This is a genomic window from Paraflavitalea devenefica, from assembly GCF_011759375.1.
Taxonomy (GTDB): domain Bacteria; phylum Bacteroidota; class Bacteroidia; order Chitinophagales; family Chitinophagaceae; genus Paraflavitalea; species Paraflavitalea devenefica.
Window position 1 is genome coordinate 230,687 of sequence record NZ_JAARML010000007.1, and the last position, 57,671, is coordinate 288,357.

Below are 57,671 nucleotides of genomic sequence, written 5' to 3' on the forward strand. Positions count from 1 at the left end.
ATATCAGCTACTATGCGCGGATTAACCAGGGCGATCAACGGGATTCCTGCATGGCGAAAAATATTATATGGATGGCCGAAAACCTGTATCCCCATGAAAAGATCATCATCTGGGCGCACAATACACATATTGACAAAAATCCCAGTCATAAGAAGATGATGGGCAAACTGCTGGCAGCGCATTTTAAAGACCAATTCTATGGGATTGGTTTGTACATGGTAAACGGGACCACCGCTTTAAACAATCGGACCATCATACCGGTGCAGCCTGCTCCAAAGGGCTCGCTGGAAGAAGCATTGACCGCCACAGGATTCAGGACTACCTTTATTGAAACCGGCCATCCCCTATTTGATCGTAAAATGGTCACTTTACATTGGGGCAAAGACAGGCAGTTCCTCACACCAGGTAAAAGTTATGACGCAATAGTGTTGGTGAACGGCGTACGCCCGCCTGATTATTTAAAAGAATAATATCCACTTACCCGCAACAAATTCCCAAAGCGCAAACGGCCGCCTTGATTGACGACCGCTGCTTTTTCGACTGCTTGCTGATAACTGTACTACTGCTTAAAATGTATTTAATTCTGCCAGGTGTGTATACCCTGCATTGTAACAGGAGTTGATGCTTATTTTAAAATAACGGGCCTGCTTGAAACCACCCGGCAGGAACTGCGATTGCAGGTCCTTGCTGTTCTGCAGGTTGAAGGTGCCGGCATCGGTCCACGTGTTATTGTCCACGCTCACCTGTATATTCACTTCATTGGGCCGGCCGTTATAGTCTCCCTGCCGTCCCACAAAGGATAAACCATGTAAGATTTTCTCCGTGCCCATATCAATGGTGAACCAGTGGGGCGGGCCGGGTGATCCACCTTGCCACTGGCTGTGCCAGAAGGTACCGGTATTGTTGTCGAGCGCATGGACAACACGCCCATTGTCGGGCCCTTCCCCATTCGCTTCCTGGGATGAGAAACCGGTAACCTGCCAGCCAGTCCTGTCGTAGTTGGGATAATCTTTCAGGTCGGGCTGCGTTTTCACGATATAGAAAGTCGTGCGCAGGCCTTCATTCACGGTCATCGATTTCGTCGCAAGGCTGATCGGCAATATATAAGTCTGTAGTGCTTCCATCGCGCCCGGGCCATTCGTTTTGAAAGTAATCGTCTGCGGCTCAGTGCTGAGCTTACCCCGTGGGATGACCGCTTCTGTAGCCGACAAGGTATAACTGCTGGCAGGCAGGATGGGGTAATTGGTTTTGTTGGCCGTATTGAAACTGTCCGCCTTCTGTTGATCAACGGTAAAGCTCACTGCGATATCATTAACCGGGTAATCCTGTCCGCCAAAGTTGGCGCCATATACCAGCGTTTGTGCACTGTCGGTGATCTTTAACGTTCGAACGATGGGGCCATTCACGGCCTGCGGCATGTACACGCGGTTGTAGCTTTCAACAGGTTGGTAAGGGAGGTTGAGGTCCGCCTTGCAGCCGGCTGCAAGGAAGCAGACTGCCATCAACAGTACCAGGAAGTAAGTAAGTTTATTGCGCATGATAATAAAATAATAGTGAAAGAATAGGGATTACCAACCGGGATTTTGCACCACCAGCTTCGACCGGTCCATATCATACTGACTGATGGGGAACCAATAAGAAGCCGGGTTGCGGAACTTGTGCTCACTGGCCACTACCCGCGTATAAAAACTGTTGTCGTCCTTATTAATATTCATGCCGTGCATGCTGCCCATTACCTGTGGCGCGATCTTCCAGCGCCTGATATCGAACCAGCGATGGCATTCAAAGGCCAGCTCTATCCTTCTTTCCTGCCAGATGCTGCTGCGCATGGCCGCCTGGCTGGCCGGCGCCGGGAGGCCTGCCGAGCCATAAACAGGAATGCCTGCGCGCGTACGGATGAGGTTGAGGTATTGCAGGATGTCGGCATTGGCCGGATCGTATTCATTCAGCGCTTCTACATAATTGAGGTACACTTCCGCCAGGCGCAACAGGCAGATCGGCCGCTGGAACTGCTGTCCGTTGCCCCCGCTGCCGGCATTGGTTTGCGGGGCCACGTTCTTGCGAATCAGGTAGCCGGTCTTTGTCCAGTCGGTGGGGTGACCGTTCTTGCCATTGGAACTGCTGGCATAAAAAGTGATCGCCTTGGCGCTGGTCATCGTGCCCCCCTGGAAGAAGCTGTTGTTATAAGTAACGGAAGCGTAGAACCGCGGCTCGCGGTTGATATACATGTTAAATACAGGGACGCCGTTAACAGTCGTGAATCCTGTTTCCGAATACAAGGGAGAACTGGTGATGGGATGGCCATCGCTCATAAAGTAAGCGTCTATCTGTTCCTGCGTAACGCCCATGCCACACCAGCCGCCTGCCTGCCGGGGCATACAATGCACATCCCAGGAGCCCAGCCCATTGCTTTTGCGGTTGAAGATCTGCTCACTGTTCCAGGCCTGCAGGAAAACGCCCTGGTAAGATTTCACCGGATCATTACCCGGATCTTTGTACAGCGAATACAAACCCAGGTCAATAACAGCTTTGGCGGCATCGGCGGCACGCTTCCATTTTTGGGGGTCGTATGTTTGGTTGATGAGCGACTTCCCTTCTTTGCTTTGCAGGCTGGCCATCTCGGCATTGCCATTGTATAGCGGACTTGCCGCGTACAGTAACAGCCTGGCCTTTACGGCCAGTGCAATACCCACCGTGATGCGGCCATTCTGGATATCACTGGCCTGCCCGTTGCTCGAAGGCACTTTGGGTAATACGGCAGCAGCTTTGTCCAGTTCGCTCACCACGTAATCCACACAGCTATCGAAGGGGCTGCGCGGAAACTGCATGGCTTCGGCTGGTGCATCAGCGGCTATCTCCTTTTCGCCTACGATCACCACCGGGCCGTATTGCCGCATGAGCTGGAAGTAGAAGTAAGCACGGAGAAAACGCGCTTCTGCTTTATACTGGTCAATAAGGCCCTGACCGTCCACAGCAAGTATCTCCGCGTTATTGTCAATATGGTTGATGAAATAAGTGGCCGAGCGGATGCCGCGATAGTAAGTGCCCCAGCGATCGAAGAGCACACTACCGGCACTCATATTGCCGATATTCAGTTCGTAGGGCGCATATTTACTCCAGGTGGCATCCATTTCATCCGAATTGGCGCCCCAGGGATTATCTGCCCACTGGTTACTTTCGTCGGGCACATAATTATAAATGTTGGCAAGGTATTGCTCCGAAGGTCCTTTTTTCTGGAATACCTGCTCAATGGTGATGCGGTCATTAGGTACCTGGTCGAGGTATTTTTTACAGCCGGACAGCAGCAGCACGGTGGCCGTAAGCAAAACGAAGTGATAATGCATTTTCATATAGCGTAGTCTTTTGGAATGCCTTATTTGAATGAACATTTGATGCCGAAATTGTAGGTTTTGATGAGCGGGTACTGCGCGCCTTTGCCGTCGCCAAGTTCCACATCCCACATATCGAATTGGCTAATGGTCCACAGGTTGTAGCCAATGAAATAAATGCTGAGGTTACTCATACCTACATACTTCAGCCATTTGCTGCGGACAAAGTCATAATTCACCTGCAGGGTTTGCAGCCGCAGGAAAGCGCCGTTCTTCACCCACCAGGTACTGTTGGCATAATTCATATTGTCATTGCCGTAAGTAAGGCGGGGATACAGCGGACGTGGATTGGGATTGTCGGGCGTCCAGCGGTCAGTGATCTGTTTCAGCAGGTTGCCGCGTTCGCCACCCTGACTGAAGGGTTGCAGTCCATCGCCATTGAGGGAGATATCCACGTTGCTGATGCCTTTGAACCAACCTGCCACGGAGAATCCTTTCCAGGAAATAGTGGGACCAAAGCCATACACGATCTCCGGGAAGCTGCCATAGCCAATGGGGCCCTGATCGTACGAGTCGATCTTGCCATCACCGTTGAGGTCTTTGTATTTGATATCGCCGGCTTTATTGGTGCCGGGTTGTGAGGGACTGTTCGCTACATCCTTGTCATCTTTAAACAGGCCGAGGTCAATATGGCCGAACCGCTGACCGAACTTGCGGCCGATGCGTTGTTGCCAGGGATAAGGCCAGGGCGCATTCGCATCGTCAATCACCTTGGCGCGCGTCCAGGTGAAATTGCCGCGGAAGCCGATCTGCCAGTCTTTACCGATCTGCTTGTTAAGGTCGAAAGTGCCATCAATACCGCGGTTGTGGATCTCACCCAGGTTGGCCCAGGGCAAAGAGAGCACGCCTACATAATTGGGCACATCGCCACGCTGGCGGAAGATGCCGGTACGCACTTCGCGGAACACATCCACCGTGAATGAAAGGGCATTGTTCCAGGTCTTCAGCTCTACACCCAGGTTTTGCTTTTCGGCCTTTTCCCAGGTCACGTCTACCGCATAATCGCCAATATCGAGGGAGCCAATGGTACGGTCGGTACCATTACTGCCATAAGAGTAGCTGCCGCCACTACCACCACCTACCGTAGAAATGTACGCGAAACGACGGCCTCCGATATTACTATTACCGACGAGGCCATAGGAATACCGGATCTTGAAGAAGGGCAATACTTTGGTGAGCGGTGCGAAGAATTTTTCTTCCGACAATAACCAGCCCACGCCATAAGAGGGGAAGAAACCAAAACGCTTCTTGGGAGCAAAAGTTTCCGATCCGTTGTAGCCAAAGTTGACCTCTGCGAGGTATTTACTGTCCCAGCCATAAGTGGCGCGACCAGCAATGCCGAGGTAACGGTAAGGGATGGAATTGATGAAATCGTTGGCAAAAGCGTCTTGCCGGTCAGAAGCGTTGAACAGGATAAGACCCGATACACTGTTTTTACCAAAACTATTATTATAATTCAGCGCAGCTTCTGTATAGTACTGGCGGCTACCGCCGTTGCTGCGGCTAAAACCGAGGAAACTGGTGCCGATGGAAGTCTGGTCGAGCAGGAGCTTACCGTCCGTATCACGTCCACGTGCCAGGTAGCCGTCCACCGATTTGGTACGACTGATCGTGTGTGAGTTGTAATTGTCGAAAGAGTACATGGCGGTGGCCGACAACCCTTTCAATATCGCCCCCAGTTCCTGGGTCACCCGGATATTGCTCCACAACTGGCTCCTGAACTCGGTAACATAGCCACTTTGTGTAAGGCGGTTATACGGGTTGAAAATATCGCCGGTGCGTATCTGCGAATGCAAACCGTTCGAATACACCGGAGGTATCAGCACGGGCGGCAGCAGGTAGGCAGCATCCCAGATCTCGTTCACAGAACTACCGGGAAAATTACCATTGCTGATCCAGCCCGAAGCGCCAAAATCCACCTTGGTCGAGTTGGTGATCTTCAGGCCGAGATTGGCAGTGAAATTATAACGGGTATACTTGATGGCCGAATTGTAATTGGCCAGTTCATCGGTCTTGTACAAACCATTTTCGTCGTAGTAACCAACAGACAGGTAATACTGGGCCTTTTCCGATCCGCCGCTGGCATTCACACGCGCCCGGCGGTTCTGCCCGTATTTCTTGAACAATACATCAAACCAGTTCACATTGGGATACAGGTCGGGGTCTTCGCCGGTGATGGTTTTCTGAATTCTCTCTTCCGTGTATTTGGGCAATGGATCGTCGGGATTGCTGTTGCGGTTGGCTTCATTCGCCATGCGCATATAAGTAGGGCCATCGGCAAATTCAGGGATGCGGGTAAACTGGGTGATGCCCTGGTCGTATTGCGCATTGATCAGCGGCTTGCCCGATTTTCCTTTCTTCGTTTGAATAATGATCACGCCATTGGCGCCTCTTACCCCATATACAGCCGTAGCCGATGCATCTTTAAGGATGCTGAAGCTGGCAATATCTTCGGGGTCCACGTTGGCGAAATCGCGCTCTACCCCATCCACCAGTACCAACGGCCGGCTGTTGGTGAAAGTGGAAATACCGCGGATATAGATCTCGGCATTGTCGTAGCCGGGCTGGCCGCTGCGCTGTACGCCTACCACACCGGCAATGCGGCCGGCAACGAGGTTGGTCATATTGGCCACAGGTTGTTTTAATTCTTCTGCCTTCACCGTGCTGATGGCGCCAATAAGGCTCACTTTCTTTTGCTGACCATAGCCCACGATCACCACATCTTCCAAACCGGCTGCCTGGGCCTTGAGGGTGATATTGATCTCTTTGAGATTGTTGACCGGTACCTCTTGTGGCGCATAGCCAACATTAGTAAATACCAGTACCGCATTGCCGGCGGGCAGGGAAATAACATACGTACCATCTTTTTGCGTGGTGGTAACGGTATTGCCGTCTTTCGACGACACCGTTACGCCGTAGAGCGGTTGCCCCTTCTCATCAGTTACTTTGCCGGTAATCTGCTGCACCACGGCTGGTGGCTGTGGCTTGCTGGGGGTAACCACGATCGTACGTTTGTTGATGACATAAGTAAAGGGCTGGTTACTGAAGCATTGCTGTAAGGCTTCTTCGAGGGTGACATCTTTCAAACGCAGACTTACTTTCTGCGCTTTGCTGATCAGGTCTTCATCATAGAGTACGCTGTAGCCGCTCTGCAGCCGGATATCCTTCAGGGCTTCTGCCAGGGGGATATTGCTTTTCTCCAGGCTGATCTTTTGCGCGCGAACAGTGAGGCTTACGAGCAGCAATGCCGTAAGGTGCAGGGTCAATAATCGCATGGCAACAATTGTTTTGGTTAGCAGTTAGTGTAATTATAGCTGTTATAGTAATAGCATAGTTATTCCTGCTTCTCCTGGCCAGGGAAGTCAATAATCGTTCTATCGGTTTATGGATACCTTGATTACTTCGTCAGGATCACTTTTCGTCCTTCGATCCGGTAATGGATGCCTCCTGTCAGTTTCAGGTTCTCCAGGAGTTCGGATATCTCTTTATACCGGGAGATATTGCCCCCGAATTTCTTATTGATGGGCGCTCCTTCCACAACGATCTCCGCATCATACCAGCGCGCTGCCTGTTTCATGATATTTTGTACGCTTTCCTGGTGAAAAATAAACCAGCCGTTCTTCCAGGCCACTGTTTCTTCTACATTCACCATTTTCACCCGCATCTTATTTTCCCCGTCCTTCACCATCGCCTGCTGTCCCGGCACGAGGGATACTTTCTCCACCTTGTTGCTTACATCCACAAGTCCTTCCGCGAGGGTGACCTTGATAAAAGGATCATCTGCGTAAGCATTCACATTGAAGGCCGTGCCGATGTCTTCTATCAGTTGACCTTTAGCGCTTACGCGGAAAGGCCGCACAGTGTTGTGTACTACTTCAAAATAGGCCTGGCCGGTAATCTCCACGCGCCGTTCTTTACCCGTGAAGGCTACAGGATAGGTAATGGACGAGGCGGCATCGAGGGTCACCACAGTGCCGTCGGCCAGCGTCAGGGTGTACTTACCGCCCCTGGGCGTAGTGAGCGTATTGTATACCGGTGGGGTATCATCCTCCTGCCCTTGCGAAGCGGTGTAAGCAATGCTTCCACGCTGCAGGCGCTGTATCTCCATATTATTTTGTGTAGCGATATGCGTGTTGCCCGAATCGGAGAGCACAATCTCCGAACCATCCGCCAGCTTTAGCACTGCTTTATTGCTGCCCGGCTTAATATCGTGAGCCGGCTGTGCAGACTGTACGCCGGATCCATGCTGCGCTGTTTGATCGCCGGGCCGCTTTTGCTTTGGATAGAAGAGAATGACCAAGGCTATCAATATGGCTGCCGCCGCGGCCGCTTTATACCAACCTGCCCACTTGTTGCGCTTTGCCGGCGGTATCAGCCGCTCCCTGAAATCAGCATACAGTTCTTCAGACAACGCTTTGGCGCCGCCTGCTTCCTGCAGCCAGTCTTGCATACCGGCAGTACCCGGATTCCAGCTATGAAACCATTCATCCAGTGCTGACTGCTCTTCAGGACTGCAGGCGTTCGCCAGGTAACGTTCCAGCAGGTATTTTAACCGGTCCTCATTCATTGATTTCATACGTTTGATGCGATCGGGAGCTTCCATGCCATAGGTCATCGCCAATTAATAGACGGGGCAGCAGGAGCTTACCGTTATGCCACCTGAAAATATTTTTTTGGGGGGCTGTTAAGGGTAATGGAATGGCCATCCGACCTATTGTAAGTGGCTTTGTTTTTTCAGAAAAAGCCTTAATATTGCTCAGGCTATAACGATTAAGCTATCAAAACGCAACTGCACCATACCGACCAGGAACTCATCCTGCTTTGGCAGGAAGGTGATGAAAATGCATTCGGACAACTGCATGCCCGCTACGCTACAGAGCTCTTGTCCATCGCCATGCAGAAGACCAACGACCGCGAAGTGGCGCGGGAACTGATACAGGGCGTTTTCGTTGCTTTCTTTCATTATAAAGCTGCCGCCAGTGACATCAGTTCCCTCAAGGCCTATCTCTATACCATGCTGAAAAACCGGATACTGGACCACCTCCGGCACCACCAGGTACGGGAACAGTATAAGACCTATACCACCCACCTGCAGGCCGATGCCCATGTGAACGACGTGGATACCTATGTCGACACCCGGGAACTGGAAAAATATTTGCGGGAAGAAATATTGAAACTGCCGCCACAATGCCGGCAGGTATTCCGGCTACGGCGGGAAGAGGAACTATCCAACAAAGAGATCGCCCATCAGTTGAATATTTCCGAGAATACGGTGGAGCAGCACATGCGTAAAGCGCTCCGCTTGTTGCGCCATGCGCTGCAGGTAGCCCACCGCAGCTTCTTCACCTTCCTGCATTTGTAATGCCCTACAGGCACATTCCCCGCCAGATTGAGACAATTCCACCAAGTTTCCAGCCACCAGCAGTTGCCCGCATCCATCTATTCCGTATATTTGATTGTCATTTGTACACTTATTATCACTAACAGAACATTCGTTGTACTTCACTTGCCATAACATGAAAAAGACACTTGCCGGCTTTGCCTTTGCTATTGTTATCCTTTTTGCAAGCCCCTTCCGTACCTGGTCACAAAAAGCCATCAACCCTATCATCCATGCCGATGTACCCGACCTGTCCATGATCCGCGTGGGTGATACGTATTACATGAGCAGCACCACCATGCACATGAGTCCGGGGGTGCCCATCATGAAGTCGAAAGACCTTGTCAACTGGCAACTGGTCAGTTATGCGTATGATATATTGGATGATGTAGATGCGCTCAACCTCAACAATGGGAAAAGCACCTATGGTGCTGGTTCCTGGGCCAGCAGCCTGCGTTACCACAACGGCACCTACTATGTATCTACCTTCGCAAGCACCACCCGCAAGACCTACATCTATTCCACTAAAAATATTGAAAAGGGTCCCTGGAAGAAGATCGCCTTCCAACCCATGCTGCACGATCATTCTTTATTCTTCGACGATGATGACAAAGCGTATATGCTCTATGGCGCAGGCAAGATCATGATGGCAGAGCTGGAAGCAGACCTGTCCGGCATCAAGGCCGGCTCCACGCCCCAGGTGCTCATTCAAAATGCCAGTGCCCCGGCGGGAAACAACATCTGGTTACAGGCCGAAGGATCGCAGCTATTCAAGGTCAACGGCAAGTACTATCTATTCAACATTGCCTGGCCCCGGAACGGTATGCGTACCGTCACCATTCACCGGGCGGACAAGATCACCGGTCCTTATGAGGGCCGTTTGGGTCTGCAGGATAAAGGCGTAGCCCAGGGTGGACTGATCAGCACGCCAAAAGGCGAATGGTTCGCCTACCTCTTCCGCGATTATGGTGCTGTAGGCCGTATCCCTTATTGGGTGCCGGTAAAATGGGAAGATGGTTGGCCTGTGTTGGGTGTTGATGGCAAAGTGCCCGATACACTGAACCTACCCGCCAATAAAAGCCTGATGCCGGGCATTGTAGCTTCGGATGAGTTCACCCGGAAAAAGAAAGACGCACCGCTCCCATTGGTATGGCAATGGAATCATAACCCGGATAACGCCCATTGGTCACTCACCGCACGTCCCGGTCACCTGCGCCTCACTACCAGCCGGGCAGACACCTCCCTCCTGCTGGTGAAAAACATGCTTACGCAACGCACGGTTGGTCCCACCTGTGCAGGCACTACAGCCATTGACGTATCAAACATGAAAGACGGCGATTGCGCCGGGCTGGCATTGTTACAAAAGAAGTTTGGCTGGGTGGGCGTGAAAGCAGAGAATGGCAGCAAATCAATTGTAATGGTGAGTGGCGCTAAGGATAAACCGGAAGAACTGCAGCGGGTGCCGCTGAACCAGAGCACCATATTTTTGAAAGCCGAATGCGATTTCCGAGACATGACTGATAAGGCATACTTCTATTACAGCCTGGATGGAAAAACCTGGACAAAGATCGGTGGTGTACTGCAGATGGAATATACCCTGCCCCATTTTATGGGGTACCGGTATGGGTTGTTTAATTGGGCGACAGAGAGTGCCGGCGGCTGGGTGGATTTTGATTGGTTTAGATTTCAAACGATCCAGCTTTGAAGGAAAAAGTGTTATTTTCTTTTGGACACACCGATATATTGTACAGTTAATTAATCTTTGCACAGTTGCAGTAAATTCTTATGGAACGGGCCAGTGGCCCGGTATTGTTTACGATAAGCTTCCACGTAGTAGTGGGATTTGTTGTATCCGGTCCGTTGTAGTTGATAACAATATTTTGAGCATTCACATCCGCATCTTTGTATCCACCTCCGCCAGTCAATAGTTTTTGTCCGACCGGGCAGGATAAGTACAATACAGAAATCCCATTTCCGTTAACAGCAACGTCCGAAAAATTGCTACTATAACCCATATTTACATCGCCACCCACTGTAAGGTTGCTTTCAATTTTTGCAGCGCCATTTACATATAACCTTTCCCCCGGCACTGCTGTTGTGCCAATGGCCAGGGCACCTATTAAATTGGTACGTCCGGTTACAACAAACTCATTTTCTACTTTTGCATCGCCATTTACATATAATCTTTCAGTTGGTGGCGATGCTGTACCGATCCCAAGGTTTTCGGTAATCAGGGCGCCTCCGGTAACATGCAGTTTTTGTAAAGGATCGTCTGTATCAATGCCCACATTCCCGTTTTCGTTAACTACAAGCCGATATAAACCGGATGTAACAATTCCAAATTTTTTGGATATTGGTGTTCCTATATAACTGTAAAGGCCGGTGCCTAAACTCAACTGATCCTGTGTTACGGTGTCAAGAAAACGGATTTGGTTCCGCATACCCGTTCCCCGTATTTCCATTCGATACACAGGATTGATTTTACTCAGCCCAATGCCCATATCGGTAATAGACAATGCGAGTACATTACCAATACCGGGAGCAAAAGATCCGGATGGATCGGACAAATTATTGATGTAAAAATCAATGCCGTTCGTGCTCGAAGGGACCATACTATTATCATGACGCGTGGCGATAAAATGCTTGTATCCCCCACCACTGCCACCGAAATTAAATGCAATATCAGCCGCAGAAAGTCCGATGGGCTTTGTATTAAGAGCGTTTCTGCCGGAAAAAAATTCAACCGCAGCACTGATCGGATCCGTAAATACATTGGTATTATTTCCCCTGAATAGAGTCGTTCCGTTTACATCCAGCAGGGCGATTGGTTTTGTAATACGCAATCCCAGACTGTCTTTAATATAGGAGCTCCCTTCTACATGCAGCTTTTGTAAGGGAGTTGTGGTGCCGATACCTACATTCTGGCTAAATGAGGTGATGGAAACAAGAAGGCAGGTGAAAGTGAGTATTGAATTCATTTTTGGTTGATTTCTAATGGTGTTTGTTTTAATGCATCATCTATTTTCCTGCTGCGTTGCCAGCTTTCAATAAGTAAATACAGCAACAGCAGCATACCTATTGCCAGTATCCAGTAACCGATATGATTCTTTTTTGTCAATCGATCTCTTTGAGGATGTGAAAGTAGACTTACGAAAAAGGGGATGCCATTTTTGAGCGGGACATAGCGGGACATGCCCCGTGACAAAACGGGACAATACATTTATGAAAGGCTATCTGCCTGTAAATCAATAGAGAATGAGGAGCCGTTTTTAGCTGATGCTCTTAATAAAATCATCCAGTTCTACGTCGGCAGCAAGTTGTAGCCTTTGGCGGAGACGGCTTTTTGTTTTACGAACGGCATCGGTACCAATACCCAGCATAGAAGCCATATGCTTGTTACCTAAATTAAGGCGGGTAAGTGCCGCAAAACGTATTTCGGCAGTAGAAATATCAGGAGCTATCAATTTTAGCTGATTGATAAAACCGGGGTTGGCTTTATCAAACATATCTTTAAACCGCAGCCAGTCATTTTCGGTAAGGATGGATTGATTGAGCAGTCCTTCATTGATCTCCATATTTTGCAGTTGCAATTGTTGCTGCAGTTTTTCAATCAATTCATTTTTTTCAACAATGTGCCCGGTAAATCCGGACAGTTGTTCCTGTGCATTTTTTATTTCAGTCTCAGCCTTTTCTTTTTGATGCATCAATTGCTGTTGCCTGCTTTGATGCCATTGTTTTTGCCACCTGAAATAAAACCAACCAGCAATTAATAACAATAATATTCCGGCCAATAAAAGGTTGCGCATGTTCTTTTCCACCTTTTTCTCCCGCAATAAAATATTGATATTATTACTCGTTTTTTCAAAGTCAAGTCTGGTTTGCACCACATCGGCACGGTTCCTGGCCACGGCCTGATGAAGTGAATCATTCAACCGGTGATAGATATTGGCATAATAAAAGGCACTATCTATATTTCCTTTTTTTCTGAATATTTCACTGAGTGTAAAATAAGCGTTGCGGATAAACCATTGGTTTGCCGGCTTAAAGGTGCTTACAATGCGAAAACTCTTTTTAGCAAGAAGAAAAGCACTGTCAGTTTTACCTTGCCGAAGGTATATGAGCGCAATGCGGTGAAGTGTATTGCCTGCATTATTGATTTCATTATTAACAGTCATGTTGTAATCGGCCCAAAGTAAAGGCAACGCCTGGTCATCTTGTTTTTGCTCAAAATATAGCGACCCAATATTCCCCTTTACGATGGCTTGCCATATTGTATCGTTGTTGGCCGTTGCATTGGCGAAGCTTTTATTATACCAAAAGATGGCAGAATCATACTTACACAACCGCTGGTAAGCAAGCCCCATCGTGTTTAATGAAGAAGTATATGGGTATTTTTCGCTGGCTGGCAAGCTGACGCCTTGATACATGTATTGTATTGCCTGTTCATATTCCTGCATTTTATACAATATTTCACCCAGGGCCCCAAACACCTGCCTATTCTTGCTGAAAAAATAGTTGTCACCTAATTCTCTTCTTAATTCGGCTGATTTTAAAAAATAAAACAGCGCTGTTTCCGGCTTATCTGTGGAAAGGCAATGGTCGCCGTATATTTCAAAACATTGTACCATCAGGTATTCATTACCGCTTTCCACGGCTTTGTTTATTGCTTGCCTCATATAATGGCTGCCTTCATTACTGTGAAAAGGGAAACGGACTATTACCACTGCTTTCCAGGCCAGGCTGCGGGCAGCCAAAAACAAATCATTACTGTTGGTTTGATTGTTTAACAAATTTAAAAACTGAACCCTGGCTGCAGAATCGGATTGCTCATAATAGCTGCGAATGAGCGAATCGTTTTTGGCAAAAAGTTGTTTATCCTTGTTACTAAGTATTGTAAGAAGGGTTTGGTCATCAGCTTTTTGCCGGGCCAATAAAGAAATAAATGCAATTAGACATGGAGTTAATAAAAATAGACGCTTCATTGCGGCACTAAAATAAAGAATCAATTGTATTCAACGCCACAAATACCATTTTATAGTTCATTATTAATCAATTAATTAAAAATACCTGTGGCGAAGTAACCGTTCTGCCTTACATCCGACTGTTGTAATGTCAAATGCTGACTTTTACACCTGATTCCTGACACACGCCGTAGCTAAAAAATAATAATCTAATAAATTGGATATGCTGCGCTCAATTGGTTTTGATCATGTCATTGATTATACCCGCGAAGATTTCACTAAAAATGGCCAGGTTTATGATCTGATCCTTGATGTTAAAACCAATCGCTCCCTATTCGATTATGCCCGGGCATTAAGTCGCAATGGGGTGTATGTTACAGTTGGAGGCTCCACGAGCCGGCTTTTCCAGGCTTTATTCCTGGGGCCGTGGATTTCAATGATCTGTAAAAAACACATACGTATCGTTGCTTTGAAGAAAAACAAGGATTTACTTTATGTGAACGGGCTTTTCGAAGCTGGCAAAGTCAAACCTGTGATAGATGGGCCTTACCAACTAAATGAGTTTCGGGAAGCATTCAGGATTTTTAGTAAAGGAGAACACAAAGGGAAAGTAGTAATAACGATGTGAAAATTTCACTATTATTTCCAAATCCTCTATCTTTGCACCCGATGACACGCGCTACTTCATATCAACTCCTGGCAACCATTGCCGTCTAACGCAGGCCACTAAAGCATCGTTATTATAGAGCTTTCTCCTATCCGCCTGCGCTAAGGTTCCCACTTTATTTTATTCAATCTATTATGCCTGAGCTTATAAAAGCTTCTGCGCATGATGTTATATTATTACCCATGTCGATACTACAATCGTACGGATGGAATGGCCATTTTGAAAACCAGTACACCCGCTTTAAAAATCAAGGCCTCGAAGCAGGCAGGGTGATGGCTATTCAAGGATTCAAACACTTATTGATCACCGGTACAGGCAAACAGGAAGCGTTGTTGGCAGGGGCGCTCATGAACAGTAAAGAGCCCGAAGCTTATCCCAAAGTAGGCGATTGGGTGCTGTTTAAGCGGTATGAAACGGAAGGGATTATTCTCGATGTATTGCCACGGCTGAACGAACTCAGTCGCAAATCGCCGGGCGCTGCCACTACCCGGCAGGTATTGGCGGTGAATATCGATGCAGCTTTTATTGTTCAGGGGGTAGACCACGACTTCAACCCGATGCGCCTGCAGCGTTACCTCCAGCAGGTGCAGCAATGCGGCATTGCGCCCATTGTGGTGCTGAACAAGGCCGATCTCGTTTCTAACCCAGGCCACTATCTCCACGCGGTGGAAGAGTTAGGATATCAATGCCCGGTATACCTGGCCAGTGCGCTCGATAAAGCGGACCAGGAACAATGGGCGGCCGCCTGTCTGCAACCGGGCAAAACCTATATCCTGCTGGGCTCATCCGGTGTTGGAAAAAGCACCTTGCTCAATGCCTGGCTCGGCTACCACCTGCAGCAGGAAGGCGCCATCAGCACGGCCAACAGCAAGGGCAGGCACACCACCACCGCCCGCAACCTGGTGCTGTTGCCCAATGGCAGCCTGGTGATCGATGCCCCCGGCATGCGGGAGTTTGGGATGACGCTGGAAGATGATGCGACAACAGTATCCCACCCACACATCGACGAACTATCCGGTCAATGCCGGTTCAGCGACTGTACCCACCTGCACGAGCCGGGCTGCACGGTGCTGGCAGCCGTCGATAACGGCCAACTGCCCCAACAGGTGTACCGCAGTTATGTAAAATTGCTGCGCGAGCAACAGCATTACCAAACCAGCGCAGCCGATAAGAAAAGGATCGAACGGCATTTCGGGAAGATCAGCAAACAGGTTTTTGCGCACCGGAAGAACCGGAAGTATTAACGTGCTGCCAACACCGCAAGCATCTCTCACTCCAAAGCCTCCCTTGTGCGGGAGGCTTTTTTTATCCAATCCCATACTCACCCCAGCCTGCCCTCACCTCACTTACACTTCACAAGGCAAAGCATCTCCTCATCACTCTTGTACCATTCTATACAATCGTGGGTATTATCGAACCTTGGATCTGCCATGAGCTGTTCGAATACGTTTTTAAGGCTTTCCGTTTTCGACATCCAATCAATGACTTCTTCGGCGAGGTATTCGCCTTTGGGAATGGTAAAACTGCCGTAACCTTGTTTTGCTTCCTCATCTGGACGCAAGACTGCTGCTGCCGCTTTGTAAACCACCCGGCCATGCGCATCCATGTGTGAAATACCATAATAATCACATCCTCCGAATTTACTGTACAATTCATCAAATGCTTCTTTAATGCCCAGGGGGAAGGATGGCACATCCTTATACAAGACCGGGATATCTTTTTCCAGTTTGAATATGAACATATAGATTATTTACAGGCAAACATACGACTACCACCCACCAGGGGAACGGTAGGATTGCGACAAAAAGAGGGTGTAAAGCGGTAAATTGAATGACGGACTGATGGTATAAGCCTGCATTGAAGTTGCAGAAAAATCATAGCCGCCGGCGATTACTTCCGGCAGCTTATGTTGTAAATTACATGCAAGGCCTTCAGCCATGCCCAAGCCCAACGGCTGGCCGGCTTTTAACGCGGCAAACAAGTGATCTTGCCATAAAAATTGGAATTAATTGATTATGAGTAAGCTTTACCAACAGGGCGCTCGCCCCTACCAATACTTACAGTAAAAATTCCCACCCGGGTTAACACCCTTATCGAGACCTTAACGAGACCTTGTCGAGACCTTATCGAGACTTTACCGAGACCCTCCTCAATACCAGCTCCGAACCAGATAGTACCCCCATAGGTACCAGACACCTACCTGCCATACCCCTTCCCCCAACCTGCCATTACCATTTCACCAACTCCACCTCCCCATCGGCAAAGCACCCAGTCTTTTATTATTTACCTTTTCGGCTCGTACACACCATAAATAGCGTCCCGGAAGCTTTTGTGCAGTTTTACTTTGTCGAAAGGCACCAGTTGTGTGAACAATACAGCAGTAAGTTCATTTTCAGGGTCCACCCAAAACAAAGTACTGGCGGCGCCATCCCAGAAAAACTCACCCACCACCCCATTGTTCTCGTCCTTATTGGCAGGCGGTTGTGTACGTACAGCGAAATCGATCCCAAAGCCAACCCTGCCCTTACTGGGAAGCCACATGCGCTGTGAAATGGTATCCGACAAATGGTTGGTCGACATCAACTCCACAGTGGCAGGTTTTAAAATACGCGCCTCGCCAAGATGGCCTTTATTTACCAGCATCCGCGCAAACTTCATATAATCATCCAGCGTGGAGGTGAGCCCCCAGCCGCCCGGTTTTAATGCCCATTGCTTTGTATTGATCGCATTCGCCTGCTCATCGGGCACTCTTGTCAACTTACCATCGTTGCTGCGGTTGTACAAGGCCGCAAACCGGCTTCGGTCGCCTTCCGGTATCAGGTACCGGGTATTGGTCATGGCCAGGGGACCAAAAATAGTTGACTGCAGGTACTCATCAAACGGCTTGCCCGAAAGCCTTTCCACCAGGTAGGCCTGCACATCAACCGCAGGCCCGTAAGCCCATTGATCGCCGGGATGGAACTGCAAGGGCACACTGGCCAGTTTCCTGGCCATTTCGGACAGGGTATTCGCTGGGTTCATGGCATCTGCCTGCCGCACCAACGCGGCCAGGGCAGGGATCTCTGTACCTGCAAACCCTGCTGTATGGCGGGTAATATCACGAATGGTGATGGCACGCCTGGCCGGTTGCAGTATCAATTGGCCGTTGGCATCTACCCCTTTGTACACCTTCATATCGGCAAATTCAGGAGCATACTTCGCAAGCGGATCATCCAGTTGAAAAGCGCCTTTTTCGTACAAGGTCATCAGTGCTACACCGGTTACGGGTTTGGTCATGGAAAAAATACGCACAAGGGTATTGCGGTCCATAGGCCGGTTGCCTTCCCGGTCGGCATAACCAAAAGCATTGTAGTACACCTCTTTTCCTTTTTCGAAGATCAGCGCCGATACGCCGGCTGTTTTGCCTGAATCGGTAAAGCTTTTCAATGTAGCGTCGATGCGACTTTTAACGGCTGCCGTAACAATAGGTGCAGGTATCTTTTTATGGCGATAAGAAGGGAGCGACGTATAAGCGGCTGCAACAAGCAGCACGGGCAGTATGGCAAGGATCGGTTTATGCATGGTTGTTTATTTCTGGTATCCTTAAAGTTAGGGATTTCCACGGGTCCCATAGTCGTCCACAATACGGACAAGACCCGCTCATTAAAGAATGAGCGGGTCTTGTTCTTACCCAATGCCAGCCGATCGCATTATTCCATTCAGACAATATTGATCTCCACGTTAATATTACCCCTGGTAGCTTTTGAATACGGACAGGTTTGATGGGCTGCTTCTACCAGTTCCCTGGCCAACGTTGGTTCTATGCCGGGCAGACTAACATGCAGGCGCGCCTGCAGGAAATAAGCGCTGCCAGTCATACCAAGGTCTACTTCTGCATCTACAGCGGTGCCAGCAGGAAGCACCACCTTCCTGTCTTTGGCAGCAATGCCGATGGCCCCTAAAAAGCAGGCCGACCAGCCGGCTGCAAACAATTGTTCAGGATTGGTGCCATTGCCTTTAGCGCCGGGAGGAGAAAGTTGTATATCAAGACGTCCGTCTGAACTCTGAGATACTCCATCACGTCCACCTGTGGTATGTGTTTTACCGGTATACAATACTTTTTCAATTGCCGGGGCAGTAATTACTTGTTGTTCCATTGTTATCATCTTTTTAGTTTTTATTGTTATTAATTAATTAGCTTCCTGGTTAAGCCGGGCGGCAGCAGTAATTCGTCCGTCTTCTTTGCGTTGTACAAATCCAACCACCTCCCAGCCTTCTTTATTAAAGCCTTCAGGCAGATTGATCATGGTGCTGTTATTGTTTATAGCTGCCTGCACCAGTTGCCGCACGATCTGTACATGCGATAAACGGCGGCCTTCATTTTCACCGGCCCGCACCTGGGTTTGTGCATTCTTTTGCACGAGGGCCAGTAACAGTACGGCATTCTCTTTATGGCCGGTTACCTTATATTCAACATGAAGTTTGTTGCCATCTAGCTTACCCTGCAACGCCAATGTAGCATCAGCACCTTTGTTCAACTCCCGGGAAATCGCCTGTACAATAGCACCCTCCTGTGAACCTACATATTCGCTCGTTCCATTCACTACTACCTGCGGCGTATAAATTGTTTCCAGGTGCAGCCAGTCGGCATACCGGCGTTGCCTGTAGGTAAAGGCAGCAGCACTGAAGGTGTCTTTCCAGCCCTGGCGGTCCCAGTAATCAACGTGAAACGCGACAATGTAAACAGGCTTGTCAACATTTTCCTGTTGCAGCTTTTCCATCAACTTGTCGGCTGGTGGACAACTGGAGCAACCTTCAGAAGTAAAAAGTTCCACTACGGCAAATCCTTTATTACTATTGGTTATTGCCGGCAGGTTCATAGGCTTGTCATTTTGTGCGTTGCACGAGACATACCATAATACCAACGGCATTACAGTCAGCATTCCGAGGATGGTATTGCGTTTGAATAATTTCATTGTTAACATGCTTTGGTAATTATTGATTGCGGATACAAATTGACAGCAAAGCGATGGAATGAAAATCCATAAAACCCTGAGTTAGGCGAATTGGCGCCTGAACCAGGCAATTCAGCGGTTCAATAATCACCCATTTAATCCTACTTTTGGCGCAACCAATGAATACAAAAAACTTTACCGTCTCCGGCAAAATAATATGGCTAAGCTCACTGGCGCTGGGCCTGCTGGTGGCTATTCCTAAATTAGCTGAGCGGCATTTTAACGGCTATGAAACAGTCGTTAATTCGGCTGTTACTTTTGTGTTTGCCTTATTCGTCTGGTATTACAACATCCTGACCCTTCCCAAATACACAGCGCGCGATATAGTCAAAGGCTTTTCCCCGATACGGCTTGTCAAAAGCCTGGCGCTGGGTATAGCCGTCATGTTTTTACTGGCCTGTTTGCAACAGTTACTGATAGATCAGCTTGACTTTGGACCGGCCATGTTAATGATAGAGGCCCGAGGAGTGCTGGTAAATATCTGTTTTTACATGTTCATTCATTACCTGTACCAGAATTACCTGCATCAAAAAATAGGTATTGAACTGGAACGGGCTAAAATGGACAACCTGGCCGCCCAATATGAACTACTCAAACAACAGGTCAATCCACACTTCCTGTTCAACAGCTTAAATACGCTGAAATACATGGTAGAGAACAAGGATGACCACTCAGTGGATTTTATCCTCAAGCTGTCAGACTTCTACCGCTTCACCCTCGAAAGCAGGAAACTGGACATGATCCCCCTTTCAGAAGAGTTGAACATACTCGATGCTTATACATTCCTCTTAAAGGCCCGTTTCGAAGAGGGGATCGATATCACCATTAACATTGACCCGGCCCACTATACTTCTTACATACCTCCCTTTACCCTGCAACTGCTCATCGAAAACTGCATCAAGCACAACATCGTGTCGTTGGATCGTCCGCTGCACATTCGCTTGTACTCCGACAAGGATAACATTGTTGTTGAAAACCACATCCAGTTAAAAAGGACCAAAGAATCTTCCACGGGCATGGGGCTTGAGAACATTAACCAGCGGTATTTGCACCTGCTAAATAAAACCATTGGCATCCACCCTACCGATTCCCTGTTCACCATAAAATTGCCCGTTGTATATGAATATCGTCATCATTGAAGATGAAATAAAAGCAGCCAAATCACTGGCCAACATGATTACAGCCGTCAGACCGGCAGCCCAGGTGGTGGCCACTTTACAAAGCATTGAAAGTGCGGTGAGCTACTTTTCAGGCAATGAGATGCCCGACCTGGTATTTATGGACATCCAGTTATCCGACGGCTTGTGCTTTGAGATCTTCACTGCTGTCCGGCTACGCTGCCCGGTCGTATTCTGCACCGCCTACGGGGAATACGCCATGGAAGCCATCAAGGCCAATGGCATTGACTATATATTAAAACCATTTGCAAAAGAAGAAGTACAGAAGGCCTTTGAAAAAGTAGATAACCTGAAAAACTTTTTCCAGCAGCATGAACAGCCCGACCTGAACAGCCTTTTTAAAAAAGCAGGCTTACAGGAAGGCAAAAAAAGCTTCCTGGTATTTAAAGACAACAAATACGTGACGGTACCCACCGACCAGATAGCTTTTATTTATATCAGGTATGACACCACTACCATCATGACCTTCCAGAAACAAACCTATCCGCTTACGCAATCACTTGAACAGGTGCAGGAACAATTATCCCCCCAACAATTTTACCGGTTAAACAGGCAATACCTCATTAACTTCAGTGCAGTGAAGGAAGTGGAACATTACTCGGCCCGTAAATTATTTGTAAAGCTCGTAGTCCCCGCCCCCGACGAACTACTAATCGGAAAAGAGAAGACCACCGCTTTTTTAGAATGGCTGGGTGACAGGTAAAAGTTAGTCGAACGAACCAAAAACTACCGGAAAACCAGTAGAAATAAATCCCTCATTTACCGGTAGTTGAATGATTAAAATACGTCTTACTTTAGCCGGTCATAATGTACTTATATGATAGCTAATAATCTTACGTATTCCCAGTCATTACGCGCGCTTGCTACAGGGCTGCTTATTGTTACAACAACATGGTGCAAGGCCCAAACAGTTTTAGTACCCGGCGAAAAGGTATTAGACAAAAAGTGGATCAGGAACGGTACCTATGAAATGGCTTGTTATGCCAGTTCGGGCGGCCAACAAGTAGAAATAAGCTCATTCACCATAAAAATTAACTCCACCGATAAAGCATTATCAGTCTATACTGCCTTACAAATGACAGGGTCTGATGATATTTGGGTCGATACCAGCATTGCCGATGGCAACACCTTTAAACCTGTTTACCGCTCTTCTTTCAGCCCGGCCAAAGAAATGGTGGTCAACTACGGTAAAGAAGTGACCGGTTATTACTACGACAAGCAGACTAAAAAAAGACATACCATTAAGGAGGGAGGAAACAACGCTTTCTTTGACAGCAATACCTATCCCTACCTGCTTGGCCTATTACCGCTCACGACCGGTTATAAAAACGACCTGGCAGTATATGATTTCAAACCAGGCAACCAGACAAATACCAAGAAAGCCCGGATTGAACAAGTAAAAAGCAACCTGTACACCAGCAACCTGACGGGTGAACACAAAGTATGGCAGGTAAATGTATATGAAGAAGCCACTAAGGACAGCTATGTGTATTACATTGATAAGGATACGCGCCGTTTGTGGAAAGTAGAGATACTCACCCAGGGACAGCAATTACTGCTGATAGATAAAGAGATCGACTACAATCCGTTTACGACACAGTTTGACAAAGCAACAACACTGAAACTGGTCACAACAGGCAATTCGGTTATTATCGGTCAGGCTTTTGCCCGGGACAACCAGAATGAAGGGATGCTGAAAGGAATAGCTATTTTCAACATCAACAAAAAGCAACACGCCCAGGCGGGCACATCGGTTATCCTGATCCCCTATACTGATTTCTATAAAGAGTGGATAAAATTGAATGATGCCGCCCGGAAAAAAGGCCGGGCTATTCCCCTCCCGAAAGAAGCCGCCGAATGCATCAAGGTCACGACAGTCTATGACAAAGAAGGGCATTTTGAATTTACCAACCTTATGCCCGGCGAATACCTGTTGTACACTGAGTTTGGCTACGAGCATACCTCCAGCAGGACCGAAGTAGTCGGTTATACAGATACTTACATCAACGGCATGTTCCAGGGTTCCCGCGCCAACACCACCACGTACAACGTTAGCACCAATGCGGCGGCAGCCATTAAAAAGACAATAACGATAAAAGCAGACGGCGACAAAATAGAAGTAAAGCTGAAGAAGACTTTGTAACTTCCGCCAAAACCTTCACCATGCTAAAGTTTGCCTACACCATTTTCTATGTACAAGACGTTATCAAAACCATTGAGTTCTATGAAAAGGCCTTTGGCTTTAAAAGGGCCTTTATTGCAGATACAGCCGAATTCGGACAACTCGATACCGGCGGCACAGCCCTTTCCTTTGCCACCATTGAATTAATAACAGGCGAAATTCCCGGCGGCTTCATTGCAAGCGATGCCAACAAACAACCTTTAGGAGTGGAAGTGGCCTTTTCCACAGACCATGTAGAACAGGCATACCAGGCAGCGATAGAGGCCGGTGCTATTGAGGTTACCCGCCCTGCCGTTAAACCATGGGGACAAACCGTGGGCTATGTGAGAGACATCAATGGATTCCTGGTAGAGATATGCACGCCCATCGGTTAGGCCTTGCACCCTATAAATGAAAGAGGCTGCCCACAACATTTTTCTTGCGGCAGCCTCTTCCAACATACAACGCACTATGCAGCAGGAATAGCCATACGCACTTCCACAACAGCACCATATTGAATAATGGGGCATCCTTTGGCAATTTCCACCGCTTCTTCGTAGTCTTTCGCTTTGATCAGGAATAAACCACCAATGGATTGCTTTTTCTCCGCGTAGGGCCCCTCATGCACGGCACCGGCTCCTGTTACTACCCTTCCATCAACGTCCCATCTCTTGACAGGAGCCACCAGCTTGTCGGCAGCCGCTATACTGGCAATCCAATCCTGGTAAGGCTTTAACGCCGCTTTCATTTGCTCAGGTGATGGCATTGGGTTTTTGCTGGTAAGATCCCTGTGGATCGCAATTAAGAACTCTTGCATTTTGATTTGATTTTATGTTTTTAAAAAAGTGCTGGATAGGATACGGTTATTAATAGGGCTGGGCCCTGAACCAATCTTCGTACTTTACTTTTCCAAGTAGGAAAACTTCATCAGAAACAAGTGTTGCATCATTCAAGGTGGAGCCGAAATAAAGCGCCCGTTCATCCGTTACCAGTTGGCGCGAGTCTTCCGTTGAACTGAGGTAAAAACGGATAAATTCATCCATGGGCATGCGTACGGGGCCTGCCACCTCAACAGTACCATTCCGGGGAGCCCCCAGGGCGATACCTGTCAACGCATCCACAACTTCATCCGATGCAATGGGTTGAATGGCCGCCGGAGAAATATGCACTTCATCCCCCACCGTTCCTGCCTGGGCAATACTGTGGGCAAACTCGAAAAACTGGGTGGAATGCAAAATGGTATAAGGAATACCCGACGCTTTGATCAACCTTTCCTGGGCAAGCTTTGCCCGGAAATACCCGCTCTGTTGAAGCCGCTCGGTACCGACCACAGATAAAGCGATGTGATGTCTCACACCATTGGCCGCTGCTGCCTTCAGTAAATTCCGTCCGGAAGTTTCAAAGAATTCCATAACCGCCTTTTCTTCAAACGACGGGGAATTGGCCACATCCACCACTACCTGCGTACCTTTCAGTGCTTCATCGAGCCCTTCACCGGTGACGGTATTAACACCGCTCGCAGGCGAGGCTGCGATCACTTCATGATCAAGCTGGCGAAGCTTATAGACGAGCTTTGAACCAATAAGCCCGCTACCGCCAATTATTACAATTTTCATAATAAAAGTTTTGTAGCCTTGTTAAAGGCTCGTGTTAAATTGATTGCTGAAAAACCTCATCAGGGTGCAGATCTGCCATCCAGTCTTTGATATAGGTAAACAATGCCTTCGAATCCAGCCTTGCCGCAGGCATCCTGGTAACCCCTGCAACAGCATGACCCAGGGCAACACAATACGGCACTTCCAGGTGAAGCAACAAGCCAAGTTCATAACCGGCATAGAAATACTCCCTGCAATCACGTGGCATATTAAGCTGAGGGATGGGCCGGCCGGCTAAGTCCAATTGCCCATCCCTTGATAATAGCACAGTGCGGTTATCATCCTGGATCAGCAACACATCAATACTCATCGTATTGAACAGGAACAGGTATTTTTCCCTGGCATCGGGCGACCTGAAGCCAGCACTGGTAGCATAAGAGGCCCGTCCGTTCAACCGGTTCCACAACTGATCGGCCTCCTGTTCATCAAGTACCAGCGTAACCCTGCCGTAAGAAGAATAATCACCCATGATATCGAGTAATTCGTCCACCTCGAATACAAGCTTCTTTGAAACATCGCCGGGATGAAACAGGAATTCAAGGTCCCGTTTATTAAGACGTTTTATGACATCAGCAAACAGCCCGTACCACCAACCAGAGACATCATCTGTCTTCGCCCAGCCGGTAAACCGGATCACTGAGCAATCACTGATGAGTGTTTTGAGTCCTTCGATCACCACATCATTCTTGAAACTGTCCCACCTGCAAACCGTATTACCGGTTTTGCTGTTGACTATAGGCCAATACCGCTCTACATCCATGCCTTGCTGATGTATATTTGATAAAACAGGATAGATGCCAAGCCTTTCCCAGCATTCGTTGGGCCCTGTATCTTCCCCGATATGGTCCAGGTACAGGTTTACCGGAATAGATAGCTCCCGGACCCGGCCCGCAATAGCTTCCAGCATGGAAGCAGTATCAGGTGTATAATTTTTTAAGTACATAACACTCCGTTTATACGTAAGCAATGTGCTACAACAGGTTTTCAGGACTGCCTGCAGCAATACTTTCTTCGGTATAAACGACAGGCTCGTCGTCCATCCGGAGAGCATCGTCCAGAAACTCACTACCCTCGTTGGTATTGTGGGGTGGTTCATGAAGTCTTACCAGCTTGTGTTCATCTGATGGATGATGCAGATGGTTCCCGGCAGGGTGCAAAAAGTAAAAGATCATAACGTTGGTTTTGATAAGTGAATAATCTGGCTTGGGTACAATAGCGGAGGAGAAAGGGGAAGAAAAATGCGAAGGTATTGCCTGCTGACGGTTGACTTGCCGTGTTGTTGACCGGTTTTCGTAAGGATCATACGCCGGCGTAGGGCTATCCTGGTGCACGAACAGGTGGAAAGTGCACGCCCATTACAACCGCCTCGGCAAACTGACACCCGTCATCTTCGTTTCAACGGTCAGCAGGCACATAGTAAATGAGCGTTAAGCTTTTTGCAGTGAATTACTTACCCATTTTTCAAAAGAGATAGCACCCAGTTTGGCTTTACCGGCTGGCACTAAGGCAGTATCACTGATCTGTGCGCCGAAGTATTGAGCCTCGCCATTGGAAATAACCTTTCGCGGATCATTTGTCTTATGCAGGTATTGCGCAACAATGTCAGACGCGATATAACGATCGGGGCCGGCAATGTCAAAATGCCCATTAATGGGTGCTGCCAGCGCAGCCTCGGTTACAAAAGCAGCTACATCATCAGCAGCGATGGGTTGGAATTGCACAGTAGAAATGTGTACTTCATTGCCTTGAGTAGCCTGGTTGGCAATGCCGGCCAGAAATTCGAGGAATTGCGTGCTCCGGACAATGGTATAAGGCACTCCGGATTGTTTGATCAGGTTTTCCTGCACCAACTTTGCGCGCATATAACCACTGTCCTGCATCAGGTCAACACCAACAATGGAAAGGGCCACGTGATGCTTTACACCGGCATTGATCTCCGCTGCCAGTAAATTGGCGCCTGCAGTCCGGAAGAATTCCATCACGGCATTGTCTTCAAAAGAGGGCGAGTTGGCCAGGTCTATCACCACATCTGTGTTGTTCATGGCTTCCGCCAAACCTTCACCGGTGATGGTATTGATTCCGGTGGCCGGAGAAGCGGCGATCACCTGGTGCCCCCCCTGACGAAGATTGGCTACTACTTTGCTTCCGATGAGGCCGGTGCCTCCGATGACGACGATTTTCATAATTTGAGTTTTTAGCGTTTATGATTTGCCCTTATAGAGGCCAACGGAATGCCAAACATGCAAATCAATGAAAGTCAAATCGGTAGCTAAAACCAGTAGTCGCATTTTTCACTGTATATCGTGAAAGCACGGACTGTTTCACGATATAGAGGGAAGTATTGGGCAGTTTGCGGGAGAGGATTATTTGGTAAAGTAATCGGCCTTGGTGATGCCTAACTTTTTCATTTTGGAGTGCAAAGTATTGCCTGGAACATCAAGGATATCGGCAGCGCCTCCTGTGCCGGAAATTTTACCGGCGCATCGCTTCAATACTTCAATAATATAACTGCGTTCTACCTGTTCCAATGAGCGGTTTAAAAGATACGCCTGCTCCTGTTTTTCGGAATCAGTCTCCCTGGGTATATATACATCGTCCAGTTGGCCATCAGTTGTCAGCAGTACGCTGCGCTCCATCAGGTGCTCCAGTTCCCGCACATTGCCCGGCCAGGTATAACTGCGCAATTGCTGCATCACCCGGGGTGCAATCTTCTTGATCTTGCGGCCGGTATTCTTGCTGTACTTCTGTACGAAGAAATGCGTAAGCGGTTCAATATCTTCCGGTCGCTCCCGCAAAGGCGGTAGATTAATAGGAAATACGTGTAACCGGAAATACAGATCGGCCCGGAAGCGGCCGGCCTTTACCTCTTCCTCCAGGTTCCGGTTGGTAGCGGCAATCAACCGTACATCGATCCTGATGGTTTGCTTACCACCCAGCCGCTCCAGTTCACGTTCCTGGATCACCCGTAACAACTTCGACTGTGCTTCCAGCGGCAGTTCACCAATCTCATCCAGGAACAAGGTACTATGATTGGCCAGTTCAAACTTACCGATCCGCCGGTCAATAGCGCCGGTAAACGCGCCGCGTTCGTGGCCAAACAACTCACTTTCGATGAGGTTGGCAGGTAAAGCAGCGCAGTTCACCTTTACCATCAGTTTATCCTTACGGGACGACGCACCATGAATGGCCCTGGCGATCAATTCCTTCCCGGTGCCTGTTTCACCCAATACCAATACCGTAGAATTGGTTTCCGCCACCAACGACATCAGGCGGTACACCTTCTGCATGGGCTCGCCACTGCCGATAATTTCAGAGAAATTGTAAATCGTTTTGATCTGCTCTTTCAGGTAATCGTTCTCAACTTCCAATCGCTTTTTATAAGCCAGCAGCTTTTCGTTCGCCTGGATATTATCAATAGCAATGGATATTTGAGCGCATATACCTTTCAACAGTAATGGGCTCAGCCGGTTTGCCAACATCCAGATGGTGCCAATACTTTTGTCGCCCACCCGCAAGGGCAGGCCATACATATTTTTTAACCCAGTTGTTTGCCATAGTTTTGCATAAGCATTGCCGCTCTTCAATTCTTCCTCTACATTAAACACCAACCCATCCTTACTGGCCAGCACCTGCGCAGTATATGTTTCGTGGATGGTGATGCGGTCGCCCGCCATCTTATCAAAATCTACTTTCGCATTTTCAAACAACGTCCTGTCGAACATGAAGGGCGACAAGTGAAGACCATCATCGTCAATCAGCCGTAGCATGGCGAGTTTCGTATGCATCGTTTTATCCAGCACCCTCGCAATAGCGTCCTGCAGTTCCTGCGCTGTTCTTGCTTGCGTAATATCATTACTGAAATTCAGCAGGAAGGACTGCTCCTCCTGCTTTTTACTGATCTGCTCATTGGCCATAATATTGGCCAGGGCGATGGATATTTGTGCACAAATACCTTGCAGCAACTGCACATTGATCTCTCCAATGTCCAGGAACAAAATACCATGATTCGTTTCCCCGTTACGCAACCGGATACCTACTATTTCTTTAAACCCCATCTCCTTCCAATACTGTAAATAGGCGGATGTGATGCCACGTTGTATTTCCCGCTCTACATTAAACAATAAAGGGATGGGACTATTCAGTACGCGGTTCTGCAATCCGTCGTTGATGGGATACCGCGCTTTCTCCAGTGCACTCACGATCTTTGGATCCTGTGTTTTCTTAAGATCATACACGTAGGGACTCATCGTAGTGTTGTCTTCATTGATCCTGCGGATAACAAAGCCGCCCGGTGGATTTAACTTGCTTAAGGCAGCCTGAACGGCGCGGACAAGTTCATCTTTCGTTCTTACCGTTGCGATATCGCTGCTGAAATCAAGCAGGAAGGACTTTTCTTTTTCTTTCCTGAGGACCTCCTCATTTTTGATAATATTGGATACAGCGCTGGAGAGCTGCGGTGCAATGCCCTTGATAATGCTTCTGAATTCGTTGGTAAAGCTGCCCACCCGGTCGGAATAGATATGAATAAAGCCCATCGGCTTTTCCTCATTCATCAGCTTGGTCATCAGGATCTCCTTTACGCCGGCATCATAGTTTACGCGGAGGAAAGGGGGACTTAGCGGTTCATCCATGATATCTTCCAGCCAAAACGAGATAGGCCCATCTGCCTTTAATACTGCCTGGATAAAGGGTTCATTCAGGTTGAAATGAGAGGCTACCATTTCCCCATACCGGTTGTGCGCCCTGATGGGTGAATTTTGGTGGTCCAGCAGGAAGGGTGTATAGGTTTCGTCTTTGGCCTCAATCAGCGTAACGATCGTATGCGTAAAATAGAACAGACTTTTGATCCGCTTGGAAAAAAGGACAATAAGGTCATTCTTATCACGGACCCGCGTAATATCATTGCCCAGGTCGAGCAAAACCTTTCTTTCCTGTTCAAGCACAGCCTTGGAAGGAACAGGCGATTCATCTGCAGGGAGCTTTGTCTTCTTCATGGAATTGTGTGCGCTGATAGCTTGTTGAGCAGGCAAATTTAGGCAAAATACAGTTGGCAATGGTTGTTCGGCCAGGGTAGGCTTTTATGCATAAAGCCCCGGTAACCGGGGCTTTATTGCTTAGGGGGATTTTTGCTTTTATTACCAGCTTAATTCTTTACCGCTTTTTTGTACTTATTGAGTGTTTCTTCATAACCAGTAATGGTATAATCAAATACACGCCCGCCGAATTGCGGGTCCTTTATTTCTGCTTTGGCAGCGGCTACGGCTTTTTCTTCCGCTTCCACAGCAGCCTTCGCGTCACCGGCTTTGCTGTAGGCAAGAGCCAATTTATCATACAACAACGAAAACTTATAGCCCTCCAGGGCACTTCTGAAACTATCAGCAGCATACAGGTAGGCTTCTTTGGAAAGGCCTTCTTTCTCACAGATCTCCACAGCGATCATGCTCGCAAAGGATTTATTTTCCTTGTTCAGCTCTCTTGCATACTGCAAGGCTTCTGATTCGGTGAAATGGTTCAGCAGGATCTTGAATTTTTCTCCTTTTAGTACCATACTCAGTATCGGCATTTTTTGAATACCCTCATCAACTGCCAGGAAGGCCTTCTTAAAGTCTTTCGCATCAGCAGCCTCCTTCACGGCGGCAAATATGGCCTTTATCTCATTGCTTTGCTTTAAAGATGCTACAGACTTAACTTCATAATCTTTTTTAAAGGCAGCTACATCAAAAGTGCCCGCTATGACAGGGTCCATAATGCTGTCCAGCTTGATCGGATGACCGATCCATACGATCTTTCCTTTACTCACTACAAAGGTGGTGGGTATCCCCCCTATGCCCGCCGGCTTTAACCACAAATTGGCCATTTCCTGCGCATTGTTATCAGCAATAACATCATAACGCATCCGGTTGGCGCTGCTGTTCACAAACCGGGTAACAGCTGGCAGGGAAGATTCATACGGCTGATCACCGGTTTTCTCATACACATTCACCCCGATAAAAGTGGCTTTGTCCTTATACTTATCCGACAGTTCTGATAAATGCGGCATGGCGGCAATACAAGGCCCGCACCAGGTAGCCCAGAACTCAAGTACATACACCCTGTTATCATCGTAGGAAGTGACCGGTGTGCCCTTCAGCCATTGGGAATATTTGATGGCAGGCGCTGCATCACCAATATGCAGGGTAAGGCTATCCTGCGCAAATACCTCCGCCAGTTTCTTGTCCATCGCCGCATCATCTTCTCCCCCACCGCCATAGCGGCCTACAATCACCCCTTTGGGATCGATCAGTATTTTCGTAGGAAGCGAATGAATGCCATATTGATCGCTGATGGATTCACTCCTGTCGAAACCGCCATCAGGCTTATGCTTCAGGCCACGCAACACATGCTTCCATACGCCGATCTTATCCTGCTCTACCGCTTTACGCCAGGCTTCAGGCTTACTGTCATCGTCGGAGATGCCGATAATCTCAAGACCTTTGTCCTTATATTTTGCATACAACGACAACAGGTGGGGATTGCCTTTACGGCAGGGCACACACCAGGAAGCCCAGAAATCGAGCAATACATACTTGCCCCTAAAGTCAGACAGCTTCAGACCGGAGCCATTGATCTCCATAGCGGCAAATGAATACGCTGCCGCCCCGGGAGAACCATTACGAAGGCCGTCTACTTCCGCCTTTATAGCTCTACCGAGATAACTGGCCTTTACTTCCTCCTTCAATTTGTTATAGCGCGCTTCGGCTTCAGGTAAAAGCATGCCGCTGATCCTATAGCGTAATACCGAGGCGGTAACAAACGACTGAGGGTATTTATCCATAAACGCTCCGTCAATGGTATTCATCTGTTCATACAAAGGCTCCATGGCCTCTTTGGCTGTATTAGCCGCCCCTTTCAGCGATTCGAGCGTGGCCTCGTCTTTCTTTGCCTTCATGGCCTCGATATAGGTATTATTGGCTTTGTTGTACGCCTCACTCAAAGGCTTTAGTTGCTCATAAATGGGCGCCCTGGCTTTTGTCAACACATCCATTTCTTCCTGTACAGGCGATCCCTTCAATGCAACGCTTTCGGCAAACCGGTTGTAGTCAAGGGCAAGTTTCATATTGCCCGGCCCGATAAACACCTGCGTGTACTTCGCGGCCATACGGTTTTGTTTATCCATCGCAAGGGTGGCCTGCACCGGTCCGGGTAGTTTGCCCGTAAAAGAGAATCGGCCGTTTTTGATCAGGGCGCTGTCTGTGGCAGTCGTCTCATCCGGTCCCGATACATAATACAGGTAAATATAATCGTTCGTCTTGCCGGTGATGGTACCATTAATAAGAAAAGGTTTTTGTGTCCAGGCAACGAGGTTACACAACAATATCCCCGTAAGAAGATAGCTTGCTTTCATATTCATTATTATTTGTAATTATTTTGAGTATCCCGGGTTCTGATCGCCAAAAGCAGGATTCGATTCGAACTCTGTTAACGGCACCGGGTAAATGTATTGAAACTGGTTGATAATAGTGGGCTTTAATTGTTTTACAGTATCGAAAGGAAGCCGCAGTAAGGTCAGCCACTCTATAGCATCTTCACCTGTCAGGTTCCTGCACACTTCGTAATAGTTTTGCAGCAACAACTGGTCGACCGTAGTAGCATTATCCACAGCGCTGAAATCCGTAACACCGGCCTTACCCATAACGGTTTTGATCAGGTCTTTGGCAGTGGCAAGGTCACCGCCTGAACGGATGATGGCTTCTGCCTGCAGTAAATACACTTCTGTTAAACGGATGGCATAAGAAGTTTCCGTAAGCTGCGACGTGGCGCCGCCATAAGCAATGTACTTGGTGAAGTAATAAGTGTTCGGACTATAAGCCTGGTAAGGAGTGGCCGGCCCGATCATCCAACTGCTTCTCGGATCATTTTGCAGCAAGTCTTTGAACGCTTTTTTGGCTACATACAAAGAGGATTGAGCAGGATAATAGGCCCTGCTGAGAATATAATAAAACGCTTCCTGGTTAGGCTGGGGCTTTACTCCCAGGATCACTTCCTTACTATTTAATCCCTTCACATAAAACAGGTCCTTCAAATTGCTCTCCAGTTCATACGGCCCCTGTTGCAGAATGGTATTGCCCAGGTTGATCACTTCCGCATAATCGTTGGTCTGTCCCCGGCAGATCAGCACCCGCATCCTGAGGGCCATCGCCGCCCATTTGGTAGCATAGTAATTGCTATTGCTGGCCGGTCCATTGGCAATAGCGAAATCCAGGTCTTCCAGGATAAACTTATAACTATCAGCCACATTGCTGCGCGCCTTGGGAATATTGCCCAGGGTAGATAACTGGTCCCGCAGCAGCGTGCCATACGCACTATTGGGTTTGTACCACTCGCCAAAATAGATCAGCAGCCGGAAGTGCGCATAGGCGCGCAGGAAGCGGCTTTCACTCAGCAATTCATTTTTTTTATTGCCGATAAAGGCATTATCGGCCACCGCGTTGATGCCCTGGATCACACCATTGGCAGCGTTCAACAAAAGGTAGCTCTGGCTCCATAGTAAGGAGCCATAACCACCGTTTGCCATATCATTCGACTCCTCTTGCATGGCTCCGAATCCATAGCCCATCATACCCGACAACATACCGCTGGTTACCTGGTGCGATGCCCAGTCAGTCACATTATTGTTATTGACGTTGGCAAACCGGTAATATGCGCCGTTCAGGGCGATCTGGGCTGTCTGCTGGTTCGTAATGGCTGTACCTTCCACGCGGGCATTGGCCGGTGGCGCGCTTAATTGCTTATCGCAGGAAAACTGGGCCGCCACAAGGGTAAACAAAAGTATATAGGTTAATAAGCGTTTCATGTCAACTATTTTTAAGCATTAAAATCCGATCCGTACACCAACACTGAATTGACGCATACTGGGATAAGTAGCCGCGTCTGAATAACCGTTGATCAGGCTGTAGGGGTCGTTACTCACCTCCGGATCAGGACCGGGATAACTTGTAATGGAGAACAGGTTACTGCCTGCTACATACACCATGGCGGTACGCATGTGTAGTTTATTAAGCAACGAGACAGGCAGGTCGTAATTGAGCGAGATCGACTTCAGCTTGATATACGATGCATCGTGAACGGCCAGGTTGGACGGGCCGGTCCCGTACGTATTGGGTTCCGTCAGCACAAGACTTGGACGGTTGGCATCCGTATTGGAAGCACTGTAATGGTCAAGCAGCACCCGCGTATTACGGTTATAATAGTCGCCCAAACCCAGCGATTTAACATCTGGCAAATACAACAGGTCGCCACCGTACGAGAAGGTGAACAAGGTCATCAGGCTGAACTGTTGGAAACTGACCGTATTGGTGATGCCACCATAAAATTGGGGCTGTGCATGCCCGATAACGTCCCGCGCAAAATAACCTTTATAGGTACCGGTATCAATCAGACCATACTTTGGATAGCCCAAAGCAAGGTTTGTCAGCAGGCCATAGCGTGCATACAAGCTGGCGGCTTTATAATCATCAAGTTCTTTTTGTGTTTTAATCACACCCTCATACTTGTAACCGTAAATGAGCCCCACGGGTTCTCCTTCACGCAAAACAGTATTACCAATGGAAAAAACGGAATTATAAAACGGATCACGGTCAGCAGCCTGCCGTGGATTCTGCAGGTCGCGGTTAATATTTGTTACCTTGGCCCTGTTCCCGGAAATATTGGCGGCAATGGTCCACCCTATCTTTTTACCACGCACGATGTCTCCCCGCAGATCGATCTCCAGCCCTTTGTTACTGATATCAGCCAGGTTCACCAGGGCGGAGGTAAATCCTGAACTGGTAGCAACGGGGTAGGCCATCAACAGTCCCGATGTACGCTTCTCATAATAACCAATGGCGCCCCGAAGCCTTGAATTGAACAGGGCAAAATCAACGCCTGCATCCTTTTGCACGGTCGATTCCCATTTGATACGCTCATTACCCAGCTGTGTAGGGATCAGTGCATTGGTAGACGCGTAAGAACCGGGCGTATACAACGTGTAAAACAGGTTATCGCCCAGGTTTTGCGTGCCGGTATAACCTGCACTTACCCGGAACTTCAATTCATTGAGCCATTTAAGCCGTTTTAAGAATGATTCTTCACTCGCTCTCCAGGCAAGACCGAAAGAGGGGAAATAACCCACCCGGTTGGTCCTGGGAAACTTGGAAGAGGCATCGGACCTTCCTGTTACCGTCAATAAATATCTTTCCTTCAGTGCATAATTGGCCCGCAGGTAAAAGCTCAGCAGCGCACTTTGCGATTCGCTGGCTTTGGGCGGAAGGGCCAGCGCCGCCGAGGACAACCCGTTCAGGAAATTGTCATCGGGGAATCCCTGCCCCGATGCTGAAAAGGTTTGCGCTTTTGATTGCTGCCAGGAGGTGCCTACCAGTAAATTCAACCGGTTACTTTCATTAAATTGTTTATCCCAGGTGAGCGTATTTTCGTAGAACACATCCGTTTGCTGTGTCTGCGCCTGGGTAGCTACGCCTCCATTGGAACTGGCGCCACCGGAGGGGCTCGATACGGTTACGCTCGAAGGCACATAGTTCAACTGGTGATAGTTGTTATAGTTAACAGAGGCAGTACTTCTGAACTTCAACGACTTCAGTACATCTATCTCAAGCGCTACAGAACCCAGCAGCATGGTGGTCTTTGAACGGTTTTGTCCCTGCAGCAGCAACAAAGGGTTTTGTACGCCCGAATGAACAGAGGAACCAAAGGAAACCGGATTAAATACAGCCGGCGACCCGTCTGCATTATATGGCGCAAAGGTCGGCGGCACATACAAAGCGGAAGAATAAATGCCGTTGGTGATATTATTCCTGCTAAAACCATAATCGAGATTGGTGATCACCCGGATGCGGTCAGTGATCTCATTGTCCAGGTTCATTTTACCGGCGATACGGGAAAAATCAGTGCCCAGTAATGTGCCCGTCTGGTTTTGATAAGCAAGAGATGTATAATACCGCGAACCGGTCCCTCCTCCCCGTACACTGAGGTCGGCATTCTGTGTAATGCCTGTTCTGGTCACCACATCGATCCAATCTGTATTGGCCGTACCGAACACTGCATTGGGATCGTTGATGATAGCGGTGGCCACCGCGTTCAGCGGCCTGCCCTGGGCGGTACGAAGTGCGTTCAGGTCTTTGGCGCCCTGCACCATAACGGCCCGGTACTGACCGGCAGAAAGCAACTTTTCTGTAATGGCCTGACTTACGGCTGTATAATAATTCGCCTCCAGCACCGGCTTCTGGTTCTTCTTGCCTTTCTTCGTGGTAATGATCACCACACCATTGGCCGCCCGCGATCCATAGATGGCGGTAGCAGAGGCATCTTTCAAAATATCAATGGTCTCAATATCATTGATGTTCAAACCAGCCAGTGTATTTAACCCGCGCGCAAAGGAAGAGCCGATAGTGGCATTTGCATAATTGTCGTCTCCTCCCAGGTTCTCTACCGGGTTAATTACATCTGCAGCGCTTTGCACATACCTGTTTTGAATGGTTACCTGCACCCCGTCAATAATATACAGGGGATCGTTGCCGCCGATCAGGGAACTGCCGCCGCGTATACGGATCTTGGCTACACCGCCCGGTGAACCATCGGCCTGTATCACCTGTACGCCGGGCGCTTTCCCTGCCAGCGCCTGATCGATACTTACAAAAGGAATATTGCGTACTTCATTCACATTTAACGAAGCAACAGAGCCGGTCAGGTCTTTACGCTTCGATGAACCGTACCCTATCATCACCAGTTCATCGAGGTTTTGTGTTTGCAACGTTAAAACAATAGTTATATCAGTGGTGGTGCGGGCTACTTTATACGATTGAGGCGCATAGCCAACAAAGCTGAATTGCAACTGGGCATTTTCTTTTACATTATTCAGCGTGAACCGCCCTTTATCATCCGTCTGTGTGCCCAGGCTCATTCCTTTTACGGTTACAGATACCCCTTTCAGCACATTGCCATCAGCATCCGTAACACGGCCCTGTATGGTCAGGAGCGGCAACAACGCTTCTGTTGTTTCCGGTGCGCCTCCCTGCTCTTCTGTTTTGCGCGACAACACGATCGTGTTCCCTTTAATCAGGAAATTAAGCGGCTGATCTTTCAGGATCAGTTGCATAAAATCATGCAGGGGCATATTGCTCACCGACACGGATACGGTTTTCGCCTTTTCCAGGTCGCTGCGATTGGCAAACACAACATAATCCGTCTGCTCCTTAACAACAGCAAACACTTTTTTAAGAGACATGTTTTTCCCCGAAATGGTTACCGACTGGGAATGGCCTGAAGCATACACCTGCAGGAAGGCGGCAGTTAACAAAACAGCAGTAAGTTTCATCACACGCAGGATTTTGGTAATGGTCCGGTCCGTTCCGGGTCCACATCCTGACTGAAAGCCGGGACGGCAACAATCAGGATAAGCCATAAGACGGCGGCACCAATAAGCAGTTTTTTGCATAAATTGCATTGGTTTTGGTTGTTTAAAAAATGCCTCGACAGCGTTTGATTACCATCAAAACTTTACCGGAAGTGGTTCCAACACCTCCGGTTTTTATTTGATAGCCTATTCATAGTAATTAAGGTTGTACAACTAATCGCCGGCCTTCCAGGCGGAAGTGAACGCCCGTTTTTTCAAGAAATGTCAGCACATCGTTTAATGGCGTGTTTTTCCCTATCTCACCGATAAAATAAGTATCTGGAATTCCTTTTTCGTATACCACTTCAATATCGTACCAGCGCGTCAACTGGCGCATCACCTGTTCCAGGCTCGCGTCTTCAAAATTGAACAAACCATTCTTCCACGCCATGACTTTGGCAATGTCGGCTGTCTGAACCTCGATTGGCGAAGATTCATTGGATTTTGAGGATATGAATGGCATAGAAGCTTGCTGTCCGGGTTTTAAAAATACAGAAGTCTGAGGTCTGAAGTCTGAAGTCTGACTTCCGACTTCCGGCTTCTGACTTCCGGTTTCCACTCTCACGCTTCCTTCCAGCAGCGTCGTTGTAATAGCAGGCTCATCAGAATAGGCATTGATATTAAAGTGTGTACCTAAAACCTCTACGGTTGCTCCGCCCGGTAAACCAACAATAAAAGGCAGTTTCTTTCTCCCTGTAGGGGTTAGGGGCGCCACTTCAAAATAAGCCTCTCCCGTAATATCAACCCGGCGTTCACCACCGGTAAACAGCGTCGGATAGCGGAGCGAGCTCGCTGCATTCAACCAAACTCTTGTTCCATCAGGAAGTACCATACTAAATTGCCGGCCCTTGGGTGTGCTCATCGTATTGTAAACAATGGCTTCAGAAGATGCAGCCGTTGGCTGGTAAGTAAGCCGGCCATCCTGCAATACAACCCGGGCGCCGTTTTGAGACGAGACGATCCCATCTGCCAAACTATCTAAAACCACCTTTGTACCATCCGCCAGGGTTAATACAGCGCCATTTTTCCCCGGCTCCACCTTATTAACAGTTGCCACCGGTGCGTCATGATGGGGCAGTTGGTCCCTGACTGCATTCCACCTGTAAATGCCAATGCCACCCAATATAATGAGGACAGCCGCAGCATACCTGAGCCAGGTTCTGTTGAACACACGCACCCGGCGTACAGGAACAACAGGCGCTTCACCGGCGACCATTTTTCCATCATCCACACTCATCACCTTCCTGATCAGGTGGTCATAATTCCTGTGCCGAAAGGCTGGAAGGGTTTCATGTTCAGCCAGTTCGCCGGCGATAGCCTCTTTCACCGCTTCTTCATGGGTTTCCATATAACCCAACAACAGTTCCTGTTCCTCAGCAGTCAGGGAACTATTGGTGTATTTACGTACAAGTTTTTTGATATCGGGATTCTCCATACTTACTATGAAAACCGGGGAGGGCAAAAGGACTATTCGTGGGTAAAAAAAAATCTACCAGCGCATAAACAGTAAGGCCAGCATCCAAAAACCCCGGTCTTCCAGAAAATCCCGGATATTCTTTTGCGCTTCTGCCAGCGTGTTTTTTACCGTACTGAGCGAAATACCTAATTGTTCAGCTACCACTGCAGGCTTCATACCTTCTTCCCTGACCAGTCTCCAGATCCGGCGACGTTTTTCAGGGAGCGCAGCAATGGCCTCGGCAATATTCTTCTTCAGTTCGTTATATGCCACATCATCGCCGGCATACCACTCGTTCGACCGGCTTACCTCCAGCATAGCCTTTTGCTCGGTATTCTTTCTTTTGAGGAAATTGAAGGCTTCATTGGCAGCTACCCGGTGAATCCAGGCAGTGGGATGATGCACATTGATTAATTGATCACGATACACCCACACCCGGATGAACGTGTTTTGCACCAACTCTTCGGCAACGGTTTCAGAACCGGTAATCCCCGTAAGGTAGGAATGAAGGCGGGGAGCAAACTGATAGAACAGGAAGGAAAAGGCAGCTTCATCACCCGTGGCAATACGTTGCAGCACTTCTTTCACATTGTATGGTTGCGATCCGGCCAACTTTTTCTTTAGAGTCATTAATGGTCAACAATTTAGGATAAAAGTTCGCTGGACAAGCAGTGATGATAATGAGCAGGGAAAAACCAAATTTATTACATTTGAAACAAATAGCACGGATAAAAGTGTGAAGTGTCGTCATCCTGACTGACAACATTTGTAGCAAGACTTATGCTGCATGAATAGCATGGAACGGTTGGCTATTTATTTAAGCCTTTCCAATACACCCTTCCTTTTGACGATATTCTTATAATCCCATTGTATCTTTTCTGATTTCTCCAGCCAGCGTTGCAGGTCTTTGGTATTGACCTGGTCTGCAGCCGTGTAACGGGCTTCTGCCGCTTTGAAACTACCTTCCTTTTCTAAGCCGGGCTCATCAAACGATTGGCCGCTCCAGAAAAGCAGGCGAACGCTGCCCTTTAACTTACTATAGCCAACAACCGGGTTGCCATCCAGGAACCACACCGGGTGCCGGTGCCAGATCTTATTTTCAGCCTTCGGCAAATGGCGGTTTATTTCTTTGGCCAGTAAATTACAAATGGCCTTATCCTCGTCTGCCTGGGCGTTATTATAGGCCTGCACTTCCTTGTTCATAGATTATTTTTTTTGATCTGGTAAATTAAGAAACTTCTTACAACACTTAGATTATTATGAAATTGCCCCAAAGGAAAGCTAGTGTGGCTATTGCATAGGGTTGACAGTTCTGTAAAATTTAATGATATTTTTTGTAGATTTACTCATATCATTAGCCATATGAACAGAATAAACCTTATCGCAGCCGTCATCATAAGCTGCCTATTTATTTTCTCCTGTCGCAAGGATAACGCAACACGGGAAACCGAAAACCTGGAAGATTCATTAACCTTGTTACAAGGAAAGTGGAAAGTGCTTAAAGACTCCCTCACGAATACCGGCAATTATTACTTTATGGACAACGGTACGGCTCATTATCCTACGCCCGGTGTATATTGGGGTACAGCCGATGACTATTGGGACTTTTTAGCCAGTGGGGCATTGTCTGTCCATGAGAACCAACAACATTACAATTCACAATATGAATTACGCGCCGATAACCAATTGATAGTACAAGGCCTGGAGGTGCATGGCACCGGGAAAGTAGTAACCCTTACCGCTACTGCAGCCACTTTCGATTGGAGCAATAGCAGCCCCAACGGTGGAAAATATTATAGACGGCTATATTTGAAAAAGTAACAGGCCCCGATTGCGCTACTATAAGTTGACGCGTTGTCCGCTGCCGGCACAACGGTAGATGGCTTCCACGACCCGGATATCGCGCAGGCCTTCTTCGCCGGGCACCTGCATGGGTTTCCCCTGTATAATCGCCATGGCGTCATCATCCATTTGCTTAGCCTGCTGCCAGGGTACCTGGTAAGGATGATGGATCTCTCCCAACGGACTACTGCCTCTTTGCCCATTATAGGCAGAATAAGGGTTCATCTTGATGGCTCCCTTCTCGCAGGTGATATCGAGGAAATTGATATTTTCACCAAAGCTGGTTTTAATATCCGCTATTACACCGCCGGGAAACTCCAGCGTAGCCACTGTGGTTTCATCCAGGCCGTTCTTGTATATTTCAGGGCGCGTAGTAGAGGTGGTAGCCGACACGATCGCAACAGGTTCCATACCTGTTCCAAGCCGCGCTCCCTGGATGGAATAAACCCCCATATCATACAATACGCCGCCGCCCATTTCCTTCTTCTGCTTCCAGTGGTCTGTACGGTTATCGCGATAGCCGGCTGCGCAGTTTACCCGTTTTACCTTGCCCAATGATTGTTGCTGCACAATGCGGCGCCATTCCTGCGTATTGGGTTCATGCTGTAAACGGTAACCAATGGCCAGTGACCGCTTGTTCTTACGGCAGGCATCAATCATTTCCCGGCATTCCTTCTCAGTCATGGCCATAGGCTTTTCGCACCACACATGTTTACCTGCATTCGCTGCCCTGATCACATATTCCTTATGCATGGAAGGGGGCAATACAACGTACACTACATCAATATCCGGGTTATTGGCAATACTATCAAACTGCTGGTAGTTGTAAATATTCTTATCAGGAATATTGTACTTCTTCTTCCAGGTTTCGGCCTTGGAAGGAGTGCCTGTTACAATACCCGCCAGGTAGCAATGTTTGGTTTGCTGTAAGGCTGGCGCCAGCAGGTCGGTACTGTAATAACCCAGGCCAACGAGGGCGATGCCCAGGCGGTCTTTTTTCGGGCGGGGACTGGCAAATAAGGAACCGGGAGACAAAAGGATAATACTACTTCCGGCGGCAATCTTTTTGAGTGCGTCTCTGCGTGATTGTGAAGACATGGCAAATGGTTTTAAATGGTGAACAATCAACGGGGAGCGGTCCTGAATAGTAAATTTAACGTATTTTCATGGCCGGGCCAGCAGGGTATGCTGTACAAAAGTCATATTATAAATAAGTAATTATCACTAAAAAAACTACCGGAAAGGCCATATATAAGCCCATTATTTGATAAATCTCTATACCAGTCTCTTCCAAAAAGACGTTTAAAGAAGCCTAATATCCGTAAACCCTAAAAACTGAAACCCGGTGAAACATTTCGAGTACATTTACTTCAATCTTTACAATTATTATCACCAACGCAACCAGGACCTCACTACCCTATCGGCACGCCTGTTAACCATGTATACGGTTGCCCTGTCTACCGGCGGGTGGGTACTGCTGGCCCAGGCTATCTTTCTCCGGCTGGTACGGCACGCATGGTTTGCTTCCCAGTCTATGGCCATGTCATTTGCCATACTGGTCTATGTATTCACGGCATTGATCTTTTACCGCATTTTCATCACGAACAATTACGATGAAAAGATCTACAACAAATACGAAGCGGCCTGGACCAACAATCCAAACAAGGAAAGGGAGCTGTTATTCTCCATTTTTGTGGCCGTCGCCCCGTATCTGTTATTGTTATCGCTAAAAATAGTGATGCCGGTCAGCCATTAAACTAATCTTCTATTTTAACCCGTATAGGTGTATTGGAGGCGGAGTAGCCACTCACCTTTTCAATATTTACGGGGATTACGCTCCTGTCTGAAATGGGGAGTTTCGACTCAAACAGGCTGGAGCCATTGATCTCATCAATATTAACATCGATCGTTTGTCCCTTAACGAGTTTCACGTTGAGCGAACCGTCGGGATTTACAGGAACTGAAACAAAGCGTTGATTGGTTTCCTTGGCATGTGCTGCAGGAATAATGCCGGTAACGGCGCAAGTGATCAAAACAAGGCAAACAGCAATGACGGTCAGTACGGCGTTGAGATACTTCATAAAAAGGTTTTTAAGTGGTTATCCTTCAAATATCGTAATTCCAGGAAAAGAGTTATGTTAAAACAGGCCCCTCTGACATAGGGGCCTGTTTTTTTAACAACGTATATATCTTTCGGTTATCTGTCGAACACAAATACAAAAAAGCCCCGGCTGTTACACCGGGGCTCCACTAATCAAATACCATTAACCATTAAACCTTATCCTGCACCAAAGATACAGTGAACATTCAAAAAGACATAGAACCGGCAAATACAGTTCAAGAGAATAAGGGAAATCAACTATTACTTTTAAGGAGAAGTAATGACTACAAATCTTAATCAGGCAAAGCTGTGTCTTTGGCCTTTGGGAAAAGGACTTACTGGTTATTCAATCGTGTGAATGATATGTTTCGAAGTACTGGGTTGCTGTATGATAAAGCCACTACCTTTCCGGCCTTGTTCCGGACAAACCGCACCGTCATCCTTTCTGCCTGAAAGGCATCGGGATCTACCGGACGGAAGGGTAAAGTTTTGTCCGGTGAATGTTCGAGGCGTATGACCAGGCCCTTTTCCTGGGACTCAATCTGGAAAACCGCCCCGATCTCCTTGCTTTCATACCGGCCTGCAAAAGCCTTCAGGTCACCCGGGGCAGGCGTATAAGGCCAGGCCCGGCGATACCGGGTGATTTGGCCTTCCATGGACTTTAATTCGAACTGGTCCTGTGACAGGAATTGCAGTTCAAACTCATCGCCCGACATAAACATCAAAAGGCCAGTTGGATTCCGGAAACGGTCCTTCGCCACGGTGACCAGCGCAGAAGCGCCGGCAATACCCAGCCTGCCATTATTCACTATCAGACGCAATGGCTCACCGGTACGCTCGTTGAAAAACAATCCAGCTTTACTATTCAGGTCTGTAGCCGCCGCGCCGGCACTGTCTGTAATCATGACCGGCGCTTTTGATTCAGCAGTTTGGGTAGCTGTGGCAGGCACCAGCAGGTCAAAAATACGGCGTACGAACGCTCCCCTGTCCCCGGTCTCGCCTGCATTACACAGTATGGCGATAGAAAAGCCCTGCTCCGGAATACGTGTCAATATAGATCTGTACCCGGCCGAGCCGCCGGTATGCATGATCACTTTGCCGCCGCGGCTGGTGTTCAGGTACAGGCCGCGGGCATAACGCACCTGCCTGCCGTTATTCAACCTGGCCGGTTCCTGGAGCTTTCCGGTCACAAACGTGCCGAAATGATTGCCCGTTAGCGCCTCGTTCCAGATCAGGAGGTCGCTGGCCGTACTGAACAGGGCGCCACCGCCGCCGCGATCATTGTCGAGCTTTATATCCAGCTTCCACTCGCCATTCTCTTTATCATAAGCAAGCACACGGTGCTTAACTATCTCCCGCAAATCATGTTGATACACGGTCGCCTTCATCCCAAGCGGCTCGAACAGGCGCTTGCGCGCAAAATCCCCAAACGACATGCCGCTTATGCGGGCAACGATCTCTTTCAGCAGCACATAACCGCTGTTTGAATAAGACCATTCTTCGCCGGGCCTGAAATTGAGGCCGCGCTGGCGCAATACCAATGTCAGGGCATCCACATCTGCGGCTGCCAGCGGCGTGATGCCCGTCCAGTCACGCAGCCCGGAAGTATGGGTGAGCAGATGATCTATCGTGATTGTCTGTCCATAATCAGGTAACTCCGGAATATATTTATGCACGTCATCTGAAAGCGAAAGACGTTTCTCTTCCACAAGGAGAAGGATAGCCGCGGCAACAAACTGCTTCGTCAGCGATGCCGCATCGAATACCGAGTTGGGGGTCAGTGGAACCTCGCGTTCCAGGTCGGCCATGCCGTAAGCACGGTTCAACACTACCTTTCCGTGCTGTGAAACAGCGCATACACACCCGGGTGTAGCCGGCGTGGCCCAACTGAAGAGCTTGTCAATCTCGCTCGTTTTATCTTGCGTGTAAGCGGTCGTGCCGGTAAGCAAGGCAATGACCACAGGCGATCCTGCAAGGACCCTGGCAAAGTTTATTTTCATGGCTATACTTTTCTGTTATTTATTTAAACTCAAACAGGAAAGGGAATAAGAAGGTTACGATAATGGCCCATACGCAGTAAACGGGCAGGAACCAGGAAATCACTTTTCCAACACCGGTAATGTCTGTCTTCTTTGAAACTACTCTGAACAGTTGCACAGTTACCAACAAAAGGTTGATTAAGATTAAAGCATTGCTCCCCAGCACTGCAGCCCTATTGGGCGTAAAGCCCCAGGCAGAGATCCGGAACAGGATGGCCGACAGTGCAATGCCGTTAACAACGATGGTGACAACTGAGAGCAGTAAAAGTATCCAGGTTTCCGCCAGGTTTTGACCTTTCCGGGAAGCTTCCGCCACGGAAAAGAAAATAATGGCCATAACGCCAATCAACAGCCCATTAAAGATCAGCAGGAACTCCCGGTCGTTATAAGGATCTTTACCCGAATAAATAATGGCGATGAGATAAATCACCAGCATCACCAATACCAGCGGACTGAATATCCTGGCAATGACCGGTGAAACCTTGCCCACCAGTTGTGGATTGGTCTGGATGAGGTAGGTGCCCAGGATGGGGGCAGCAGGAAGTCCGACAAGTACCACATATTCGAAATAGAACTTTTCAATCTTAAACCCGATCAGATCAAAGAGACCAATGGTAACACCCGTCAGGATGCCGCCTGCTATCAGGATCAGCGTTGTCATCACGATCAGGTCGCCATTATAACTTAAATAACCAAGCCGCTTTTCTACATCATTGCGTTGCTCGCCCACAAAAGCAAAACCCAGTACTGCCCACAGCAATATGGGCAAATGAATGCATGATAAAATCAGTGAGTCGCCCCTCCCGGTATCATCAGGAAAGAAATTGATAAACAATAAGCCAACGAGGGTGGCGCCGGTTATAAAGACAATCTTACCGGCAGATAACTGGTTCTTCCAGGCAAAGTATGCCGACAGCATCGGGAAAACAATAAAACCGGCATTCCTCATATAGAAGAACTCTTCATCTATAGATAAAATGACCGGCAGCTTGGCGATCAGCCCTGCCAGGAGAGCAGTAATAATCACAAATACCAGGTCTTTGGCAGTACCCCAGGATATCTCTTCTTTGGCAAAATTCAGCCGTGCATTCCAAAAGCTGGCGAAGGTGCTGTCCTTAAGCTCCGGGTACAACACATTAAATGACCGCTTAAAACCTGATTTATCTTCCCTGTACAGTCTTTCCAACTGTGCAGGATTATCAAGGTTGGATAATATTTGATCTCTCATAACCATTATAATAAATTGATTAATACTTGTTTTGTTAGACCGTAAGCAATACCGGCTGACTCTCTCCTAAAAGAGCTTTGCATTTCAAAGTGGAGGGACAAAAAAAATTGACATTCCGTCAAAGCCAATCCAGACACAAAAGCCCCCCAGTAAGGTATAAATAGCCGCCCTGCCTGCTGTCAACCTCTCCTCTTGTTCATCCTATAATGCTGCCTTTCCTTCACCCTAAAAGTACTTTGCATTTCAAAGTTAATACATAAATACCAGCTTTGCAAGCATCAGCCCGATAAATTATATGCGGTAATTATCTTATTTTATTGGTGTAAGGGTATTTCTGTAGCTATAAATACGCGGATCACGGCTCTATTTCCAGCTCAAAAGCGGTAGTCAGTTTCAGCTTGCCTTCGGTCTCACTTGCTGCTCCTGTAAGTTTCCATCCCTTCATCTTACCGGTTTTCCCTTTGGTGAGCAGGTCGGCGATCTGTTTGTCAGACAGCTTCTTGCCAAAGACTTCAAACGGCACTTTAAAACCACAGACTTTGAAATTGGCGCATCCGTAAGCCGTATTGCCTTTCTTCAGCAGATGCGCTTTGCATTTAGGGCATTGCAGCTCTTCTATCACGATTGTCTTTTTCGGCTCCCTGGGCTTGGGTTCTCTTTTAGGCTTTTCTTCGGGCTCTTTCTCTTGCTTCGCCGGTTGATCAGGTGCAACAGCTATCACTTTATAAGTAGCGGTCTTTACTTCTGTAGTAAGGTCTACAACCATCTGGATCAGTTCCTGTTTGAACGTATCCATGGCATATTCTCCTTTTTCAATGAGGCGTAACTTACGTTCCCAGATACCTGTCAGTTCAGGGCTTTTCAGTAATTCCGTCTGGATCGTATCGATCAGGTCGATGCCGGTTTGGGTAGCATAAATATTCTTCTTGCGTTTCTCTATATACTTCCGGCGGAAGAGGGTCTCAATAATATTCGCGCGGGTAGAGGGACGGCCAATACCATTATCTTTCAGCAGTTCTCGCATTTCCTCATCTTCCACCTGCTTGCCGGCTGTTTCCATCGCCCGTAACAAGGTCGCTTCAGTGAAAGCCTTGGGCGGTGTGGTTTTCCCCTGGTGTATCCTGGGCGTATGCGGGCCGCTCTCCCCTGCCACGAATACCGGCAGGACCTTTTCTTCTTCCTCGCCCTCTTTTTTAGGAGTTACATCATTGGCGTATACTTCCTTCCAGCCGGGCTCCAGGATCTGTTTTCCGGTGACTTTAAAAGGCACCTGCCCTACCTTGCCCAGCACCGTAGTATTGGATATCTTACACTCCGGGTAAAAAGCCGCGATGAAACGCCTGGCTACCAGATCATAAATACGCTTCTCCTCTTGTGGCAGGTTGGATGGATACACGCCTGTGGGAATAATGGCATGGTGATCGGAAACCTTCTTGTCATCGAACACCGTCTTCAACTTGGGAATAGGATTGGCAAGAATGGGGGCTGTCAGCGCAGCATAGGGCGTAAGGTCCTGCATGATGCCCTCAATTTTGGGATGCAGGTCTTCTGAGAGATAAGTAGTATCTACCCTGGGGTAGGTGACCAGCTTTTTTTCATACAGGTTCTGGATATATTTCAGTGTGTCATCCGCAGAATAGGCATACTTCTTATTGGCTTCCACCTGTAATGCCGTGAGGTCAAACAGGCGGGGATTGCCCTCCTTCCCTTCCTTTTTTTCAAAGGAGGTGATCTCAAAAGGATGTTCCTGCAGGTAGGCCAATCCTTTTTGCGCCCTGTCCAATACCTTGATGCGGTCAATGGTAGCGGTGAATTCCGTTTCCCGGTATACTGTTTTCAATTCCCAGTACTCTTCCGACTGAAAGGCATTGATCTCTTTCTGCCGGGCTACGATCATAGCTAAGGTGGGAGTCTGTACCCTGCCTATAGACAGCACCGTTTTGCCTTGGGCGAATTTCTTGGTGAATAACCGGGTGGCATTCATGCCCAGCAGCCAATCGCCAATAGCCCGGGCGCTGCCGGCGGCATAGAGGTTGTCGTATTGCGCAGCATCCTTCAATTTCCGGAAGCCCTCGCGGATAGCTTCTTCAGTAAGGGAAGATATCCATAGTCTTTTAACGGGCGCCGTGCATTGCGCTTTGAGCAATACCCAACGCTGGATCAACTCCCCTTCCTGGCCGGCATCCCCGCAATTGATGACTTCCTCGCATTGCTGCACCAGTTGTTCTATAACTTTGAATTGCTTTTGTACCCCATCGTTGTTGATGAGTTTGATGCCAAAACTGGGAGGGATCATGGGCAGGTCTTCCAGTCGCCAAAACTTCCATTGGTCTGTATAGTCATGCGGTTCCTTCAGGGTACAGAAATGCCCAAAGGTCCAGGTAACCTGGTACCCGTTGCCTTCGAGGTATCCGTCCTTGCGTTCTTTGGCGCCGATAATCTGTGCAATATCCCTGGCCACGCTTGGCTTCTCTGCAATGCAAACCTTCATAATCGTTCAAAGAGCGCAAAGGTCGTACTTTTTTCGGGAGGATGAATATACAGGGTGATGCCTGGTCCAGTAAATGCAGCGCTTGTCATTCTATCAATTTGTTAAAAAATCCGGGAGCCTTTAAAACATATCGATACATTTCGATGTTTCTATGTAAGTTTGCAGTAAATATGCGCAGAGCTGGTCTTCTGCAACGCTGCCAACGCATCCTGTTACCAACGATTCCATTGCCTTTTTGACAAATGCAAAACGATAGTCCCTGCTTTTAAAGCACATTATCGGGGTGCTTTATTGGGTTAATCGAAACATTCAGCTATTCGTATTTATGAAAAGATCAATCTACATCATGGCGCTGGGCGCCTTCGGGATCATTACTACTGAATTTGGCGTAATCGGTATACTGCCTGCAATAGCCAGGGAATTCAATATTTCCATTGATACGGCGGGATGGCTGTTGAGTGGCTTTGCGCTTACCATTGCTTTGACTGGCCCCTTCACCACCCTGCTGACTGCAAAGATCAATCGTAAAGTGATCATGTGCCTGGTGTTGGCCATTTTTGTATTGTCGAACCTGCTTTCCGCATTATCGTCCAGCTTTGCCATGCTGATGATCGCCCGCATTTTACCGGCTTTCCTGCACCCCGTATTCTGGGCCGTGGCCACGGTGGCTGCCTCCAAACAGGTGGAACCCAAAGATGCGCCCAAAGCAGTATCTGTAGTGCTGGGCGGATTAAGCATCGCCACCGTGCTGGGTGTGCCGATTACCACGTATGTGGCTGATCTTTTTAACTGGCAGGCATCCTTCCTGTTGTCTGGCGTTATTAACCTGATCGCATTTGCTGCATTGGCCTTCTTTGTTCCATCCATGCCTGTTACAGAAAAAACATCCACCCAAAACCAACTGGCCATATTACGTAAAGGGCAACTATGGGTAAACCTGGTGGCTACCCTTATCATGATTGCCGGTATGTTTGCCACCTATGGCTACCTGGCAGAATATTTAGGGAAGATCTCGCACATGAGTGGCGGTCAGATCAGCCTGATGCTTTTATTGTTTGGCGGAACAGGCATTGTTGGGAACTGGCTTACGGGTATTGCACTGAGTAAAAATGTATTGCTTACTACCAGGGTGTTCCTGCTTTCGCTGATACTTATTCACCTGGCAGCTTATACATTTGGTGGTTTGTTTATTCCCATGGCCATCATCATCTCTGTGTGGGGCTTTATTCACACCGGCGGTTTCCTGATCGGGCAAACACGTTCTACTTCAGAAGCGCCGGAAGCACCTGAACTGGCAGCCAGCCTGATGGTTTCTTTCGGGAATGCGGGTGTAACCCTGGGCACCCTGCTGGGAGGTTTTATCATTACTGCTTTCGGTGTTCAGGAAGTGGTCTGGACAAGCTCGCTCCTGCTTTTGATCACTTTCGGGCTCACCTTTGTTACCGTTGGCAGAAAAAAGACGGTTGCTGAAGCTCAACAGGATGCAGTTGAAACAAACAGCGAGGAAGCTGAAATTGAGGAGACTGAGCAGGCGGTGGTGGGATGATGATATGCTTTACTGCGTATTATTTTTCTCCCATACCGGTGCAGTAAAAGTTACTCCAAACTTCTTTCCATGTTCTCTGCTGTTGCACGGATAAGGTGCAACCTGGTTATTCGAACTTTGTAATCCCATCACTGATGTAAATACGATGGCAGGGTACGGCGATTTTTGGACCGTGTTGTCATGAACATTGATCTGTCCAAAGGCCCCGGCTGCGGGAACCTGTGCTAACCCATTTGCGCAAAATACGGAAAGCACGCCGGGAGGCATGCCCTGGTTGTTTTTTTCAAACATGCATTCAAAAAAAAGATTGTTCTTAATCTCCAAATGATGTCCAAAACCACCACCCATCCAATGAATCTCGGGCGCCACTAAAAGACCGTTCATGGCTGTTCCGGTAATTTCATTGTTTTGTACAATGCCATTACCGCTTTTGATCAGGATACCGCGCGAACGGTTATACCCTACCTTGTTATTGCGAATGATAAACCCTTTCCCTATATGGTTTTCATTATAAATAATGTCGCCAATCCCCATGCCAGGCAAGGAATCTACTACTATACGCGCTCCTTTCGTATAACTTGTTTTAAACAAAAGGTCGGGATACATGGCTACTATTGCCTGCTGCTCCGCTGCAGAAGGAACATAGGATACAACGGATTGCACCGTCATCTTGCCGCTCTTAACACCGGCATACAGCACCTGCTGCAACGTATCGCCGGCATAAAAAATGGGGTTCGCCTCCCTGCTTAAAACATAAATACTGTTTGTGGCGCTGTCAATTTTGCATACGGGGAATGAGCGTCCGCATACAATAATACAATCATCGCCGTTGTGTTTTATCTCACAATTTTCTACCAGGGGACCAATGCTGGCATAACTGCTATGAATACCGTCTGCATTTCCCGAACGCAACCGGGCCGGTATACCTGGCGCCGTAGGGCCTCTCCCTACTTTGCAACGATTGTAATGCGTACCACTGCAATCCCTTTCAAAAAAAGAAAAGCTGTTCGACCCGTATATGGAAACATCCTGCACCGTTGCATTTACGCACTTCTCAAGCTGAAAAGCATGGGCAGCAGGATTAGGTTTGGCAGATACAACATCAAGCACCACCAGATCACCCACTTTTTCATAGGCCACCCAGGCGGCGCTTTTTGTTAACTTAAACCTCCTGGGGCCAATTTTCTCAAACGCAGCATAATGCCCTTCGCTGGTGGTAATACTGTTTCTTTTTAATTGCCGGGTAGCCGGATCATAAAACTGCACACGGCTATTCCTTACATTGTCTACAGGATATCCCTGGTCAATCTCCACCTCATACCACAAATTGCTCACGCTATCTTTGGCAACAATAGTTCCTTGTGTAAAGCACAGTGGATCATAGTCAATAGAAAAATTGGATATAGTGATATTTGTACAGTTATAAAACCTGAATGCCAACTCCTGGGAATTGCAAATGATAGAGGAGCCATTCCCATTGATGGTTACATTATTCTTGTTAATAAATTGATAGGCGCCATTAGTCAGGTTATCGAGCAGGTATTTTCCAGGTGGAATTTCGATAACGGAATTACCTATTTGCGCATCGAGGATTGGTTTTAACGCTGGTAATTGTTGGGCTGGTGCAGCAATTGCACATACAATAAAAGAACAAACAACAAGTAGCCTATACGGGAGCGTCATATATTTCATTATTTTACCGGGTTAAGAGAAGCCTTTTCTTTTTTTGAAGCATATACCGGAGTAATTGCTTCGGGAGCCATTACGATTGACCTGAAAACATTATTATCATTTGGCTTGACAATTACTGTGGGTGTAAGTGAGGAAAAATCATTGTTATAACCTGTACTATCTGTAAGTGTTACTATTTCTCCTCCTGCGTAAGTACTGTTATCATTTCTTCTTATTGCATAAAGCAGCACATGTCCGTTTGTTGTCAGTTTTCCTGTAACAGCCCGGTATTTATCCGATGCAATACCAATGGCGCCATTGCTGACCCATGTACCGCCCGACAAAGAATATTTTCTCAATAAATTATCATGTGCCATATAAAGTACGTCCGAACCACTGTTGGCATTAACCATAAAGAATTGATACGGGCTGCCTGTAATTGGAAGGCCAGGAAGATTAACCATCGTTTGCCCTGCTATGGTAGGAAGTCCCGTACCAACTTTGGTTACCCTGAAAGCTCCCGAAGTAGAGGAAGCATATAATTGCCCATTCAATACAACCAATGAGCGTGCTGTGGCATTAGTTATTTGGGTATGGGTGGTGCTGCCCAAAGTGGTATATATAATGCCGCCCGATCCGCCACTTACCCAAATAGCAGAATCATTGATGACGGCTGCCCGAACAGCCGCGGCGTTAAAAGCACTGAGTACAGTAGTTGTATTCACCTGGCCATGCTGATCAATGATGGCAACAACTCTTTTTACGGAAGCGCTTGGCGTAGAAGATACGGAAGCTGTCCCCGGGTCGGCATCGTATCCGGCGAGCGCCAGTTTACTCCCGTCTTGCGATAAGCTAATATATCCTTCCGTGTAATCACTGGTGGAAATGGGTAACGTTAGTCTTTTATTATTCCCTGAGACAGATACTGGCATAGGAATACTTCGTACCAGGTCACCGCAAGGATTGTATTCATCCAAAAAAACGGGCCTGGCTTCTCCTGCAGTCAGTGAGTCAGCACCTGAACCTATCCTTACTACCACAAAATTTCCGGGAACAAATGTTTGAGAGAAGCAGTTGGGAATAAGAAATACGAAGAATATAAGGGGTATACTTCTTTTCATATGGCATCGCTTTAGGATAGCAAGTATCACAAAAAGCAATTTGCCAATAATGAAGAAGCCACGATATTTTTTTATGGGAATGTTCCCACCTTGAGGGAATGTTCCCATGTTAGGTTTTCTGCGGAGTGGCTATGTTTTTCCAGGAGTTTTTTGGGGTTTAGTCTGTTTTTGGGTAAATTGTAAGAACACTGATTTATCCGTTTATGATATGACCAGGCGTATTACTTTTAACATCCTCGTTTCGATCAAACCCTTACCCGGACAGGGTTTGCCAATTCAAAACAATACAAACCCGCGTCCCGCCTGCATTTGACCCTTGTTGTCTTACTTCTCCTTTACTACTCCTTTACTGCTGGTTTACTTTTCCTTTGCCTTTACCCGGAGATTACTATCAGATTGCCCGGGGAGTACCGGAGGACTGCCCCCAGGCAGGTGGTTTGATGGCCATTCAGTGCCTCAGAGTGCGGCAACCTGGGCAGGTAGGTCAAATAAGACAGACAAAAACGGACATTTGTTTCACTTTCGTGCAAAAAGACCGTTTTGGAACATGGGTGATTTGGAAACCGTTATGAGCAGTTGTAAATTAGAGAAAAACACATGTATGGCTAAAGTTATATCTCCTTTTAAGCTCAGCGGGTCACTCGGTGGCCTTACCTATTTCGAGAATGAGTATGGCCCCCAGGTGAAGGAAAAAGGCGGCCCTACGAAATGGCAGGTAAAACACCTGGACAGTATGGCCAATACCCGCCGCAATGCGGCCGAGTGGAAGCGGGCCACGGCGGCCTCCAAGCTCACACGGCTGGCCCTGGGCAACCTGCGGCATTCGGTAAAGAATATAAAACTCAGTGGCCGTATGATTGGCCGGTTGCTGGCGGTCCTCAAGTCTGACCGGATCCATGACCGGGGCGAGCGGGTGGTTGCCTCCGGCGATCTGTCGCTGTTAGCCGGCTTTGAGTTCAACTATAAACTGTCGCTGGACGACGCCCTGCCCTTGAATATAGCCAATTGCATGGCTGTTCAGCCAGGCAAGGTAGCGGTGAATATCCCGGCATTCCGGCTGCGCAAGAAAAAAGCGTTACCAGCGGATGCCACGCATTACCGGCTGGTATCGTGTATACTGACGATCGATTTCGAAAAACGGACCTTCCGGCAAGACAAACAGGAAGGGGCATTGCAAGCGATGGGCCGGCAGTCGGGCAGTGCATTTTGCATTGAACAGGTAGTGCAACCCGACAATGAACAAGGTTGCTTCTGGCTGATGGGGATCGAGTTTTATAAAATGGTGAATGAGCAACCAGTATTAGTAAAAGGTGGCGCCTTGCGGGTGATGGAGTGGATTGGGCAGGCACATACTGATAAGCCTGTTAATGTAGTTGAGGATGTTGCAGACAAGGTGTTAACCGAAGTGTATGCCGGGAAAGTCGAGCCTGTTGAGCCTGTGATGGAGGAGGTTGGTGCAACTACCATAGAAGTGGTTGCAGCTCCTTTTGTGGAGGAGATTGGTACAGCGTACAGGGAAGCCATGGAGGAGGTTTTAGCTGCATGCCTGGAGAGAACAGGATTTGCTGAAGCGGATGCTACTATTACAGCGGTTGAGCAGTCAGCTCAGTTTCCGGAACCGAACGTGTTGGAAGTTGAAGCTACAGCAGCAGCGCCTGTTGAATTTACTATGGACGAAGTGGATGCAACGTTGGCCGGTAGTGAAGAGGAATTTGAGAAATCCTTACGGGTGTTGCTACCAGTGAAGGATTATCAGCGGCGGGAAGGACCAGCTAGAGACATACTAACGGACAGCACACAACCGGGAAGTCTGTTGTGAGAAGCGCAGTAAACTTCGCTTTTTAGTAAATTCCAGTCGCCTTCCGGTTAAAAACGATCAAAAGCAAACTATACTTCGCTTTTCACTACTAATATCGTCTTTTTTTCCTAATTTACACTCAAAAGCGAAGTATAATGCGGGACTTAATGGAAAATCTAGGTATCAGAATCCAAAAGCGAAGGGTTTTATTGGGACTCTTGCAACCCGAACTTGCGGCCATATCTGGTATCAGCACCCGGACGATTCAGCTTATAGAAAGGGGGCAGGGTAATCCCTCCCTGGAGACACTGATCAAATTGATCGATCCGCTCGGATTAAAAATAGAACTTGTTCTAAAGGACCCAACCCCAAGAATTGAGGCATGAGAGCAGCACAGGTATTATACAATGGGCAACTGGCAGGTATTTTGTCTAAATCAGGCGGAGTTTATCGTTTTGCCTATGACAAAAACTATCTATCCCAAGCTGGCAGCAGGCCAGTAAGCCTAACCCTCCCCCTGCGTGAAGCACCGTATGAAAGTGATGTGCTTTTCCCTGCGTTTGTAAACAGATTGAGTGAAGGCTCCAATAAAGCCATACAGACGAGGCTACTCAAAATTGATGAAAACGATTATTTTAGTTTATTACTGGCTACAGGCGGCAATGACAGCATTGGACCGCTGACAATAAAAGAGATCCATGAGCCTACCGGAAATTAAATACTGCCCCTCTACCCTCGAGCCAGGCTTTAGTACTTATAGCCCTAAGGCACAGAAAAATCTGTTTGGCAGCCGCAGCAAAAAAGTATCCCCTATCCTGCGTTTCGATCCCCCGGGCAAAAACAGCGCATTGACCCGCGAGTATAATGAAAAAAGAACGCGGATCAGCATAAGTGGCGTACAGGAAAAATACAGCCTGAAGCTGGAAAAAAACGATCTGTCACTTACAGATGCAGGAGGAACCCATATATTAAAACCTGTTCCCGCCGAAAGACTGGACAGAGTAACCGATCTGCCGGCAAATGAACATGTGAGCATGCAAATCGCTCAACAGGTATTTGGTATCAAGACCGCTGCCTGTGGCATGATCTTTTTTGACGAAGGCTCACCGGCCTATATTACCCGACGCTTCGACTACAAGCCGGGAGGCCTGGGCAAATACCAGGTAGAAGACTTCGCTACGCTGCAGGCAAAGACACCAGAGAAAGGAGGTCATGATTTTAAGTATAATGCCTCCTACCTGGATATTGCCATACAGATCCGGCAACATGTAGCGGCAGCGCCGGTGGCACTGATCGAATTTTTCCGGCTACTGGTATTCAACTACCTAATTGCCAATGGAGACGCGCATCTCAAGAACTTCTCCTTAATGGAAACAGAGCAAGGAGATTATGTGCTTTCACCCGCCTACGACCTCCTCTGCACAGCCCTGCACATCGATGACGCCAGACTGGCACTACATGATGGTCTGTACAAAGGTGATTTTGAAGAAAAGTCCTACCAGACCTTCGGCACTTACACCCGCGCGTCATTCATAGTATTTGCGCAAAACGCAGGTATCAATACAGATCTTGCTGGCAAAATCGTGGACGACATACTCGCGGGAACCCTAAAAGCTATGGAGATGATAGAACGTAGTTTTCTCAGTGAGGAGGCAAAAAGAAAGTATATTGAAATACTGGGAGAGCGTCATCGAAGCCTGCGGCTTAAGTAATGCCCAAAATGCTAACTGGCAAGCAAATATTGAAACCTGGATAAATGTTTCTTCTTTAACTACTGCTAAATGCGTTTTTAATATTATGAAAAATACGCTTATACTCCTACTCCTATTTTGTAGCAACATCACTTTTGCACAAACCTATTTTGAAGGCGAGATCCAATATAAAAACGAAACAATAAAAAAGGACTCTTCGTTCGATCTCACAAAGATTATCTCCTGGCCTTCGAAGAAGTCGGTCTTTTATTTTAAAAATGGGGATTGGATTCAAAAGCCAGACACTGGTATGGTAGAATACCAGTACTTCAATCACAGGGCAAATCAGCAATTTTACAAGATACGAGATTTGGATACAGTGTTATTTTACCGATATAACGATCTTACTCCTGAGCAAGACTCCGTTCGATCCACCAATACCTTCTACAATACAGACACTTTGTTGGGTAAAGTCTGTAATAGATTTGTTTTACAAACTGCCAGTACGAGGTTTACATTCGTCTATAGCCCCGACATAAATATAAATCCGCAATGGTTTAAAGCTACAAAGGGTGGTTATTATGACATTATTTACAGAACAATGAAAGCGCTTTACCTGAAGGTTATTATCGAAACAGACCTCTATATATCGATAGTAACCGCGGATAAGATACAAAGGCGACCGATCCCGGATGAGACTTTCCCGGTAATAGAAAAGTTAGCCAAGAGGGAATTGTAATATTTTCACCAGGTCACAACGCTACAAGATTCCCGCACGAAAAATGCTCTGGCAAAACCGGGGCATAATATATTGAAGAAGATACTCCTTACGCCGTCGGCTGCGTAAACGACCACCCGCCTATTACCAGTTCCTGAACGGCGCCGTTTCGTTTGGCTCCGTCCAGTTTGGTGAAGATGCCTTTATCCCGCACGTCTCAGGGAGCAGCAACCTTTTTTGCAGTCAGTGATGATCTTAAGCAACGGGTTTCTAAGGTCCAGGGTACTTTTACAATAATTTACAAAGTTTACATTTTAATTTACAATCCTGACCCTTCAAGCTGAAAGGATCAAAGTAGTTTCGCTGTATCAAGCTTAATAGGATATGAAAAATAAAGGAACCGTTTTGAATAGCCTGCTCATTATGCTGGCAGGACTAATTCACTCTCCTGCACAGGCTCCGCAGAAACATGGCGCTAAGGATGTCGTTTACCAGCTCGATGTCTAAAAAAGTAATGCAGCAGATAGGTCTGGCAGTGTTTCTGTTCCCGATTATTAAATAAAAAAATTATGAAATACGCACTCATCTATACTTTGTTCTTAATGTCCGTTTTTCACACTTCCTGTGGACAAAACCAAACAGAAGAAAAAAAAATTATTATCAACTCCGAAAACAAAGGTGTAATTACATCCCACGGACCTAAATGGGTAACTCGTAAAATCATACAAGATAGAAAGGGCAACATTTGGATTGCTGCATTTGATGGTATTTTTCGATATGATGGAAAATCGTTTACTAATATCACCAGTAAAGTGACTTCGGCACGCTTCTTTTCTGTTTTAGAGGATAGAAAAGGAAATTTTTGGTTCGTTTCTGTTGGTTCAGGTGTTTATTATTACGATGGGCAATCCTTTCGAAATTTTACGGCAAAGGACGGGCTTTCCAATGATGTGGTCTTTAGTCTTTATGAAGATAAAACTGGTAATATTTGGTTCGGCACCGGAGGCGGGGCAAGCTGTTATGATGGGAAATCTTTCAGAAATTTTACTACGAGAGATGTTAATTGTATTTTTCAAGACAAAAAGGGGAAATTCTGGTTTGGCGGGGCTAACCTCAGCGTTTTTGATGGAAAAACATTTACCACTCTCACCAATAAA

The 57,671-nt window shown here is 47.7% G+C and carries 49 protein-coding genes (2 of these 49 running past the window's edge); 19 read left to right on the forward strand and 30 right to left on the reverse strand.

Annotated features, from left to right (window positions below):
- A protein-coding gene (locus tag HB364_RS29810; RefSeq protein WP_167292092.1) for an erythromycin esterase family protein crosses the window boundary here: on the forward strand, positions 1-470 show its 3' end. The gene continues 673 nt to the left of window position 1, outside the view; 470 of the gene's 1,143 nt are visible here — the last part of the coding sequence; its start codon lies off the left edge, out of view; the stop codon is at positions 468-470.
- 96 nt (positions 471-566) lie between these two features.
- On the opposite strand, the gene HB364_RS29815 is transcribed toward HB364_RS29810, so the two are convergent.
- From HB364_RS29815 to HB364_RS29830, 4 genes are all read right to left on the reverse strand, one after another.
- Complete coding sequence (locus tag HB364_RS29815) at positions 567-1,538, reverse strand: BT_3987 domain-containing protein (RefSeq protein ID WP_167292093.1); 972 nt, start codon at positions 1,536-1,538, stop codon at positions 567-569.
- Positions 1,539-1,568: 30 nt separating this feature from the next.
- The gene (locus HB364_RS29820) at positions 1,569-3,350 is read right to left on the reverse strand and encodes a RagB/SusD family nutrient uptake outer membrane protein (RefSeq protein WP_167292094.1); all 1,782 of its coding nucleotides are present in this window, start codon (positions 3,348-3,350) and stop codon (positions 1,569-1,571) included.
- A 23-nt stretch (positions 3,351-3,373) separates the two neighbouring features.
- Positions 3,374-6,664, reverse strand: a complete 3,291-nt coding sequence (locus HB364_RS29825; RefSeq protein ID WP_167292095.1) for a TonB-dependent receptor — start codon at positions 6,662-6,664, stop codon at positions 3,374-3,376.
- Between the two features lie 122 nt (positions 6,665-6,786).
- On the reverse strand, positions 6,787-7,965 hold the full coding sequence (locus HB364_RS29830; RefSeq protein ID WP_167292096.1) for a FecR family protein: 1,179 nt from the start codon (positions 7,963-7,965) through the stop codon (positions 6,787-6,789).
- A 240-nt stretch (positions 7,966-8,205) separates the two neighbouring features.
- Between HB364_RS29830 and HB364_RS29835 the strand changes: the two genes are divergently transcribed.
- Together HB364_RS29835 and HB364_RS29840 are read left to right on the forward strand one after the other, a co-directional pair.
- Positions 8,206-8,751 (forward strand): RNA polymerase sigma-70 factor, encoded by a 546-nt coding sequence (locus HB364_RS29835; RefSeq protein WP_262889852.1) that lies wholly within the window; start codon positions 8,206-8,208, stop codon positions 8,749-8,751.
- Between the two features lie 154 nt (positions 8,752-8,905).
- Complete coding sequence (locus HB364_RS29840) at positions 8,906-10,474, forward strand: glycoside hydrolase family 43 protein (protein ID WP_167292097.1); 1,569 nt, start codon at positions 8,906-8,908, stop codon at positions 10,472-10,474.
- 46 nt (positions 10,475-10,520) lie between these two features.
- On the opposite strand, the gene HB364_RS29845 is transcribed toward HB364_RS29840, so the two are convergent.
- The 3 genes from HB364_RS29845 to HB364_RS29855 all read right to left on the reverse strand — a co-directional run bounded on the left by HB364_RS29845 (position 10,521) and on the right by HB364_RS29855 (position 13,445).
- Complete coding sequence (locus HB364_RS29845; RefSeq protein ID WP_167292098.1) at positions 10,521-11,612, reverse strand: hypothetical protein; 1,092 nt, start codon at positions 11,610-11,612, stop codon at positions 10,521-10,523.
- A gap of 131 nt (positions 11,613-11,743) precedes the next feature.
- Positions 11,744-11,887 (reverse strand): hypothetical protein, encoded by a 144-nt coding sequence (locus tag HB364_RS29850; protein ID WP_167292099.1) that lies wholly within the window; start codon positions 11,885-11,887, stop codon positions 11,744-11,746.
- Between the two features lie 151 nt (positions 11,888-12,038).
- Positions 12,039-13,445 carry a tetratricopeptide repeat protein gene (locus tag HB364_RS29855; RefSeq protein ID WP_167292100.1) on the reverse strand — a complete coding sequence of 469 codons (1,407 nt, stop codon included), beginning with the start codon at positions 13,443-13,445 and terminating at the stop codon, positions 12,039-12,041.
- Positions 13,446-13,953: 508 nt separating this feature from the next.
- On the opposite strand from HB364_RS29855, the gene HB364_RS29860 reads away from it, so the two are divergent.
- Together HB364_RS29860 and rsgA are read left to right on the forward strand one after the other, a co-directional pair.
- Positions 13,954-14,358 (forward strand): zinc-binding dehydrogenase, encoded by a 405-nt coding sequence (locus tag HB364_RS29860; RefSeq protein WP_167292101.1) that lies wholly within the window; start codon positions 13,954-13,956, stop codon positions 14,356-14,358.
- A 221-nt stretch (positions 14,359-14,579) separates the two neighbouring features.
- A complete protein-coding gene (gene rsgA / locus HB364_RS29865) occupies positions 14,580-15,641 on the forward strand; it encodes a ribosome small subunit-dependent GTPase A (RefSeq protein ID WP_167292102.1) in 1,062 nt (353 codons plus the stop codon).
- 98 nt (positions 15,642-15,739) lie between these two features.
- On the opposite strand, the gene HB364_RS29870 is transcribed toward rsgA, so the two are convergent.
- The 4 genes from HB364_RS29870 to HB364_RS29885 all read right to left on the reverse strand — a co-directional run bounded on the left by HB364_RS29870 (position 15,740) and on the right by HB364_RS29885 (position 19,352).
- Complete coding sequence (locus tag HB364_RS29870; protein ID WP_167292103.1) at positions 15,740-16,138, reverse strand: hypothetical protein; 399 nt, start codon at positions 16,136-16,138, stop codon at positions 15,740-15,742.
- Positions 16,139-16,680: 542 nt separating this feature from the next.
- Positions 16,681-17,958, reverse strand: coding sequence for a serine hydrolase domain-containing protein (locus HB364_RS29875; protein WP_167292104.1), 1,278 nt, complete (start codon positions 17,956-17,958; stop codon positions 16,681-16,683).
- Positions 17,959-18,095: 137 nt separating this feature from the next.
- The gene (locus HB364_RS29880) at positions 18,096-18,533 is read right to left on the reverse strand and encodes an organic hydroperoxide resistance protein (RefSeq protein WP_167292105.1); all 438 of its coding nucleotides are present in this window, start codon (positions 18,531-18,533) and stop codon (positions 18,096-18,098) included.
- A 33-nt stretch (positions 18,534-18,566) separates the two neighbouring features.
- A complete protein-coding gene (locus HB364_RS29885) occupies positions 18,567-19,352 on the reverse strand; it encodes a DUF1223 domain-containing protein (protein ID WP_246228658.1) in 786 nt (261 codons plus the stop codon).
- Positions 19,353-19,510: 158 nt separating this feature from the next.
- Between HB364_RS29885 and HB364_RS29890 the strand changes: the two genes are divergently transcribed.
- The 4 genes from HB364_RS29890 to HB364_RS29905 all read left to right on the forward strand — a co-directional run bounded on the left by HB364_RS29890 (position 19,511) and on the right by HB364_RS29905 (position 23,125).
- Positions 19,511-20,530 (forward strand): sensor histidine kinase, encoded by a 1,020-nt coding sequence (locus tag HB364_RS29890; protein WP_167292107.1) that lies wholly within the window; start codon positions 19,511-19,513, stop codon positions 20,528-20,530.
- Positions 20,511-21,272, forward strand: coding sequence for a LytR/AlgR family response regulator transcription factor (locus HB364_RS29895; protein WP_167292108.1), 762 nt, complete (start codon positions 20,511-20,513; stop codon positions 21,270-21,272). Before HB364_RS29890 ends, HB364_RS29895 begins: the two co-directional genes overlap by 20 nt.
- 114 nt (positions 21,273-21,386) lie before the next feature.
- Positions 21,387-22,712, forward strand: coding sequence for a DUF3108 domain-containing protein (locus HB364_RS29900; protein WP_167292109.1), 1,326 nt, complete (start codon positions 21,387-21,389; stop codon positions 22,710-22,712).
- Positions 22,713-22,732: 20 nt separating this feature from the next.
- Positions 22,733-23,125, forward strand: coding sequence for a VOC family protein (locus HB364_RS29905; protein ID WP_167292110.1), 393 nt, complete (start codon positions 22,733-22,735; stop codon positions 23,123-23,125).
- Between the two features lie 74 nt (positions 23,126-23,199).
- Here HB364_RS29905 and HB364_RS29910 read toward each other — a convergent pair whose 3' ends face one another.
- The 12 genes from HB364_RS29910 to HB364_RS29965 all read right to left on the reverse strand — a co-directional run bounded on the left by HB364_RS29910 (position 23,200) and on the right by HB364_RS29965 (position 39,471).
- Complete coding sequence (locus tag HB364_RS29910) at positions 23,200-23,547, reverse strand: YciI family protein (RefSeq protein WP_167292111.1); 348 nt, start codon at positions 23,545-23,547, stop codon at positions 23,200-23,202.
- 49 nt (positions 23,548-23,596) lie between these two features.
- The gene (locus HB364_RS29915) at positions 23,597-24,346 is read right to left on the reverse strand and encodes an SDR family oxidoreductase (protein WP_167292112.1); all 750 of its coding nucleotides are present in this window, start codon (positions 24,344-24,346) and stop codon (positions 23,597-23,599) included.
- Positions 24,347-24,380: 34 nt separating this feature from the next.
- Positions 24,381-25,328, reverse strand: coding sequence for a hypothetical protein (locus HB364_RS29920; protein ID WP_167292113.1), 948 nt, complete (start codon positions 25,326-25,328; stop codon positions 24,381-24,383).
- Positions 25,329-25,356: 28 nt separating this feature from the next.
- A complete protein-coding gene (locus HB364_RS29925) occupies positions 25,357-25,716 on the reverse strand; it encodes a hypothetical protein (protein WP_167292114.1) in 360 nt (119 codons plus the stop codon).
- A gap of 96 nt (positions 25,717-25,812) precedes the next feature.
- Complete coding sequence (locus HB364_RS29930; protein ID WP_167292115.1) at positions 25,813-26,568, reverse strand: SDR family oxidoreductase; 756 nt, start codon at positions 26,566-26,568, stop codon at positions 25,813-25,815.
- Positions 26,569-26,748: 180 nt separating this feature from the next.
- Positions 26,749-29,379 (reverse strand): sigma-54-dependent Fis family transcriptional regulator, encoded by a 2,631-nt coding sequence (locus HB364_RS29935; RefSeq protein ID WP_167292116.1) that lies wholly within the window; start codon positions 29,377-29,379, stop codon positions 26,749-26,751.
- Between the two features lie 149 nt (positions 29,380-29,528).
- Positions 29,529-31,769 (reverse strand): TlpA disulfide reductase family protein, encoded by a 2,241-nt coding sequence (locus HB364_RS29940; protein WP_167292117.1) that lies wholly within the window; start codon positions 31,767-31,769, stop codon positions 29,529-29,531.
- Positions 31,770-31,787: 18 nt separating this feature from the next.
- Positions 31,788-33,218: a RagB/SusD family nutrient uptake outer membrane protein gene (locus HB364_RS29945; protein WP_167292118.1), complete on the reverse strand. Its 1,431-nt coding sequence runs from the start codon at positions 33,216-33,218 to the stop codon at positions 31,788-31,790.
- A gap of 18 nt (positions 33,219-33,236) precedes the next feature.
- Positions 33,237-36,854, reverse strand: coding sequence for a TonB-dependent receptor (locus HB364_RS29950; protein WP_208420144.1), 3,618 nt, complete (start codon positions 36,852-36,854; stop codon positions 33,237-33,239).
- 118 nt (positions 36,855-36,972) lie between these two features.
- Positions 36,973-38,247: a FecR family protein gene (locus HB364_RS29955; RefSeq protein WP_167292119.1), complete on the reverse strand. Its 1,275-nt coding sequence runs from the start codon at positions 38,245-38,247 to the stop codon at positions 36,973-36,975.
- A gap of 54 nt (positions 38,248-38,301) precedes the next feature.
- Positions 38,302-38,898: an RNA polymerase sigma factor gene (locus tag HB364_RS29960; RefSeq protein WP_167292120.1), complete on the reverse strand. Its 597-nt coding sequence runs from the start codon at positions 38,896-38,898 to the stop codon at positions 38,302-38,304.
- Between the two features lie 183 nt (positions 38,899-39,081).
- The gene (locus tag HB364_RS29965; protein ID WP_167292121.1) at positions 39,082-39,471 is read right to left on the reverse strand and encodes a DUF1801 domain-containing protein; all 390 of its coding nucleotides are present in this window, start codon (positions 39,469-39,471) and stop codon (positions 39,082-39,084) included.
- A 159-nt stretch (positions 39,472-39,630) separates the two neighbouring features.
- On the opposite strand from HB364_RS29965, the gene HB364_RS29970 reads away from it, so the two are divergent.
- Positions 39,631-40,089, forward strand: a complete 459-nt coding sequence (locus HB364_RS29970; protein ID WP_167292122.1) for a hypothetical protein — start codon at positions 39,631-39,633, stop codon at positions 40,087-40,089.
- Between the two features lie 18 nt (positions 40,090-40,107).
- Here the strand turns inward: HB364_RS29970 and HB364_RS29975 are convergent, their stop codons facing one another.
- Positions 40,108-41,208, reverse strand: coding sequence for a Gfo/Idh/MocA family protein (locus HB364_RS29975; protein WP_167292123.1), 1,101 nt, complete (start codon positions 41,206-41,208; stop codon positions 40,108-40,110).
- A gap of 247 nt (positions 41,209-41,455) precedes the next feature.
- On the opposite strand from HB364_RS29975, the gene HB364_RS29980 reads away from it, so the two are divergent.
- Positions 41,456-41,866: a hypothetical protein gene (locus HB364_RS29980; protein WP_167292124.1), complete on the forward strand. Its 411-nt coding sequence runs from the start codon at positions 41,456-41,458 to the stop codon at positions 41,864-41,866.
- Position 41,867: 1 nt separating this feature from the next.
- Here HB364_RS29980 and HB364_RS29985 read toward each other — a convergent pair whose 3' ends face one another.
- From HB364_RS29985 to HB364_RS30000, 4 genes are all read right to left on the reverse strand, one after another.
- Positions 41,868-42,191, reverse strand: coding sequence for a hypothetical protein (locus HB364_RS29985; protein WP_167292125.1), 324 nt, complete (start codon positions 42,189-42,191; stop codon positions 41,868-41,870).
- A gap of 355 nt (positions 42,192-42,546) precedes the next feature.
- Positions 42,547-44,211 carry a serine hydrolase gene (locus HB364_RS29990; protein ID WP_167292126.1) on the reverse strand — a complete coding sequence of 555 codons (1,665 nt, stop codon included), beginning with the start codon at positions 44,209-44,211 and terminating at the stop codon, positions 42,547-42,549.
- A 19-nt stretch (positions 44,212-44,230) separates the two neighbouring features.
- The gene (locus HB364_RS29995; protein ID WP_167292127.1) at positions 44,231-45,478 is read right to left on the reverse strand and encodes a DUF4153 domain-containing protein; all 1,248 of its coding nucleotides are present in this window, start codon (positions 45,476-45,478) and stop codon (positions 44,231-44,233) included.
- A gap of 355 nt (positions 45,479-45,833) precedes the next feature.
- Positions 45,834-47,969 (reverse strand): type IA DNA topoisomerase, encoded by a 2,136-nt coding sequence (locus HB364_RS30000; protein ID WP_167292128.1) that lies wholly within the window; start codon positions 47,967-47,969, stop codon positions 45,834-45,836.
- Between the two features lie 325 nt (positions 47,970-48,294).
- Between HB364_RS30000 and HB364_RS30005 the strand changes: the two genes are divergently transcribed.
- A complete protein-coding gene (locus HB364_RS30005) occupies positions 48,295-49,515 on the forward strand; it encodes an MFS transporter (protein ID WP_167292129.1) in 1,221 nt (406 codons plus the stop codon).
- 9 nt (positions 49,516-49,524) lie between these two features.
- Here HB364_RS30005 and HB364_RS30010 read toward each other — a convergent pair whose 3' ends face one another.
- On the reverse strand, positions 49,525-51,198 hold the full coding sequence (locus tag HB364_RS30010) for a hypothetical protein (protein ID WP_167292130.1): 1,674 nt from the start codon (positions 51,196-51,198) through the stop codon (positions 49,525-49,527).
- Between the two features lie 8 nt (positions 51,199-51,206).
- Positions 51,207-52,307 carry a hypothetical protein gene (locus tag HB364_RS30015; protein ID WP_167292131.1) on the reverse strand — a complete coding sequence of 367 codons (1,101 nt, stop codon included), beginning with the start codon at positions 52,305-52,307 and terminating at the stop codon, positions 51,207-51,209.
- Positions 52,308-52,908: 601 nt separating this feature from the next.
- Here HB364_RS30015 and HB364_RS30020 point away from each other — a divergent pair.
- The 7 genes from HB364_RS30020 to HB364_RS30045 all read left to right on the forward strand — a co-directional run.
- On the forward strand, positions 52,909-54,126 hold the full coding sequence (locus tag HB364_RS30020; protein ID WP_167292132.1) for a hypothetical protein: 1,218 nt from the start codon (positions 52,909-52,911) through the stop codon (positions 54,124-54,126).
- Between the two features lie 146 nt (positions 54,127-54,272).
- Positions 54,273-54,491 (forward strand): helix-turn-helix domain-containing protein, encoded by a 219-nt coding sequence (locus tag HB364_RS33695; protein WP_167292133.1) that lies wholly within the window; start codon positions 54,273-54,275, stop codon positions 54,489-54,491.
- Positions 54,488-54,823: a HipA N-terminal domain-containing protein gene (locus HB364_RS30030; RefSeq protein ID WP_167292134.1), complete on the forward strand. Its 336-nt coding sequence runs from the start codon at positions 54,488-54,490 to the stop codon at positions 54,821-54,823. The genes HB364_RS33695 and HB364_RS30030 overlap by 4 nt, the downstream gene beginning before the upstream one ends.
- Positions 54,804-55,817 carry a type II toxin-antitoxin system HipA family toxin gene (locus tag HB364_RS30035; RefSeq protein WP_167292135.1) on the forward strand — a complete coding sequence of 338 codons (1,014 nt, stop codon included), beginning with the start codon at positions 54,804-54,806 and terminating at the stop codon, positions 55,815-55,817. Before HB364_RS30030 ends, HB364_RS30035 begins: the two co-directional genes overlap by 20 nt.
- Positions 55,774-56,535: a hypothetical protein gene (locus HB364_RS30040; protein ID WP_167292136.1), complete on the forward strand. Its 762-nt coding sequence runs from the start codon at positions 55,774-55,776 to the stop codon at positions 56,533-56,535. Before HB364_RS30035 ends, HB364_RS30040 begins: the two co-directional genes overlap by 44 nt.
- A 363-nt stretch (positions 56,536-56,898) precedes the next feature.
- Complete coding sequence (locus tag HB364_RS33450; RefSeq protein ID WP_262889850.1) at positions 56,899-57,021, forward strand: hypothetical protein; 123 nt, start codon at positions 56,899-56,901, stop codon at positions 57,019-57,021.
- A gap of 62 nt (positions 57,022-57,083) precedes the next feature.
- Positions 57,084-57,671, forward strand: the 5' portion of a protein-coding gene (locus tag HB364_RS30045) for a ligand-binding sensor domain-containing protein (RefSeq protein ID WP_167292137.1). Its footprint extends 393 nt past the window's final position; 588 of the gene's 981 nt are visible here — the first part of the coding sequence; its start codon is at positions 57,084-57,086; its stop codon lies off the right edge, out of view.

Excerpts from the sequence above, each read along its gene's own strand:
- HB364_RS29815 (WP_167292093.1), bottom strand. The coding sequence starts at position 1,538 with ATGCGCAATAAACTTACTTACTTCCTGGTACTGTTGATGGCAGTCTGC.
- HB364_RS29820 (WP_167292094.1), bottom strand. The coding sequence starts at position 3,350 with ATGAAAATGCATTATCACTTCGTTTTGCTTACGGCCACCGTGCTGCTG.
- HB364_RS29825 (WP_167292095.1), bottom strand. The coding sequence starts at position 6,664 with ATGCGATTATTGACCCTGCACCTTACGGCATTGCTGCTCGTAAGCCTC.
- HB364_RS29830 (WP_167292096.1), bottom strand. The coding sequence starts at position 7,965 with ATGAAATCAATGAATGAGGACCGGTTAAAATACCTGCTGGAACGTTAC.
- HB364_RS29840 (WP_167292097.1), top strand. The coding sequence starts at position 8,906 with ATGAAAAAGACACTTGCCGGCTTTGCCTTTGCTATTGTTATCCTTTTT.
- HB364_RS29855 (WP_167292100.1), bottom strand. The coding sequence starts at position 13,445 with ATGAGGCAAGCAATAAACAAAGCCGTGGAAAGCGGTAATGAATACCTG.
- HB364_RS29860 (WP_167292101.1), top strand. The coding sequence starts at position 13,954 with ATGCTGCGCTCAATTGGTTTTGATCATGTCATTGATTATACCCGCGAA.
- rsgA (WP_167292102.1), top strand. The coding sequence starts at position 14,580 with ATGTCGATACTACAATCGTACGGATGGAATGGCCATTTTGAAAACCAG.
- HB364_RS29870 (WP_167292103.1), bottom strand. The coding sequence starts at position 16,138 with ATGTTCATATTCAAACTGGAAAAAGATATCCCGGTCTTGTATAAGGAT.
- HB364_RS29875 (WP_167292104.1), bottom strand. The coding sequence starts at position 17,958 with ATGCATAAACCGATCCTTGCCATACTGCCCGTGCTGCTTGTTGCAGCC.
- HB364_RS29880 (WP_167292105.1), bottom strand. The coding sequence starts at position 18,533 with ATGGAACAACAAGTAATTACTGCCCCGGCAATTGAAAAAGTATTGTAT.
- HB364_RS29885 (WP_246228658.1), bottom strand. The coding sequence starts at position 19,352 with ATGAAATTATTCAAACGCAATACCATCCTCGGAATGCTGACTGTAATG.
- HB364_RS29890 (WP_167292107.1), top strand. The coding sequence starts at position 19,511 with ATGAATACAAAAAACTTTACCGTCTCCGGCAAAATAATATGGCTAAGC.
- HB364_RS29895 (WP_167292108.1), top strand. The coding sequence starts at position 20,511 with ATGAATATCGTCATCATTGAAGATGAAATAAAAGCAGCCAAATCACTG.
- HB364_RS29900 (WP_167292109.1), top strand. The coding sequence starts at position 21,387 with ATGATAGCTAATAATCTTACGTATTCCCAGTCATTACGCGCGCTTGCT.
- HB364_RS29905 (WP_167292110.1), top strand. The coding sequence starts at position 22,733 with ATGCTAAAGTTTGCCTACACCATTTTCTATGTACAAGACGTTATCAAA.
- HB364_RS29910 (WP_167292111.1), bottom strand. The coding sequence starts at position 23,547 with ATGCAAGAGTTCTTAATTGCGATCCACAGGGATCTTACCAGCAAAAAC.
- HB364_RS29915 (WP_167292112.1), bottom strand. The coding sequence starts at position 24,346 with ATGAAAATTGTAATAATTGGCGGTAGCGGGCTTATTGGTTCAAAGCTC.
- HB364_RS29920 (WP_167292113.1), bottom strand. The coding sequence starts at position 25,328 with ATGTACTTAAAAAATTATACACCTGATACTGCTTCCATGCTGGAAGCT.
- HB364_RS29930 (WP_167292115.1), bottom strand. The coding sequence starts at position 26,568 with ATGAAAATCGTCGTCATCGGAGGCACCGGCCTCATCGGAAGCAAAGTA.
- HB364_RS29935 (WP_167292116.1), bottom strand. The coding sequence starts at position 29,379 with ATGAAGAAGACAAAGCTCCCTGCAGATGAATCGCCTGTTCCTTCCAAG.
- HB364_RS29940 (WP_167292117.1), bottom strand. The coding sequence starts at position 31,769 with ATGAAAGCAAGCTATCTTCTTACGGGGATATTGTTGTGTAACCTCGTT.
- HB364_RS29945 (WP_167292118.1), bottom strand. The coding sequence starts at position 33,218 with ATGAAACGCTTATTAACCTATATACTTTTGTTTACCCTTGTGGCGGCC.
- HB364_RS29950 (WP_208420144.1), bottom strand. The coding sequence starts at position 36,854 with ATGCAAAAAACTGCTTATTGGTGCCGCCGTCTTATGGCTTATCCTGAT.
- HB364_RS29955 (WP_167292119.1), bottom strand. The coding sequence starts at position 38,247 with ATGGAGAATCCCGATATCAAAAAACTTGTACGTAAATACACCAATAGT.
- HB364_RS29960 (WP_167292120.1), bottom strand. The coding sequence starts at position 38,898 with ATGACTCTAAAGAAAAAGTTGGCCGGATCGCAACCATACAATGTGAAA.
- HB364_RS29965 (WP_167292121.1), bottom strand. The coding sequence starts at position 39,471 with ATGAACAAGGAAGTGCAGGCCTATAATAACGCCCAGGCAGACGAGGAT.
- HB364_RS29970 (WP_167292122.1), top strand. The coding sequence starts at position 39,631 with ATGAACAGAATAAACCTTATCGCAGCCGTCATCATAAGCTGCCTATTT.
- HB364_RS29975 (WP_167292123.1), bottom strand. The coding sequence starts at position 41,208 with ATGTCTTCACAATCACGCAGAGACGCACTCAAAAAGATTGCCGCCGGA.
- HB364_RS29985 (WP_167292125.1), bottom strand. The coding sequence starts at position 42,191 with ATGAAGTATCTCAACGCCGTACTGACCGTCATTGCTGTTTGCCTTGTT.
- HB364_RS29990 (WP_167292126.1), bottom strand. The coding sequence starts at position 44,211 with ATGAAAATAAACTTTGCCAGGGTCCTTGCAGGATCGCCTGTGGTCATT.
- HB364_RS29995 (WP_167292127.1), bottom strand. The coding sequence starts at position 45,478 with ATGAGAGATCAAATATTATCCAACCTTGATAATCCTGCACAGTTGGAA.
- HB364_RS30000 (WP_167292128.1), bottom strand. The coding sequence starts at position 47,969 with ATGAAGGTTTGCATTGCAGAGAAGCCAAGCGTGGCCAGGGATATTGCA.
- HB364_RS30005 (WP_167292129.1), top strand. The coding sequence starts at position 48,295 with ATGAAAAGATCAATCTACATCATGGCGCTGGGCGCCTTCGGGATCATT.
- HB364_RS30010 (WP_167292130.1), bottom strand. The coding sequence starts at position 51,198 with ATGACGCTCCCGTATAGGCTACTTGTTGTTTGTTCTTTTATTGTATGT.
- HB364_RS30015 (WP_167292131.1), bottom strand. The coding sequence starts at position 52,307 with ATGAAAAGAAGTATACCCCTTATATTCTTCGTATTTCTTATTCCCAAC.
- HB364_RS30020 (WP_167292132.1), top strand. The coding sequence starts at position 52,909 with ATGGCTAAAGTTATATCTCCTTTTAAGCTCAGCGGGTCACTCGGTGGC.
- HB364_RS33695 (WP_167292133.1), top strand. The coding sequence starts at position 54,273 with ATGGAAAATCTAGGTATCAGAATCCAAAAGCGAAGGGTTTTATTGGGA.
- HB364_RS30030 (WP_167292134.1), top strand. The coding sequence starts at position 54,488 with ATGAGAGCAGCACAGGTATTATACAATGGGCAACTGGCAGGTATTTTG.
- HB364_RS30035 (WP_167292135.1), top strand. The coding sequence starts at position 54,804 with ATGAGCCTACCGGAAATTAAATACTGCCCCTCTACCCTCGAGCCAGGC.
- HB364_RS33450 (WP_262889850.1), top strand. The coding sequence starts at position 56,899 with ATGAAAAATAAAGGAACCGTTTTGAATAGCCTGCTCATTATGCTGGCA.